44 protein-coding genes and 1 pseudogene (1 of these 45 running past the window's edge) are annotated in these 57499 nt (G+C 71.3%); 19 read left to right on the forward strand and 26 right to left on the reverse strand.

Annotation, left to right across the window (positions count from 1 at the left end):
• On the reverse strand, positions 1–2635 hold the 5' portion of the coding sequence (locus ACFU95_RS12875; RefSeq protein WP_383825952.1) for a glycoside hydrolase. 554 nt of this gene lie to the left of the window's left edge; the window shows 2635 of its 3189 coding nt (coding positions 1–2635); it begins with the start codon at positions 2633–2635; its stop codon lies off the left edge, out of view.
• Between the two features lie 410 nt (positions 2636–3045).
• On the opposite strand from ACFU95_RS12875, the gene ACFU95_RS12880 reads away from it, so the two are divergent.
• From ACFU95_RS12880 to ACFU95_RS12930, 11 genes are all read left to right on the forward strand, one after another.
• Positions 3046–3678: a hypothetical protein gene (locus ACFU95_RS12880; protein ID WP_383826072.1), complete on the forward strand. Its 633-nt coding sequence runs from the start codon at positions 3046–3048 to the stop codon at positions 3676–3678.
• 119 nt (positions 3679–3797) lie between these two features.
• The gene (locus ACFU95_RS12885) at positions 3798–4775 is read left to right on the forward strand and encodes a hypothetical protein (protein WP_383825955.1); all 978 of its coding nucleotides are present in this window, start codon (positions 3798–3800) and stop codon (positions 4773–4775) included.
• Between the two features lie 73 nt (positions 4776–4848).
• Positions 4849–5568 carry a DUF6333 family protein gene (locus ACFU95_RS12890; RefSeq protein ID WP_383825958.1) on the forward strand — a complete coding sequence of 240 codons (720 nt, stop codon included), beginning with the start codon at positions 4849–4851 and terminating at the stop codon, positions 5566–5568.
• Positions 5569–5617: 49 nt separating this feature from the next.
• Positions 5618–6124: an NUDIX hydrolase gene (locus tag ACFU95_RS12895; RefSeq protein ID WP_383825960.1), complete on the forward strand. Its 507-nt coding sequence runs from the start codon at positions 5618–5620 to the stop codon at positions 6122–6124.
• 125 nt (positions 6125–6249) lie between these two features.
• Positions 6250–7425, forward strand: coding sequence for an NAD(P)/FAD-dependent oxidoreductase (locus ACFU95_RS12900; protein WP_383825963.1), 1176 nt, complete (start codon positions 6250–6252; stop codon positions 7423–7425).
• Positions 7422–7715 (forward strand): (2Fe-2S)-binding protein, encoded by a 294-nt coding sequence (locus ACFU95_RS12905; RefSeq protein WP_383825965.1) that lies wholly within the window; start codon positions 7422–7424, stop codon positions 7713–7715. The genes ACFU95_RS12900 and ACFU95_RS12905 overlap by 4 nt, the downstream gene beginning before the upstream one ends.
• Complete coding sequence (locus ACFU95_RS12910; RefSeq protein ID WP_383825968.1) at positions 7696–9147, forward strand: FAD-dependent oxidoreductase; 1452 nt, start codon at positions 7696–7698, stop codon at positions 9145–9147. Before ACFU95_RS12905 ends, ACFU95_RS12910 begins: the two co-directional genes overlap by 20 nt.
• Before the next feature lie 112 nt (positions 9148–9259).
• The gene (locus tag ACFU95_RS12915; RefSeq protein ID WP_383825971.1) at positions 9260–10165 is read left to right on the forward strand and encodes a dihydrodipicolinate synthase family protein; all 906 of its coding nucleotides are present in this window, start codon (positions 9260–9262) and stop codon (positions 10163–10165) included.
• A 2-nt stretch (positions 10166–10167) separates the two neighbouring features.
• Positions 10168–11169: a proline racemase family protein gene (locus ACFU95_RS12920; RefSeq protein ID WP_383825974.1), complete on the forward strand. Its 1002-nt coding sequence runs from the start codon at positions 10168–10170 to the stop codon at positions 11167–11169.
• Between the two features lie 244 nt (positions 11170–11413).
• Complete coding sequence (locus tag ACFU95_RS12925; RefSeq protein WP_383825977.1) at positions 11414–12112, forward strand: GntR family transcriptional regulator; 699 nt, start codon at positions 11414–11416, stop codon at positions 12110–12112.
• Between the two features lie 352 nt (positions 12113–12464).
• Positions 12465–12977: a hypothetical protein gene (locus ACFU95_RS12930; RefSeq protein WP_383825980.1), complete on the forward strand. Its 513-nt coding sequence runs from the start codon at positions 12465–12467 to the stop codon at positions 12975–12977.
• Positions 12978–13074: 97 nt separating this feature from the next.
• On the opposite strand, the gene ACFU95_RS12935 is transcribed toward ACFU95_RS12930, so the two are convergent.
• Complete coding sequence (locus tag ACFU95_RS12935; RefSeq protein WP_383825983.1) at positions 13075–16449, reverse strand: pyruvate carboxylase; 3375 nt, start codon at positions 16447–16449, stop codon at positions 13075–13077.
• Positions 16450–16590: 141 nt separating this feature from the next.
• Between ACFU95_RS12935 and ACFU95_RS12940 the strand changes: the two genes are divergently transcribed.
• The 3 genes from ACFU95_RS12940 (at position 16591) to ACFU95_RS12950 (ending at position 21850) form a co-directional block, all read left to right on the forward strand.
• Positions 16591–18666, forward strand: coding sequence for a SpoIIE family protein phosphatase (locus ACFU95_RS12940; protein WP_383825986.1), 2076 nt, complete (start codon positions 16591–16593; stop codon positions 18664–18666).
• Between the two features lie 184 nt (positions 18667–18850).
• Positions 18851–21298, forward strand: coding sequence for a SpoIIE family protein phosphatase (locus tag ACFU95_RS12945; protein ID WP_383825989.1), 2448 nt, complete (start codon positions 18851–18853; stop codon positions 21296–21298).
• Between the two features lie 42 nt (positions 21299–21340).
• Positions 21341–21850 (forward strand): AAA family ATPase, encoded by a 510-nt coding sequence (locus tag ACFU95_RS12950; RefSeq protein WP_383825992.1) that lies wholly within the window; start codon positions 21341–21343, stop codon positions 21848–21850.
• A 27-nt stretch (positions 21851–21877) separates the two neighbouring features.
• Here the strand turns inward: ACFU95_RS12950 and ACFU95_RS12955 are convergent, their stop codons facing one another.
• Together ACFU95_RS12955 and ACFU95_RS12960 are read right to left on the reverse strand one after the other, a co-directional pair.
• On the reverse strand, positions 21878–22303 hold the full coding sequence (locus ACFU95_RS12955; RefSeq protein WP_383825994.1) for an STAS domain-containing protein: 426 nt from the start codon (positions 22301–22303) through the stop codon (positions 21878–21880).
• Between the two features lie 155 nt (positions 22304–22458).
• A complete protein-coding gene (locus ACFU95_RS12960) occupies positions 22459–23157 on the reverse strand; it encodes a response regulator (RefSeq protein WP_383825996.1) in 699 nt (232 codons plus the stop codon).
• 41 nt (positions 23158–23198) lie between these two features.
• Between ACFU95_RS12960 and ACFU95_RS12965 the strand changes: the two genes are divergently transcribed.
• Entirely contained in the window at positions 23199–25286 is a 2088-nt protein-coding gene (locus tag ACFU95_RS12965; RefSeq protein ID WP_383825998.1) for a sensor histidine kinase, read from the forward strand.
• A 15-nt stretch (positions 25287–25301) separates the two neighbouring features.
• Here ACFU95_RS12965 and ACFU95_RS12970 read toward each other — a convergent pair whose 3' ends face one another.
• Positions 25302–25460 carry a hypothetical protein gene (locus ACFU95_RS12970; RefSeq protein ID WP_383826000.1) on the reverse strand — a complete coding sequence of 53 codons (159 nt, stop codon included), beginning with the start codon at positions 25458–25460 and terminating at the stop codon, positions 25302–25304.
• A 223-nt stretch (positions 25461–25683) separates the two neighbouring features.
• On the opposite strand from ACFU95_RS12970, the gene ACFU95_RS12975 reads away from it, so the two are divergent.
• Positions 25684–26952, forward strand: a complete 1269-nt coding sequence (locus tag ACFU95_RS12975) for a phosphatidylserine/phosphatidylglycerophosphate/cardiolipin synthase family protein (RefSeq protein WP_383826003.1) — start codon at positions 25684–25686, stop codon at positions 26950–26952.
• On the opposite strand, the gene ACFU95_RS12980 is transcribed toward ACFU95_RS12975, so the two are convergent.
• From ACFU95_RS12980 to ACFU95_RS13040, 13 genes are all read right to left on the reverse strand, one after another.
• Positions 26848–27639, reverse strand: coding sequence for a VC0807 family protein (locus tag ACFU95_RS12980; RefSeq protein ID WP_383826005.1), 792 nt, complete (start codon positions 27637–27639; stop codon positions 26848–26850). The genes ACFU95_RS12975 and ACFU95_RS12980 overlap by 105 nt on opposite strands.
• Positions 27640–27757: 118 nt before the next feature.
• Positions 27758–29014 carry a D-inositol-3-phosphate glycosyltransferase gene (mshA, locus tag ACFU95_RS12985; RefSeq protein ID WP_383826075.1) on the reverse strand — a complete coding sequence of 419 codons (1257 nt, stop codon included), beginning with the start codon at positions 29012–29014 and terminating at the stop codon, positions 27758–27760.
• A gap of 41 nt (positions 29015–29055) precedes the next feature.
• Entirely contained in the window at positions 29056–29916 is an 861-nt protein-coding gene (gene fdhD, locus ACFU95_RS12990; RefSeq protein ID WP_383826008.1) for a formate dehydrogenase accessory sulfurtransferase FdhD, read from the reverse strand.
• A gap of 19 nt (positions 29917–29935) precedes the next feature.
• Positions 29936–31318, reverse strand: coding sequence for an L-serine ammonia-lyase (locus tag ACFU95_RS12995; RefSeq protein WP_383826011.1), 1383 nt, complete (start codon positions 31316–31318; stop codon positions 29936–29938).
• Positions 31319–31393: 75 nt separating this feature from the next.
• A complete protein-coding gene (glyA, locus tag ACFU95_RS13000; RefSeq protein WP_383826013.1) occupies positions 31394–32668 on the reverse strand; it encodes a serine hydroxymethyltransferase in 1275 nt (424 codons plus the stop codon).
• On the reverse strand, positions 32665–33054 hold the full coding sequence (gene gcvH / locus ACFU95_RS13005; RefSeq protein WP_383826016.1) for a glycine cleavage system protein GcvH: 390 nt from the start codon (positions 33052–33054) through the stop codon (positions 32665–32667). Before gcvH ends, glyA begins: the two co-directional genes overlap by 4 nt.
• Before the next feature lie 41 nt (positions 33055–33095).
• Positions 33096–34271 (reverse strand): NAD(P)/FAD-dependent oxidoreductase, encoded by a 1176-nt coding sequence (locus tag ACFU95_RS13010; protein ID WP_383826018.1) that lies wholly within the window; start codon positions 34269–34271, stop codon positions 33096–33098.
• A gap of 340 nt (positions 34272–34611) precedes the next feature.
• Entirely contained in the window at positions 34612–35745 is a 1134-nt protein-coding gene (locus tag ACFU95_RS13015; RefSeq protein WP_383826021.1) for an aromatic ring-hydroxylating dioxygenase subunit alpha, read from the reverse strand.
• Positions 35746–35765: 20 nt separating this feature from the next.
• Entirely contained in the window at positions 35766–36914 is a 1149-nt protein-coding gene (gene solA, locus ACFU95_RS13020) for an N-methyl-L-tryptophan oxidase (RefSeq protein WP_383826024.1), read from the reverse strand.
• A gap of 59 nt (positions 36915–36973) precedes the next feature.
• Positions 36974–39421, reverse strand: coding sequence for an FAD-dependent oxidoreductase (locus ACFU95_RS13025; protein WP_383826027.1), 2448 nt, complete (start codon positions 39419–39421; stop codon positions 36974–36976).
• A 35-nt stretch (positions 39422–39456) separates the two neighbouring features.
• Positions 39457–40089: an MBL fold metallo-hydrolase gene (locus ACFU95_RS13030; RefSeq protein ID WP_383826030.1), complete on the reverse strand. Its 633-nt coding sequence runs from the start codon at positions 40087–40089 to the stop codon at positions 39457–39459.
• Positions 40086–41171 (reverse strand): S-(hydroxymethyl)mycothiol dehydrogenase, encoded by a 1086-nt coding sequence (locus ACFU95_RS13035; RefSeq protein WP_383826033.1) that lies wholly within the window; start codon positions 41169–41171, stop codon positions 40086–40088. Before ACFU95_RS13035 ends, ACFU95_RS13030 begins: the two co-directional genes overlap by 4 nt.
• Before the next feature lie 350 nt (positions 41172–41521).
• Positions 41522–42934 carry an MFS transporter gene (locus ACFU95_RS13040; protein ID WP_383826036.1) on the reverse strand — a complete coding sequence of 471 codons (1413 nt, stop codon included), beginning with the start codon at positions 42932–42934 and terminating at the stop codon, positions 41522–41524.
• Positions 42935–43214: 280 nt separating this feature from the next.
• Here ACFU95_RS13040 and ACFU95_RS13045 point away from each other — a divergent pair, with 280 nt between their 5' ends.
• From ACFU95_RS13045 to ACFU95_RS13055, 3 genes are all read left to right on the forward strand, one after another.
• Positions 43215–43577 carry a cupin domain-containing protein gene (locus tag ACFU95_RS13045; RefSeq protein WP_383826038.1) on the forward strand — a complete coding sequence of 121 codons (363 nt, stop codon included), beginning with the start codon at positions 43215–43217 and terminating at the stop codon, positions 43575–43577.
• Positions 43578–43647: 70 nt separating this feature from the next.
• Positions 43648–44520 carry a formyltetrahydrofolate deformylase gene (gene purU / locus ACFU95_RS13050; RefSeq protein ID WP_383826041.1) on the forward strand — a complete coding sequence of 291 codons (873 nt, stop codon included), beginning with the start codon at positions 43648–43650 and terminating at the stop codon, positions 44518–44520.
• A 102-nt stretch (positions 44521–44622) separates the two neighbouring features.
• Positions 44623–45420, forward strand: coding sequence for an IclR family transcriptional regulator (locus ACFU95_RS13055; RefSeq protein WP_383826043.1), 798 nt, complete (start codon positions 44623–44625; stop codon positions 45418–45420).
• Between the two features lie 3 nt (positions 45421–45423).
• On the opposite strand, the gene folP is transcribed toward ACFU95_RS13055, so the two are convergent.
• The 8 genes and pseudogenes from folP to ACFU95_RS13095 all read right to left on the reverse strand — a co-directional run.
• On the reverse strand, positions 45424–46257 hold the full coding sequence (gene folP, locus ACFU95_RS13060) for a dihydropteroate synthase (protein WP_383826077.1): 834 nt from the start codon (positions 46255–46257) through the stop codon (positions 45424–45426).
• A 109-nt stretch (positions 46258–46366) separates the two neighbouring features.
• Positions 46367–46969, reverse strand: coding sequence for a sarcosine oxidase subunit gamma (locus ACFU95_RS13065; RefSeq protein WP_383826046.1), 603 nt, complete (start codon positions 46967–46969; stop codon positions 46367–46369).
• Positions 46962–50201 (reverse strand): sarcosine oxidase subunit delta family protein, encoded by a 3240-nt coding sequence (locus ACFU95_RS13070; protein ID WP_383826048.1) that lies wholly within the window; start codon positions 50199–50201, stop codon positions 46962–46964. Before ACFU95_RS13070 ends, ACFU95_RS13065 begins: the two co-directional genes overlap by 8 nt.
• Before the next feature lie 11 nt (positions 50202–50212).
• The gene (locus tag ACFU95_RS13075; protein WP_383826051.1) at positions 50213–51445 is read right to left on the reverse strand and encodes a sarcosine oxidase subunit beta family protein; all 1233 of its coding nucleotides are present in this window, start codon (positions 51443–51445) and stop codon (positions 50213–50215) included.
• Positions 51446–51482: 37 nt separating this feature from the next.
• On the reverse strand, positions 51483–52343 hold the full coding sequence (locus tag ACFU95_RS13080) for a bifunctional methylenetetrahydrofolate dehydrogenase/methenyltetrahydrofolate cyclohydrolase (protein WP_383826054.1): 861 nt from the start codon (positions 52341–52343) through the stop codon (positions 51483–51485).
• 13 nt (positions 52344–52356) lie between these two features.
• Positions 52357–54795 carry an FAD-dependent oxidoreductase gene (locus ACFU95_RS13085; RefSeq protein WP_383826057.1) on the reverse strand — a complete coding sequence of 813 codons (2439 nt, stop codon included), beginning with the start codon at positions 54793–54795 and terminating at the stop codon, positions 52357–52359.
• Positions 54796–55013: 218 nt separating this feature from the next.
• Entirely contained in the window at positions 55014–55976 is a 963-nt protein-coding gene (locus ACFU95_RS13090; protein WP_383826059.1) for an ABC transporter substrate-binding protein, read from the reverse strand.
• A gap of 13 nt (positions 55977–55989) precedes the next feature.
• Positions 55990–57499: pseudogene (locus ACFU95_RS13095) on the reverse strand (ABC transporter permease); the annotation flags it as partial.

Here is a 57499-nt window from a genome sequence, read left to right on the forward strand (position 1 = left end):
TGTCGGAGGGGTTCTTGGTGTTCCCCGGCTTCCAGTTGGACCAGCCCTTCTCGGTCAGGTCGCCGTTGCGCAGGCGCTCCGCGGAGTACCCGCTCTCGGTGAAGGTGGCGTCGACCGAGACGCCGTCGCCGGCGGCGATGTTGGTCCCCACCGGCTCGGTGACCTGCACGCGCACGGCCGCGTCGACGGTGCCGCCGCCGACGATCCGGGCGACACCGGCCAGGGTCACGACTCCGCTCGTGTCGAACGCCCCCTCGGGGGCCGGGTCCCAGGTCACCGGAAGGTCGGCCCGGCCGCCGTTCCGGCCGATGCCGACGACCGTGGCCGGAAGGTCCGGCGTGCCGCCCGCGTAGGTCTTGGCACGGCCCGGGAGGGTCGAGGCGATCGTGTCCACGGTGACGACCGCCCGCGCGGTGATCCTCCGGCCGAGGGGGTCCCTCGCCTCGCCCCTGACGCGTACCGTGCCGGGTTCGCGCCACTTCCGGTCCGGCGGCAGGTTCCACACCACGGGCAGGGCGCCCCGCGTGCCGTCCCGGAACACGGGTGCCACGGTCACCGGCAGCTCGGGCCGCAGGCCGGGGACGGTGAACGCCTCGGCCGGTTCGGTGCGCAGCACGGTCTCGTCGGTCACGGTCCAGCGCTGGTTCGCGGCCGAGGTCGGGGTGTACGTGGACACCTTGGCGCCGTCCGCGGTCGCCTGGCCGGTGACGTCGACGAGGCGGCCGGTGGCGGCGTTGACGAACGTCCAGGTGCCGTCGCCGGTCGTCGACATGATCCACCGCGCGGCTTCGGAGACCTGGGCGTGGTCGCCCTCCGGCTCCTCCAGGACGGCTTGGTCGTCGCGTACGGCGAGCCGCTTGCCGGTCTTGGCGTGGGTGAGGGCGTAGCGCTCGCGGTTGTCGGTGCCGCGCGTCAACTTCCGTACGGACCACAGCTGTTGAGCGTCGGCGGTGTCGGTCGTGCGGATGACTGCGCCGCTGCCGTCGTCCGACGGCGCCAACGACTTGCCGCTCTGCGCCCCCTGGAGCCGGTAGACATGACCGGGCTGGACGAGGGCCGCGTCCCGCGCCACGCCACCGACCCCGTCGACCAGGAAGGTCGTGACCGACTTGGCGGGGACGGAGAGAGTGGCGGACCGTTCGGTCACCCGGACCGGTGTGCCGCGCACCAGGGCGCCGTCACCGCTCGTGACCACGGGAGTGACGGTGGCCCGCGACGCGACCTTGCCGAAGCGGGAGAGATCGAGGGTCACCGAGCGCGCGGAGGTCCCGCCGTTCACGTGCACCACGGTCGTCGATCGGCCGTCCTGCCGTACCGCGGCCACGCTCGACGGGTCGTCGGCCTTCACGAAGTGGTCGCCGGGGCGGATGTAGTGGGTGAAGTTCCGGATGGTGTGGAACTTGGTGTTGGTCCGGATCGGGCAGGTCTCCAGGGTGTCCTCGGCCGTGCAGTTGAACGGCACATGGATGCTGCCCCAGTTCTTGCCGGCCGCGGCCTGCGGGATCGCGTCCTCGACGGGCTGCCAGAACACCCAGGCGGAGGGCTCCAGTTCACGCATGTCGTCGACCATCCTGGTGGCGATGCCGAGGCCCGGTTCCATGCCGGTGAAGTCGGTGCCGGTGCCCCAGGTGCCCTCGACCTCGCTCATCCAGAGCTTCTTGTCCGCGCCCTTGGCGATGTCCCGCGCGCTGGTGCGCCGGCCCGTGCCGTAGGTGTGCACGTTGAGCTGGTCGACGGCGGCGCGCGCGGGGGTGCCGTACGCGTTCCAGTTCTGGGTGAAGATGCCGGGGTTGGTCTCGTCCATCGCGGAGATCTCGGCGTCGGTGCGCGCTCCGTCGAGCGCCTTGTCGAGCGCGAGGATCACCTTCTGCTGGAGTTCGGGGCCCGCGTGCGCGCCCTCCTGCCGCCCTCCCGTGGGCTGCCCGTCCGCACCGAGCTGGGTGCCCCAGTACGGTGTGTTGGGCTCGTTGAGCGGGTCGATCGTGTCGAACTCGATGCCGTGCGCCTGTTCCATGCGCTCGGTCACCCGCGTCAGGTAGGTGGCGAAGTCGTCGACGCGGTCCGCGCGGATCTGGTCGGTGCTCGCGTCGAAACCGCCGGAGACGTAGCCGCTGACGGTCTGGAACCAGGGCGGCGAGTTGCTGAACGCCTCCCAGCGGCTGACCTTGTCCTTGATCTGGTCCACCCACCAGCGCTGACCGGCGTCCGCGTCCCAGTTCCAGTGGTCCGGGTCGTTCGGGTCCCACCAGTCCATGTCCTGCCGGGTGGTCCCCGCGGGGGCCTTCCAGAAGCCCTCCATGGTGGCGCCCGCCTTCATGTAGTCCCCCCGGACGTCGGGGGCGTTGCCGCCGCCGATGTTGTACCGGGCGATGTTGAGAGCGAGGCCGTCGGCCCCGAAGAGCATGTCCACGAGCCGTCTTCGGACGGGGTCGGGATAATTGCCGGTGGCGTTGGCGAACCAGACGAGGCTCGTGCCCCATCCCTCGAACTCCTCCTGCTGGTAGGAGGGGTCGATCCGTACGGTGACCGCGCTGCGCGGCACCGGGTCCGCCGCGCCGGCCGCGCTCGCCATGGGCGCGGCCGTGAGACTCGCGCCGAGCGCCAGGGGAACCGCCGACGCCAGAGACCGGACCATGCGATGCCGATGGGGCACGGCACTCCCTTCCACGACACAGAGCTGAACAGAACCGAACAGAAAGAATCGCGCTCAGGGAATGCTCGGGGATGGTAATGAACTCGTCAAGATGGCGGGCGAGTTGGGTCCTCACCGGAGGGTTCGGCGAGCTCATTGACATGTCCAAGGCGGCTCATTACTCTCCGGGAAGCCTGGGAAAGCGCTTTCCCGCTGTCGGGCCCAACTGCCGTGCCAGTCACCCCTTTTCGCACGACCGAACAAGATCCGCCGAAGCACCGGCCCACGCCCCGTCCGCAGTGCCGGCCCGGCCGCGGGCGCTCGGCACCTGAACTTCCGTCGCCCCCCAACGCAGTCGCGACGGTTCTCTCCCCCCACACAGGAGGACCTCCATGAGTTCACGACGAACCTCGATGTCCGCTCCGCGCACGTCCATCCCCTGGCGCGGCAAGGCGGTCGTGGCCGCGCTGGCCGCCACCCTGCTGGCAGGCCCGGGCATCGCGCAGGCCACGCCGCAGGCCGCTGCGCAGACGGAACGGGCAGCCCAGGGACAGGTGACCGCGGCGGCCACCATCACCTGGACCCTCGAACGTGCGAGCAACCCCACCGAGGACCAGCGCACCGCCTACGACCTCATCACCAGGGCCATGAACGCCGCCGTGGCCCGCTACAACAACCTCAGCGACCTGGGCAAGACCATCACCGTCCGGTACGACCCGGGCGTGCCCACCGCCGACGGCAACATCAACGGGACCATCCGCTTCGGCAACCGCGGCTACATGAACGAGCGGACCGCCCTGCACGAGATCGCCCACACCATCGGCGTGGGGACGAGCTCGGGCTGGTCGCGCCTCGGTGGCAGCGGCACCTGGTCCGGTGCGCAGGCCACGGCGCTGGTCAGGCAGTTCGACGGTTCGTCCGCCAAACTGTCCACCGGCGGCGGCCACTTCTGGCCGTACGGCCTGAACTACGACAACGAGTTCTCGAACACGGCGGCCGACCGTCACGTCCAGATCGTCGCCGCCATGGTGCGCGACGGTCTGTGATCCGGAGGGCCGGTGCCCGGGGGCCGTACACGCCCCCGGGCTTCTCCCCGAGTGCTGCTCGCGTCCTACTGTGAGGAGGGGGCACCGCCCTCCTTCCGATCGTCGAGGAGCAGCAGCCCGTGAACGTCGAGATCCCTCAGGACCTGCGCGAGACCGCCCTCCAGTTCGGGGCCGGCGTTCCGTACGCCCTGAAGGTGCTGGCCGGCCGGCTCGCGGAGGACCCGGACATGGGCCACCCCTCCCCGCTGCCCGGCATCCTCACCGTGATGGTCGACGGCGACCTGTTCGAGGACTGCCCCGACCTGGCCGTCGGCTACATCCGGGAGCCCGACCGGATCCAGATCCGGTTCGTGAGCCCGGCTTCCTCCGCCGGGCGCTCCGCGGACGCCGCGGACTCGGAGGACGCCACGCGGGATCAACAGGCGCCGGCACAGGCTCCGGCGCGGGCCGGCGACGCTGTCGCCGACGCGGTCGCCGTGCGGCAGGTCGCCGACGCCTGGCAGCGCGTCACCGGCTGGCTCCGGCACAACGCACCCGACTCCTACGCCGCCCTGCGCCCCGGCACCGGCCCCGCCGCCATGGCCGCCCTGGAAGCGGACCTCGGCGTTCGGATACCCGTCGAGCTGTGCGCCCTGTGGCTGCTGACCGCGGGCGACGCCGGCGTCCACGGCTGGGGCTGGGGATGCCTTCCGGGCAATGAGGCGCTGCTGACCCTGGACGCCGTGGCCGACGTCCACCGGCTGAAGATGGACGCCCAGGCCCACGAGGACGCCCTCGACGCCCGCCGTTGCGAGGAGGACCGGATCACGGTGTGGCGGCCCACCTGGATTCCGGTGGTCGCACAGGGCGCGACGGACCACACCTCGGGCCTGTACCTGGACACCGGGACCGGTTACCTGGGCCGCTGGTCCCGCTACGGCGAAAGCCCCGGTGACGAACTCGACACACTGGTCACGTACTTGGAGGAGGCCGCCGACATGCTGGAAGCCCCGGCCCTGGCCACGCGGGACAAGCCCGGTCTGGTCGGTGCCGCGCTGGTGTGGCGCAGCAGGCTGGACGCCGCACAGAAGGAGCGGTGGCGGCCCTTGACCGGCTGATCGCACGCGCCGAGCGGGGACCGGACCCACACCCGGCCGTCCTCCAACTGCAGGTGCCACTACGGTGGTCCACATGTCCGGCAACAGCTACTGGACCCTGCCTCCCCACCGCATGGTGTACGGCTCCATGGGCCACTGCAACATCACTGTCCTCCTCCCGCCGTTCGCTGTCGACGCCCGCACGCTGCCGGCCAACGACGCTGCCCGGGCGGCGGAGCTCGCCGCGTCGCTCGGAACGGTGGAGGAGGTCCTGGAAGAGGTCGGCCCCCGGTCGGTCCACGACGTGCCCTACCCGAACACGCGCACCGACCTGGAGACCGTCCAGACGGCCGCGTGGGGGACCGTCCTCGGGATATGCGACCCGGCACTGGCCGACAGCGGCAACGACCTCCCCCTCCTGGCCGAGGCCCGCAGGCTGCGCGAGCGCTACCCGGACGCCCGCATCGTCGGCCGTGTTCTGTTCCACTCCGGGTCGGCGGCCCACACCGAGGACCTCGTCTGGCTGCCCGACGGGGCCATGTTCCACGCCACCGGCTGGCCCGCGGACGAGCCGTTCGAGGTGACCGGCGACCCGGGCGCCATCGCCTCCGCCCTCGGCATCGCCACCGGGGACCTGGAAGACCTCGGCCTGGACGAGGAGGACCCGGCCGACGTCGAATGGGCCGGTTTCGCCGCCCTGGCCCTGGGCGAGGCCGACCCCTGGCGGATCGGGCGCCTCCGGACCACGGCCTTCCGTGTGCGGCACACCGAGTTCGCCACGTCCACGATGGAAGAGCTGTACTTCCCGGTGTGAACGCGCAGGCGGGGCAAGGGTGTCAGTGCCGCATGACACGGTGTGCCCCATGAGGGAACTCGTTGAACGGGTCGACGAGCACGATGAGGTCCTGGCCGTCGTCGGCAGGGGCGAAGCGATGCGACACCGGTGGCTGCATCGGATCGCGACGATCGTGTGCCGCGACACAGCCGGACGGACGCTCGCGCACCGCCGCCCCGACCACGCCGCACGGTTCCCGGGCTGCCTCAACTGGATGCTCGGAGGCGCCGTGGCGGCGGGCGAGTCCTACGAAGAGGCCGCCGCACGGGAGTTGGCGGAGGAACTGGGCGTCCTAGGTCTTCCGAGGCTGGTGCTCAAGTTCAGGTGCGCGGGCGCGATCAGCCCGTACTGGCTCGGCCTGCACGAGGTTGTCGTCATCGAGCCCGTCACGCCCGATCCCGAAGAGGTCGCCTGGCACGACTGGCTGACGGAGTCCGAACTCGTCGAGCTGGTGCGCCACGAGGCGTTCGTTCCCGACGCCCGCGAGGCATTCGCCCGGTATCTCGCCGCACGTCCAGGGTCGAAGACCCGGTGATGCTCGGCCGGTGACTTCCGGCTCCGGCGTCCCCTCGCGACGTCTCCCAGCGGAGAAACACCAGGCCATCCGCACCTCCAGGCGAGGTCATAGGCGCCATCAGTGCTATATGACATGATGCGGAAATGACTCATCCATCCCCCCGCCCCGATGTCCTGGTCATCGGAGCAGGCATCGTGGGTGCAGCGTGCGCGTACTACTGCACGGCCGCCGGACTGCGGGTCTCCGTGGTCGAACGGGGCGCCATCGGCAGTGGCGCCACCAGCGCCTGCGAAGGCAACGTCCTGGTCTCCGACAAGGAACCCGGAGCCGAGCTCGACCTGGCCCTGCTGTCCTCCCGGCTGTGGCGGCAGGTCGGCGACGAACTGGGCCGGAGCACGATCGAGTACGAGGCGAAGGGCGGCGTCGTCGTCGCCGGATCGCCGGACACGGCCGACGGTCTGCGGCACCTGACCGCGGCCCAGCGCGGGGCAGGCGTCGACGCGGTCGACATCGGCCCGGACGAACTCTTCGAGCTGGAGCCCAACGTGACCCGGCAGGCGGTCGGCGGAGCGTTCTACGCCCAGGACGCGCAGGTCCAGCCGATGCTGGCCACCGCCCAACTGCTGCGCCGGGCCCGCATGCGGGGGGCGACGGTCCAGGCCGGCACCGGTGTCACCGGCTTCGTCCGCGACAGACAGGGCACGGTCACGGGCGTGCGGACCGACTGCGCCGACACCCCGGTCCTGCACGCGCGGTGGGTGATCAACGCCGCGGGCACCTGGGCCGGTCAGCTGTCCGAACTCGCCGGCGCCCCGGTGCCGGTCCTGCCGCGCAGGGGCTTCGTCCTGGTGACCGAACCGCTGCCGCGCGTGGTGCGCCACAAGGTCTACACCGCGGAGTACGTGGCCAACGTCGCCAGCAGCGACGCGGCACTGGAGACCTCGGTCGTGGTCGAGGGAACCCGCGCCGGGACCGTCCTGATCGGCGCCAGCCGCGAGCGGGTCGGCTTCGACCGCCGCGTCTGCCTGCCGGTGCTGCGCAAGCTGGCGGCCCAGGCGATCGGCATCTTCCCGTTCCTCGCCGAGGTCTCCCTGCTGCGCAGCTACCTGGGATTCCGTCCCTACTGCCCGGACCATCTGCCGGTCATCGGCCCGGACCCGCGCGCACCGGGCCTGCTGCACGCCTGCGGCCACGAAGGCGCCGGAATCGGGCTGGCCTGCGCCACCGGCCATCTGCTGGCCCAGCATCTGTCCGGCGAGAAACCCGATCTGGACCTGACGCCGTTCCGCCCGGACCGCTTCGAGGAGGCGACCCCTTGACCACTCCGCCGCCCAGCTCCGCCTTCGCCTTCACCTTCGACGGCGAACCGGTGCACGCCCAGCCCGGGCAGAGCGTCGCCGCAGCCCTCATCGCCTCCGGACGCCGCTCCTGGCGGCACACCCGCACCGAGGGCCGCCCGCGCGGCGTGTTCTGCGGCATCGGCGTGTGCTTCGACTGCCTGGTGACCGTCAACGGACGCCCCGGCCACCGCGCCTGCCTCGTCGAGGCCCGGCCCGGCGACACGGTCGCCACCCAGGAAGGAGCGGGTCATGACGACCTCGCGTGCTGAGCGGCCGGCCGCCCTGTACGACATCGCCGTCCTCGGTGCCGGGCCGGCCGGCCTGTCGGCGGCCGTCGCCGCCGCGGCGCGGGGCAGCCGTACGGTGCTGATCGACGCCGGGCCGCGACCGGGCGGCCAGTACTGGCGTCACCGCGACGGCGACGACGGCGCCCTCCACCACGGCTGGAGCCAATTCCGGCGTCTACGCCAGGAGTTGGCGGCACACCATCTGCTCGACCACCGTTCGGGCCACTCGATCTGGCATGTCGAACGCACCGACGAAGGCTTCCTCACCCACACGACCCGGACCGCTCGCACCGCCGGCGAGGGCATCCCCCGCACCTTCCGCAGCCGTACCGTGATCGTCGCGACGGGCGCCTACGACCGCCAGCTGCCCTTCCCCGGCTGGACCGTCCCCGGGGTGTTCACCGCCGGAGCCGTCCAGGCCCTCCTCAAGGGGCAGGGCGTACTGGCCGGGAAGCGGATCGCGGTCGCGGGCACCGGGCCCTTCCTGCTCCCGGTGGCCGCCGGCCTGGCCGAGGCCGGCGCCACGGTCGTGGGCGTCTTCGAAGCCGGCCTGCCCACCGCCTTCGGCAGACACCCGGCGGCCACCCTGCGCAACCTCCCCAAACTCGCGGAGGGGGCCGGGTACCTGCGCACCCTCCTCAAGCACCGCGTCCCCTGTCACACCCGCACCACCGTCGTCGCCGCGCACGGCGGCGACACCGTCACCGGGGTCACCGTCGCCCGGCTGGACGACCAGTGGCGGATCGTGCCCGGCGGCACCCGCGAGATCGACTGCGACACCGTCGCGGTCGGCTACGGCTTCACCCCGCAGACCGAGATCCCCGTGCAGCTCGGCTGCGAGATGAGGCGGGACGCCGACGGCAGCCTCGTCGCCCGCGTCGACTCCCGGCAGCGAAGCACGGTCGACGGCGTCTACGTCGCGGGCGAGGTCTGCGGTGTCGGCGGCGCCCAATTCTCTTTGGTCGAAGGCGAGTTGGCCGGACTGCACGCCGCGTACGTGACCAGCGGCGCGTCCGTCGACCGCGGCCGCCTGGCCCGGCTGTTGCGGCAGCGTGCCGCCCAACGGTCCTTCGCCACGGCGATGCACCGGGCGTATCCGGTGCGGGACGGCTGGCAGACCTGGCTGGACGAGGACACCACGGTCTGCCGCTGCGAGGAGGTCAGCGCCGGGACGATCCGCCGGGCGGTCGAGGACCTCGGGGCGACCGATCCCCGCACGGTCAAGCTGTACGCCCGCCCCGGGATGGGCCTGTGCCAGGGCCGGGTCTGCGGCTACGCCACCACCTGTCTCGTCGCCCGTGCCCACCGTCGACAGCCCACCGCGGACGACCTGCGCGGCATGGCCGCCCGCCCCGTCGCACAGCCCATCACCCTGGGCGCCCTCGCCGCCGGGGCCGACGACAACGGCGTCTGACCACAGCGGTTCTACCCATGTCCGCCCACGTCACCGGTGACAGGGACGACACGGCCTGTGTAATGTAATATTGCACTGAACGGATGGTGGATCACCGACACATGGAGGACCCATGACCCAGGCGAAGCCCTGGCACGGCATGCTCGTCGCCACCGCACTCCCCCTGCGCGAGGCATCGAACGGCGGCCTGGCCATCGACTTCGACGCCTACGCCGGCCATGTCGCCTGGCTCGCCGCCAACGGCTGTGACGGCGTGACGCCGAACGGCTCCCTCGGCGAGTACCAGAACCTGTCCGCCGAGGAGCGCGCCCGGGTGGTCACCACCGCCGTGGCCGCCGCCCCCGAGGGGTTCACCGTCATGCCGGGGGTGGCCGCCTACGGCGCGGACGAGGCCCGCCGCTGGGCCGAACAGGCCGGCGAGGCAGGCGCCCCCGCCGTCATGCTGCTCCCGCCCAACTCCTACCGCGCCGACCACCGCGCGGTCGTCGCGCACTACCGGGAGGCCGCCAAGGCCGGCGTACCGGTGGTCGCCTACAACAACCCGCACGACACGAAGGTGGACCTCGTCCCCGAGCTCCTCGCCGAGTTGTTCGACGAGGGCCTGATCGTCGCGGTCAAGGAGTTCTCCGGCGACATCCGCCGCTACTACCGGATCACCGAACTCGCCCCGGGCCTGGACGTCCTGGCCGGCACCGACGACCTGGCCCTGGAGATGGCGATCGCCGGGTCGCCGGGCTGGATCTCCGGCTACCCCAACGCCCTGCCGCGCGCCTGCGCCGACCTGTGGGCGGCGGCCACCCAGGGCGACCTCGCCACCGCGCTCCCCCTGTACCGCGTCCTGCACCCGCTGCTGCGCTGGGACTCACGGACCGAGTTCGTACAGGCCATCAAGCTCAGCATGGACCTCGTCGGCCGCTACGGCGGTCCCTGCCGCCAGCCCCGCGTCCCGCTCACCCCCGAGCACGAGGCGCTCGTGCGCACCGCGACCGAGAAGGCCATCGCAGAAGGGCTCACCTGACCATGCGCAGCAACCGGGTCTTCCACGCCGTCGACTCCCACACCGAGGGGATGCCGACCCGGGTCATCACCGGGGGCGTCGGCGTCGTCCCCGGGGCCACCATGTTCGACCGGCGCCGGTACTTCGTCGAGCACCTCGACCACATCCGCCGGCTGCTGATGAACGAGCCGCGCGGCCACTCGGCGATGAGCGGAGCGATCCTCCAGCCGCCCACCCGCCCGGACGCCGACTTCGGCGTGCTGTACATCGAGGTCTCCGGCTGCCTGCCGATGTGCGGGCACGGCACCATCGGTGTCGCCACCGTCCTGGTGGAGACCGGCATGGTCGAGGTGAAGGAGCCGGTCACGACGATCCGCCTGGACACCCCCGCCGGACTCGTCGTGGTCGACGTACGCGTCGAGGACGGCTCGGCGAAGGCGGTCACCCTGCGCAACGTCCCCTCGTTCGCGCTCACGCTGGACCGGACCGTCAAGGTCGACCCGTGGGGCGAGGTCGCCTACGACATGGCCTTCGGCGGCAACTTCTACGCCATCGTCGAACTGGACACCCTCGGGATCCCCTTCGAGCGGGCCGGCAAGAACCGGATCATGGACGCGGGGCTGGCCGTCATGGCGGCCATCAACGAGCAGGACCGGCCCGTCCATCCCGGCAATCCCGAGATCAACGGTGTGCACCATGTCTACCTCGCCGCCCCCGGATCCACCGCGGCGCACTCCCGGCATGCCATGGTCATCCACCCGGGCTGGTTCGACCGCTCCCCCTGCGGCACGGGCACCAGCGCCCGCATGGCCCAGCTGCACGCCCGCGGACTGCTGCCGCTGAACACCGAGTTCCGCAACGATTCGTTCATCGGCACCCACTTCACCGGCCGGCTCGTCGAGGAAACCGAGGTCGCCGGTCACCGGGCGGTCGTCCCCACCGTCACCGGGCGCGCCTGGATCACCGGCACCGCCCAGTATCTGTACGACCCGGACGACCCCTTCCCCCAGGGGTTCGAGCTGTGACCGCCGCCCCGGCAAGGGCGGCGTGAACCCCGGAGGCACCCGGGCGGCGCGAGAAGCGGGGCGCGGACCAGCCGGTTCACGGCGGGTGCGCGCCCCGTATGTGCCCCACCACCAGGGACGTCCGCCCTGTGCGCGGAAACATGCGATACATCACACAACGCTGTCCCTATAGCATGGAACCGGCCACCGCTCACGTCCGAGTCGAGCGTGGAAGATCTTGCCGCCGACAGTGAGGAAGCCAGCCATGAGCACGGACGACGGCACTACCGTGAAGCTGCCTTCGTTCCGTGGGCGCCGGAACCTCCGCCAGGAGATCACCGAGACCCTCCGCGGAGCGGTCATCGCGGGCGAGATGACACCGGGCGTCGTCTACTCCGCCCCCAGCCTCGCCGAACAGTTCGGCGTCTCCCCCACCCCCGTGCGCGAGGCGCTGCTCGACCTCGCCAAGGAGGGCCTCGTCGAGGTCGTCCGCAACAAGGGCTTCCGGGTGACCGCGCTCTCGCCGGCGGAACTCGACGACATCACCGAGCTCCGGGCCCTCATCGAGCCGCCCACGATCCGCCGCATCACCGAACAGGGCGTGCCCGCGAAGGCCATCAAGCAGTTGCGGCCCCTCGCGGCAGGCATCGAGAAGGCGGCGGCACGCAGGGACTTCATCGCGCACGTCACGATCGACATGCAGTTCCACCTCGCGCTGCTGGAACTGGCCGGCAACGCCCGGCTGCTGGAGACCGTGAGGTCCCTGCGCACCAGCTCCCGGATCTACGGGCTGCGCGAACTCCCCGACGGCGACGCGCTGTTCGACTCCTCCCACGAGCACGCCGAACTGCTGGACCTCATCGAGGCCGGCGACGCGGACGGCGCGGAAGCGCTCATGCGCCGCCACATCGGTCACGTCCGGGGCATCTGGAGCGAGAAGAACCTCGACGAGGACTCCGACTGACCCACGCACACGACCTCGGCGCCTGGTCGTCGGTGTCCGTCGAGGCCGGAAATCGACGAATGCCCGAGAACATCCGCACCTGGTGACGTCCCTTCGCTCCCGGCGCCTCCGAGATCACGCCAATGTCGGCCCACGGCACGTCGCGGGCGGCGGGCACCGCGCCGCCCCCGCCGGCCGCCCCCGCGATACCCGCACCACGCGGAATTGCCGCCCGACCAGTGTCTCCACACACCCGCCACGCCACCGTCACATCTGGCACACATTTCGGCCGATCGCCGGCCCGGGGGCCCTGCGTGAGGCAGACGGCGTGCGTGTCGCCTGCCTAACCTCCCGGGCCATGCGATCACCACGTATGAGACGCCTGGGTCTCACCAGCGTCCTCGCTCTGCTCCTCGCGGTCTTCGGCCTGGCCCCCAGCGCGAGCGCGGCGGACCCCGCGCCGGCCGCCCTCACGTTCGCCGCCGACACCGCCACCACGACACCCGGCGGCACGGTGCAGCTCTCCATGACGCTGACCAACAACAAGACGTACGACGTCCTGTTCATCCACCAGACGATCGAGCCCACCTGGCTCACCACCCAGCGCCCAGACCTGAAGTACAGCTTCACGGGCTGCACCCTCGCCACGGCCGCGGGCAACACCCCGTGCGCCGGGACCGGCCCGAGCAACCTCGGCGCGAACTACGGCGCCACCGTCCCGCCCGGACAGAGCCGGACCGTCACGCTGACCCTCCAGGTCGCCGCCGACTCGGGCTGCAACGGCAACATCGGCTTCTACTCGTACTTCTACGCCGAGTTCAGCGACGCGACGAACACCAGCGGCGGCCCGGTCTTCACGCCGGAGACCCGGGTGCTCTGCGCCTGACCCCGCTCAGCCTCCCGACCGGACACGTCCCGCCCCGCGCAGGTGCTCCCCGCGCGGGGCGAGACGGCATGGGGCGGGGCCGTGACAGGCCGTCGACTCAGGCCAGTTCGACCAGGAGATCGCCGCCCTCGACCTGCTGGATGGGGTTGATGGCCAGCCGGGCCACCCTGCCGGACTTCGCGGCGGTGATCGACGCCTCCATCTTCATCGCCTCGATGGTGGCGACGGTGGCGCCGGCCTCCACCTCGTCGCCCTCGGCGACCGTGAGGGTCACCACCCCGGCGAACGGCGCCGCGACATGGCCGGGGTTGGCCCGGTCGGCCTTCTCCGTCACCGGGACGTCCGAGGCGGCCGCCCGGTCGCGGACCTGGATCGGCCGCAACTGGCCGTTCAGGGACGACATCACGGTGCGCATGCCACGCTCGTCCGCGTCGCCGACGGCCTGGAGCTCGATCAGCAGCCGCACACCGCGCTCGAGGTCGACGGAGTACTCCTTGCCCGGGCGCAGCCCGTAGAAGAAGTCCTTGCTGTCCAGCACGCTGGTGTCGCCGAAGCTGTCGCGGTGGGACTCGAACTCGCGCGTCGGCGCAGGGAACAGCAGCCGGTTGAGCGTCTCGCGCCGGTCCTTCGCCAGCCCCTCACGGTCGTCGGCGTTCAGTTCCTGCACCGGCTTGGCCTCGGCGCGGCCCCGCAGCGCCTTGCTGCGGAACGGCTCGGGCCAGCCGCCGGGCGGGGTGCCCAGCTCACCGCGCAGGAAGCCGATCACGGAGTCGGGGATGTCGAACCGGTCCGGCCCCGCCTCGAAGTCCTGCGGGGACACTCCGGCGCCCACCAGGTGCAGTGCCAGGTCGCCGACCACCTTGGAGGAGGGGGTGACCTTCACCAGGCGGCCGAGCATCCGGTCCGCGGCGGCGTACATCGCCTCGATGTCCTCGAAGCGGTCGCCCAGGCCCAGCGCGACCGCCTGGGTGCGCAGGTTGGAGAGCTGCCCGCCCGGGATCTCGTGGTGGTAGACGCGACCCGTCGGCGAGGCCAGACCCGCCTCGAAGGGGGCGTAGACCTTGCGCACGCTCTCCCAGTACGGCTCCAGGTCGCCGACGGCCTGGAGGTCCAGGCCGGTGGGCCGCTCGGAGTGGTCGGTCGCGGCCACGATCGCGGACAGCGACGGCTGCGAGGTCGTGCCGGCCATGGACGCCACGGCGCCGTCCACCGCGTCCGCGCCGGCCTGGATCGCGGCGAGGTAGGTGGCGAGCTGGCCGCCCGCGGTGTCATGGGTGTGGATGTGCACCGGCAGGTCGAACTCCCGGCGCAGGGCCGAGACCAGCTTCGCCGCGGCCGGTGCCCGCAGCAGGCCGGCCATGTCCTTGACCGCCAGCACATGGGCGCCGGCGTTCACGATCTGCTCGGCCAGCCGCAGGTAGTAGTCGAGGGTGTAGAGCCGCTCGGACGGGTCGGACAGGTCGGAGGTGTAGCACAGGGCGACCTCCGCGACGGCCGTTCCCGTCTCCCGTACGGCCTCGATGGCGGGCCGCATCTGCTCGACGTCGTTGAGGGCGTCGAAGATGCGGAAGATGTCGATGCCGGTGGCCGCCGCCTCCTGCACGAAAGCGTCGGTCACCTCGGTGGGATACGGCGTGTAGCCCACGGTGTTGCGGCCGCGCAGCAGCATCTGCAGACAGATGTTCGGCGCGGCCTCCCGCAGCGCGGCCAGCCGCTCCCACGGGTCCTCGGCGAGGAAGCGCAGGGCGACGTCGTAGGTGGCGCCGCCCCAGCACTCCAGGGACAGCAGCTGGGGCAGGGTGCGCGCCACCACGGGGGCGACGGCGAGCATGTCCTTGGTGCGCACCCGGGTGGCGAGCAGCGACTGGTGGGCGTCGCGGAACGTGGTGTCGGTGACGCCGATGGTCGGCGACGCGCGCAGCCAGCTCGCGAAGCCCTCCGGGCCGAGTTCGGCGAGCTTCTGCCGGGATCCGGCCGGCGGCTCACCGGCCGGCAGCGCGGGCAGCTTGGTCAGCGGGTCGATGAGGTCGGGCCGTTCGCCGTGCGGCTTGTTGACCGTGACGTCGGCGAGGTACGTGAGCAGCTTGGTGCCGCGGTCGGCGGAGTGGCGGGCGGTGAGCAGGTGCGGGCGCCGCTCGATGAACGAGGTGGTGACCCGGCCGCCCTGGAAGTCGGGGTCGTCCAGCACCGCTTGCAGGAAGGGGATGTTGGTGGCCACGCCGCGGATGCGGAACTCGGCGACGGCGCGCCGGGCACGCCCCACCGCGGTGGCGAAGTCCCGGCCCCGGCAGGTGAGCTTCACCAGCATCGAGTCGAAGTGCGCGCTGATCTCCGTACCGGCGTGGGTGGTGCCGCCGTCGAGACGGATGCCGGAGCCGCCCGGCGAGCGGTAGGCGCTGATCCGGCCGGTGTCCGGGCGGAAGCCGTTGGCCGGGTCCTCGGTGGTGATCCGGCACTGGAGCGCGGCGCCGCGCAGGGTGACCGTCTCCTGGGCGAGACCGAGGTCGGCGAGCGTCTCGCCGGCGGCGATGCGCAGCTGCGACTGCACCAGGTCGACGTCGGTGACCTCTTCGGTCACCGTGTGCTCGACCTGGATGCGCGGGTTCATCTCGATGAAGACGTGGTTGCCTTCGCGGTCGAGCAGGAACTCCACGGTGCCGGCGTTGCGGTAGCCGATCTGCTGGGCGAACCGCACGGCGTCGGCGCAGATGCGGTCGCGCAGGGCGGGGTCGAGGTTCGGGGCGGGGGCGAGCTCGATCACCTTCTGGTGGCGGCGCTGCACCGAGCAGTCCCGCTCGAAGAGGTGGATGACGTTGCCCTGCCCGTCGGCGAGGATCTGCACCTCGATGTGGCGGGGTTCGACGACGGCCTTCTCCAGGAAGACCGTGGGGTCGCCGAACGCGGACGCCGCCTCACGGGAGGCCGCCTCGATGGACTCCCGCAGCTGGGCGGGCTCCTCGACGCGGCGCATGCCTCGCCCGCCGCCGCCCGCGACCGCCTTGACGAAGACGGGGAAGCCGACCTCCTCGGCGGCGGCGACGAGTGCGTCCACGTCGGTGGAGGGTTCCGAGGACCCCAGCACGGGCACGCCGGCCGCGCGGGCCGCGGCCACCGCGCGGGCCTTGTTCCCGGTCAGTTCCAGGATCTCGGCGCTCGGTCCGACGAACGTGATGCCCGCCTCTTCGCAGGCCAGGGCCAGGTCGGGGTTCTCGGACAGGAACCCGTAACCGGGGTAGACGGCGTCGGCTCCCGCGCGGCGCGCGGCGCGGACGATCTCCTCCACGGAGAGATAGGCCCGCACCGGGTGTCCGGGCCGGCCGATCTCGTAGGCCTCGTCGGCTTTCAGCCGGTGCAGGGAGTTGCGGTCCTCGTGCGGGAAGACGGCGACGGTGCGCGCTCCCAGCTCGTAGCCTGCGCGGAACGCACGAATCGCGATCTCGCCGCGGTTGGCTACCAGCACCTTGCGGAACATCCTTGATCCCTTCAGCCTGCCGGTGACGGATCACCCAATGGTGTCGGCGGTGCCTCTTTCACGCCATGTGAGCCGGGCCACTTGCGGCCTAGGCTGTCCTTGAGCCTCCTGTGGTCAAGGGTGGTGAAGCGAGGTGCCCTTATGACCAGCGCGAGTCACCGCGGTGCACGTGCCCCCGATGCGACCGGCGAAACGCCGGATCCGGGCGCGTCCGCGGCCGGGCATGCCGGGGTGTTCCAGGATCTGCTCCCGCTCGCGCTCTGGGTGGTCGACGCCGACGGGCGCCTGGTGCAGTGGTCGCTCGCCGCGCAGGACCTGCTCGGTCACACGCCGGAACAGATGGTGGGCCAGGACGCCCGGCGCGTCCTGGTGCCCGAGGAGAACCTGGAGCTGGCCGAGCACCTGGGCCGGACCGTGCAGTCGGGTGCGGCGGTGGTCGCACGGCTGCCGGTCCGGCATCGCGACGGGACCGTGGTCGACATGGAGATGTGGCACTGCCCGATCACGGACGCGCGAGGGCGTACCGGGGTGCTGGCCATCGCGGCGGAGACCTCCGCCGTGGAGCGGATGCGGGATGCGCTGGCCGCGCTGGAGGGTCTGTTCACCCAGTCCCCGATCGGCCTGGCCATGCTCGGCCCCGACCTGCGCTTCCTCCGGGTCAACGAGGCCCTGTCCCGGATCGACGGCGTCCCCGTCGCCGAGCACGTCGGCAGGCGCGTGACCGAGGTCGCCCCCGGCGCCGGCGCGCTGGAGTCGGTGATGCGGCAGGTCCTCGACCGGGGTGAGCCGGTGGTCGACTTCCGCTACACCTCCGGCACGTCGGACCCGCAGCGGACCCGGACATGGTCCTGCTCCTACGCCCCCCTGCTCGGCGGGACGGGCCGGCGGGTGGGCGTGATCGCCTCACTGATCGACATCACGGAGGGGCAGCGGGCCCATCTGGAGGCGGAGCGGGCGCGGGGGCGTCTCGCGCTGCTGGCGGAGGCGGGTACCCAGATGGGGTCCACCCTGGATCTGACGCAGACCGCGCAGGAGGTGGTCCGCGTCCTGGTGCCCCGGCTGGCCGACTCCGCCGACGTGCAGTTGCTGGAGGAGGCGATGGCCCCGGACGAGACCGCCGCGTCGGCGCACGGCGTGGTCCGCCGCGCCGCGGTGACCTTCACCGATCCGGCCGCGCCGGCCGACCATCTCGCGGTCGGCATGACCCTTCAGGTGCCGCCCGGCTCGGTGTACGAGCAGGTCATCAGCGCGGGGCGGCCGTTGAACCTCTACCTGAACGACATCGGACGGCTGATCCCCGCCCGCGGCGCCGACCGGCTGCGCGAGTTCCTCTACGCCCGTGTGGGCTCGGCGCGCCTGGTACCGCTGGTGGCCCGGGGCACCGTGCTCGGCGCGGTGGTGGTGACCCGGACCCGCGAGCGCGAGCCCTTCGACGACCAGGACACCCTGCTGATCGACGAGCTGGTCGCCCGGGCGGCACTCAACATCGACAACGCGCGCATGTACGGCCGGGAGCGCGACGCCGCGCTCACCCTCCAGCGCAGCCTGATGAACCCCTCCCTGCCCACCGTCAGCGGGCTGGAGCTCACCGGCCGCTATCTGCCGGCGGGCGATCACGAGGTCGGCGGCGACTGGTTCGACGCCATCGCCCTGTCGGGCGACCGGACCGCCCTGGTGATCGGGGACGTGATGGGGCACGGCATCCACGCGGCGGCGGTCATGGGGCAGTTGCGCACCACGGTACGGACCCTGGCCCGCCGGGACACCGCGCCCGACGAGGTGCTGCGCGCCCTGGACGCCACCGTGGCGGACCTGGGCGACAACGAGATGGCCACCTGCCTGTACGCCGTACACGATTCGGCCAGCGGCCACTGCCTGATCGCCAGGGCGGGCCACCCGCCCCCCGTGGTCGCCGACGAGCACGGAACGGTCGCCTTCGTGGACGGGCCCGCGGGCCCGCCCCTGGGCGTGGGCCGGCAGGACTGCGAGGTCCAGCGGGTGGTCCTGCCGCCGCACGGCCTGTTCGTGACCTACACCGACGGTCTGATCGAGACCCGGGGCACCGACCTCGACCAGGGCATGCGGCGGCTGGCCCGATCTCTGCGGCACCCCGGTCGTGCGCTGGACCGGATCTGCGACGACCTGCTGGCCCACGTCATGCCCGATGTGGCGGACGACGACGTGGCGGTGCTTCTCGCGAGGAGACTGCCCCGGTGAACCGGGCCACCGGACCGCCGCGCGCCTCACCCGACCGGATCGTCCCGGCCTCGACGACCAAGCGCGCGAGGGCCGCACAACGGATACTGGGGGTGAAACGCCGCAAAGCCAGACACTCGGAACGGTAGGAGCGTCCCGGGGCGCCGTACTGCGGGCCCCGCCGTCGGCGCGAGATGGGTGGGCGATGCGCAACACATCCCCGAAGACACTGAGCGAGAGCCCGGAGGACCCGTTCTCGATCCACCGATCCGCGTCGGCCGTGCTGGACGACGAGGGAAGGGTCGTCGCCTGGAGCGAACAGGCCACCACGCTGCTCGGGCACCGGCCCGAGGAGGTCCTGGGCCGGCCGATACGCGAGGTCCTGATCGCCGGCCGGGACAAGGGTCTGGTCGCCGAAGCGACTGCCGCGTGCCGACGCGACGGCGGCTGGCTCGGTCTGCTGCCGGTCCTGCACCGCGCGGGCCACCGTGTGTTTGTGGGGTTCAGGGCCCGGAGGGTGCAGCGGCTGGACGCCACCGTCGAGTGGCTCCTCGTCGGCGCGCTCGCCGAGGACATCACCCAGTGGGAGATCGACCGGGCCGTGCTCGACGGCTTCTTCCGCCGGTCCCCGGTGGGTGTCGTGGTGCTCGGACCCGATCTGCGCATCCTGCGGGTGAACCAGGCCATCGCGCGGGCCGGCGGGCTGCCGCCCGAGGCCTACCGCGGGCGTCGCGCAGGCGAGTTCCTGTTCGGCCCCGACGCGGTGCTGGCGGAGACGAAGCTCAGGTCGGTGCTCGAGACGGGCCGGCCCGTGATCTTCGCGGAGCAGCAGGGCCGGCTCCTGAACGACCCCGGCAGGGAACTGGTCGTCTCCATCTCCGCCTTCCGGATGCAGGACCCGTCCGGCAGGGTCCTGGGCGTCACGGAGATCGTCGAGGACGTCACCGACCGCCATCGGGCGCGTCGGCGGCTCGCGCTGCTCAACGAGGTGGGCGCCCGGATCGGCAGCACCCTGGACGTGGCCAGGACGGCGCGTGAGCTGGCAGAGGCGGCGGTTCCCGAGCTCGCCGACGCCCTCTCGGTGGACCTGCTGGAGCCCGTGCCGCGCGGGGAGGAGCCCGCCCCCGACGCCAGGGGCCCGTTGCGCAGGATGGCGGTGCGCAGCGTGCGGCCCGAGGCGCTGGAGGTGATGCATCCCGAGGGCCATCTGTTCTTCTTCCCCGACGAGACCGCGCCGGCCCGCTGCCTGGCCGAGCGGCGTCCCGTCCTCGATCCGCGTCTGGAGGACACCCGCGGATGGTTCGTCGCCGAGCCGGAACGGGCCCGGGCAGCGCTCGCGATCGGGGTGCACTCCCTGATGGTGGTGCCGCTGTCGGCGCGCGGTGTCGTCCTGGGCCTGGTCTGCCTGTGGCGCTCGCAGCGCCCGGAGCCGTTCGAGGAGGACGACCTCACCCTGGCGGAGGAGTTCGCGGCGAGGGCCGCCGTATGCATCGACAACGCCCGTCGCTACACCCAGCAGCACAACGCCGCGGAGGCCCTCCAGCGCAGCCTGTTGCCCAGTGAGGTGCCCGAGCACCCGGCGGTCGAGACGGCGTACCGCTATCTGCCCGCGCATGCCTCCACCGGGGTCGGCGGGGACTGGTACGACGTCATCCCGCTGTCGGGGCTGCGTGTGGCGCTGGTCGTCGGGGACGTCGTCGGCCACGGCATGCACGCCTCGGCGACGATGGGCAGGCTGCGTGCCGCGGTGCGTACCCTGGCGCACCTCGACCTGGCCCCCGACGAAGTCCTCGCCCGGCTCGACGACCTGGTGGACGAGCTGGCCACCGAACAGCGGCAGACCGAGGCGAACGCCCCGCAGATCGTGGGTGCGACGTGTCTGTACGCGATCTACGATCCGGTCTCCCGGCACTGTGCCATGGCTCGCGCGGGCCACCCGCCGCCGACCGTGCTGAGTCCGGACGGCCGGGTCCGCCCGGTCGACGTCCCCGCCGGGCCGCCGCTCGGCGTGGGCGGACTGCCGTTCGAGACGGCCGAACTCGAACTGGACGAGGACAGCCTGATCGCCCTGTACAGCGACGGCCTCCTGCTGTCCGGCCACCGCGACATCGACCAGGGCCTGGCGTTGCTGCGCTCCACGCTGACCGGCCCCTTCCATTCGCTGGAGCACACCTGCAAGGCGGTCGAGGACGCGATGCTGCCCGACCGGCCCACCGACGACGTCACGCTGCTGCTGGGCCGGACCCGGGTGCTGGCGGCGGAGAACGTGGCCACCTGGCAGCTGCCGGCCGAGGCCACCGCCGCCGGCCGGGCCCGGGCGGTGGTGCGCGACCGGCTGGCCGAGTGGGGGTTGGAGGAGTTCGCCTTCACCACCGAGCTGATCGTGAGCGAACTGGTCACGAACGCCTACCGGTACGCGGGCGGCCCGGTCCTGCTGCGGCTGATCCGGGACGGCCGGCTCATCTGCGAGGTCTCCGACTCCAGCAGCACCTCCCCTCACCTGCGCCAGGCCCGCGGCACCGACGAGGGCGGGCGCGGCCTGTTCCTGGTGGCCCAGCTGTCCGAGCGCTGGGGCACCCGCTACGGCCGCAACCGGAAGACCATCTGGGCCGAGCAACCGCTGGCGGCGCAGCAGGGGGAACCAGGTGTCTGATCTACGCACCTGCGAACGGGGCACCTGTGCGACAGTGCGGTCATGCTGATCGTGATGGCAGGTCTCCCCGCGACGGGAAAGAGCTCGGTCGCCGAGGAGTTGGGGCGGGCGCTGCCCGCCGCGGTGGTGGCGGTCGACCCCGTCGAGGCGGCGATGTGGCGGGCCGGGGTGGACCGCGGTCAGCCCACGGGCCTCGCGGCCTACCTCGTCGCCGAGGCGGTGGCCGACGGGGTGCTGGCACTGGGCCAGAGCGCGATCGTCGACGCGGTCAACGCGGTGGAGGCGGCTCGCCGGCAGTGGCGGGTGCTGGCCGACCGCCGCGGTGTGCCGGTGGCGTTCATCGAGGTGGTGTGCTCGGACCCGCTGCTGCATCGCCGACGCCTTCAGGGCCGGTCCCGGGGCATCGCGGGCTTCGAGGAGCCGACCTGGGAAGCCGTTCGGCGGCGACGGGCCGAGTTCGAGCCCTGGACGGATGAGCGGCTGGTGCTCGATTCGACGGCGGACCTGGCCACGAACGTGAAGAAGGCCCAGGAGTATCTGCGCCCTGCCTGAGGTGCCGCGGGTCCCGGACACCCGGGATCACTCGTACTCGTGGCCGTCCCGGCCGGCGGGCGGTTCGAAACGGAAGGCGCCGCGGGTGCGGGTGAGCCGCAGCAGCCGGGTCACCGCCGTGGTCGGTGCGCGCAGTCGCAGTTCGGCGTGCTTGCTCCGGGCCGCCCGCGCCGCCCCGAGCAGCGCGCTGAGTCCTGCGCAGTCGCAGAAGCCGAGATGCGAGAGATCGACCGTGATGTGTTCGTACTGGCTGACGGCCTGCTCCAGCACCCCGCGCGCCTCCGGGGCCGTGGCGATGTCGAGTTCCCCGGCCATGCTCACCAGGCAGTGGCGGGGACCGCGGGTCTGGAGGGTGATGCGGAACGTCTGGAGCGGCTGGTGCCCGGGAGGGCACTGGGCCTGCTGGTGGGGCATGCCGATGGAGTGGGCGCTTTGCTGCGTGCGGCTGGTCATGGCGCCTCCCTGCGATGCGATCAGCCCTGAAGGACGGCACTGCGGCGGTACCGGTGCGGATGCGGCAGCCCCACTGTGCGTGGCCCACGGTCCCGGGTACGTGAGGCGGCGGGCCCCTTCCTCGCCTGGAAGAGTGCGGGCTCTCCGGCTGCGGATCAGGAGGGGAACGCAGAGGAGTCGCCGCCCAGCCCGGCGTTGCGCGCCCGGATCACCGCCTGGGCCCGGTCGGTGACATGGAGTTTGGCGAAGACGTTGGTGACGTGGTTGCGGACCGTCTTGTCCGAGATGGTCAGTCGGCGGGCGATCTGCCGATAGTCCAGCCCGCGTGCGATCAGATCGAGGATCTCCAGCTCGCGCGGGGTGAGCTGGGGGAAGGCCTGCTGGCCCGGTACGGCGGCCAGGGCGTTGAAGAAGCAGCGCAGCCGCTCGGCGATCTGCGGACTGAACACGGCTCCGCCGGCCGCGGCGGTGCGCACGCCGTTGATGATCTGGGTCCGGTCGGCGCCCTTGACGAGGTAGCCGCAGGCACCCGCCTGCATGGCGGCGAGCACGTTGTTGTCGTCGTCGGACATGCTCAGTACGAGCACCCTGGTCTGCGGTCTGTCGTCCAGCAGCCGCCGGATGACCTCCGTGCCGTTCGCGTCAGGCAGTCCGAGGTCGAGCACCACCACATGCGGGGCGAGCCGGGCGTGCAACGTGACGGCCTGTTCGGCGGTGGACGCCTCCCCCACCACATGGAACCCCTCCTGGGGCAACAGAGCGCCCCGCAGCCCGTCCAGGAACATCGGATGGTCGTCCACCAGCAGCACGGACAGCCCGTCGACATGCGGGGACCCCGGGTTCTCTTCCACCATGTTTGTCACTATATGCAAGCATATGACTACGTGGTGGTGGGATGAAGCGCGCCCTGAGAGCGGTGGACGACGGTGGACCTCTGTGGGCCGCCGCGCTGTGTGCCGCGATCGTGCTGGCCGTCTCCGGTCTGTGGGGCTGCTACCTCCTGGCGCACCTCGGCGCGCCCGGCCTGGCGGGCAGCGCGCAGGATCTGACGCACCTGCTGTACGCGCTGCCGGCCGCCGCCGCCGGCGTGGTGCTGCACGCCCACCGCCCCGGGATCCCGGCCGGCTGGGTCCTGCTGGTCTACTCGATGTCCGTCGTCCTGCCGCTGGCCGTCGCGGCCCCCATGTGGGTGAGCGTCACCGACCCCACCGCGCATGTCGCGGCCGTGCTGTTCAGGGCGGTGGCCAACGTCGTCAAGATCACCCTCTGGTACTCGCTGCCCCTGTGGTTTCCCGACGGCCGGCTGCCCAACCGGTGGTGGCGGCTCTACCTGGGGGCCGTGGCCCTGTGGGTGGTGCCGCAGGTGTTCATCAACGCGGCGTACGAGGAGAAGTTCGGCGCACCCAATCCGCTGGCCTCGGGATGGTGGGGGCGGACCGCCGGATGGCTCAACGACCGCCTGTGGACCGCCCACGAGGTGAGCGACTTCCTCTTCATCGCGATCGGCTCGGCGGTGCTGGCGGCACGGATCCTGCGCGACCGGACCCGCCGGTACCGCCAGGCACTGCTGCCCCTCGCCGCGTATCTGCTGTGGGCCGGCGCGCAGTACGTCCACTACCGACTGGGCGCACGCTACTACTGGCAGACCCTCGCGATCCTCGTGGCCGCCTCGATCGTCTGGTCGGCGTCCGTCGTCTACGTCGCGGTCCGCACCGGCGGCTGGCGCATCAGCCGCTCCGCCCGGCGGATCCTGGCCGGACTCGTGGCCGTGACCCTGCTGATCACCGCGGATGTCGCCGCCACCGCGGCCCTGGCCACCGGAGTCGCGCCGGGCCGGGCCACCCTGGCCGTCGCCCTGGTCGCGCCCGCCTTCCTGCTGGGCGCCGGTCTGCGCCCCGCCACCGCCTGGGCCGTCGGCATGATCGAGCGGCTGCACTACGGTGAGCGGACCCAGCCCTACCACGTACTGCGCACCCTCGCGGAGCGCTTCAGCCGGGCCGGCAGCCCGCAGGACATCCCCGCGACCATCTGCACCACCGTGGTGGAGACACTGCGCCTGCCCGGTGCGGCGCTGGCGGTGCACACCCGCGCCGGTCCGCGGGTGCTGGCCCGGGCGGGCTGCCCGGACGCCCTGGAGCAGCACTTCGACCTGGTCCATCACGGCGCGAGCATCGGCCGGCTGTCGGTCGGCACCCGCGACGGCGAGGCGACGCTCGACGCCCCGGACGCCCGCATCCTGTCGTCTCTCGCCCAGCAGGCGACCCCGGCCGTGGCCTCGCTGCGTCTTCAGGAGGACCTCCAGACCAGCCGCGAGCAGCTCGTCACCGCCCGCGAGGCAGAGCGACGGCGGCTGCGGCAGGACATCCACGACGGCCTCGGGCCCGCTCTCGCCGGGCTCCGGCTGCGCGTCGACAACGCCGCCGCCCAACTGGCCGCCGAGGACGAGGTGCGCACCCGGCTGGACGAGATCTCACAGGGCCTGGCGCTCGCCATCGAGGACGTACGGCGCATCACCGACCGGCTCGGCGCGGCACCGCTCGGCGACTGCGGCCTGAGCGGTGCCCTGCGACAGCTCACCGCTTCGTTCGACAGCAGCAGCCTGGCCGTCCGCATCGCCCTGGACCCCCTCCCCTTGCCGCCGCTGCCCGCAGCCGTGGAAGCGGCCGCCTACCGCATCACCGCGGAGGCCCTCAACAACGTGCTGCGCCACGCCCGGGCGACGAGCGTGGAGGTTCAGGTCCGCGTCGACGCCCGGTCGCTCACCCTGGAAGTCCACGACGACGGGGTCGGGATCGGCTCCTCGGAGCCCCCGCCGACACGTGACGGCACGGCGGGCGGTGTGGGACTGGACTCCATGGCCGACCGGGCCGCCGAGATCGGCGGCCGGTTCACCATCGGGCGCACCGGACGCGGCACCCGCGTCATGGCCGTGCTGCCCCGCTCGCTGGTGCCGTACGGCACCAGCGAGCACGGGTCGGCGTAGGCCGCGGAGATCACCTCACTTGCACCTGGGGCAGTCCTCGGGGTGCGGCGTGGGGCATCCACCCACCGCTGCGGGCGCCGCCGACGCCGCGGGCCGGAGCTGCTCCTTCGACCTCATCAGCACCATCCCGGCCAGGGCTCCGGCCACCGCCGACACTATGTTCTTGAGAGTCATTCCAGGTCTCCTTGCTCTCGCGGGCCGCGTCGGCAGGTGCTCGCGGCGCGGCCCGGTGTGCGTTTCGCGGATGAATCTCCCAGCCCGGCTGTCCCGGGAACATGAGGCATACGCCTCACTTACGCCCCCTTGGTTCCCGCGTTCCCACCTCGCTGTGCGCCGTCCGACTGAAATCGAGACCCCGTCGGGGAAGCCCCCGGTACGTCACGGAAGGCTCGCATCCGTGATCCTTCTGCCAGCCCGCGCCGCCACAGTCGTCCTGTCCCTGGCGATGGCGCTCCTCCTCACCGGCGCGACACCCGCCGCCGCACTGACCAAGCCGGTCATCAACGGTCCCGTGTTCAACGACCCGCTGGGCACGGCGGCGCAGCGCAAAGCCGTCTTCACGCAGCTGGTGCGGTTGATCGACGGGACTCCCGCCGGGGCGACGATCCGCGGCTCGATCTACGAGTTCAACGATCAGGAGGTCGCCGACGCGCTGCTCGCCGCCCACCGGCGCGGCGTCAACGTCAGGCTCATCGTCGACGACTCGACCTATGTGGACGGCGCCGGCGGCCCCGAGTACACCAACGTGCCCTACCGGACGCTCAGGGCCGGGCTGGGAACCGATGACGCGGCCCGCTCGTGGATCGTCGTCTGCGACGACCGGTTCGAGGACGCGGACGGCGTGGACGACGTCCAGCGCGGCTGCCTGGCCGTGACCCCGCCCCAACCGGCCTACAACCACAACAAGTTCTTCACCTTCTCGAGGCTCGGCCCCTTCGACGACGGCACCAGCTACACGAGGGTCGTCTTCCAGACCTCCTCCAACCTCACCGCCTGGTACAAGGTCGAGTCCTTCAACGACGCCGTCACCTTCACGGACGGCACGGTGTACAACGCCTACGCCACGTACCACGAGCGGCTCCGCCTGGGGCGCACCCTCGCCCGCGGCGACAACAACGCCTACTTCTCCACGCCGACCGGCTCGACGTACCGCGGCTACTTCTTCCCGCGGGGTGACCCGTCGTACCACAACCCCGCCACGGACACCGTCGTCAACGCGTTGAACGAGGTCAGCTGCGCCTACAACGGCACGGACGGGCTGCGGCACCAGAGCGACATCCGCATCGTGACCCACAGCTTTCTCGGCTCGCGCCGCCAGGTCGCCGACAAGCTGGCCCAACTGCGCGGCAGGGGCTGCTGGATCGACGTCATCTACACCGAGAGCGACTCCACGATCACCAGCCGGCTCGACGCCGCCGGCATCCAGCACCGCAGGTGCAGCATTCCCAACGGCCCCGGAATCGACGTCCGTCCGCACAACAAGCAGATCCTGCTCGACGGCGACTACAACGGCGACCTCACCCCGCGGGTCTACACGGGCAGCGCCAACCTGACCGGATCGTCACTGCGTTCGGCCGACGAGGCGCTGGTGCGGATCACCAGTGCGTCGTACCACGCGAGATACCTGAGCACCTTCTACAGGATCCGTGCCGCCTGCGGCGGTTGAGGGGCTCTCCGCCGTCGCCTCCGCGACGACCATCGCGGCCATCGGACCGGCGCCCAGCGCACCGCTGACCAGGAAGCCGGTCCCCATGGCGACGACCATGATCACGTTGCCGGCCCACACCATGGTGTCCACCGGCAGGGTGTAGGCGCCCGCGACCCGCACCACGCACTCCGCGAGCAGTACGACACCCCACACCAGCGAGAACACCCGCTCGGCCCGCCGGAACCGCGTCGAACCGGCGTGCAGCCGCGCCCAGGCGGCCTCGCGGCCCGGGTCGCCCTTCACCACCCAGGGCTTCATGCCGACGGTCATCATGGGCTTGCCGAGCACGACGGAGACGATGATCCCGATCCCGATCGCGCTGCTGACCGCGCTGTCCTTGGCAACCATCAGCCGCGCGTCACCGGCCACGAAGCCGAGCAGCAGCGACACGACGTTCACCAAGAGGATGAGGCCGGCCAGCCCGTTGACCTCACGGGCCGTCACCACACCCCACCCGGTCCGCACCGCCGGCACGACACTGCTCAGGCCGAGCGCCATCACCGTGCTCATCCCGAAGCCGTTCCTCAGCAGGTAGTACGCCCCGAGCGGCACCGCGACGTCGATGAGCAGCGGCGCGAAGTTCCGCAGCGCCCGCCGGCCGTTGGTGGCACTTTCCCTGCTGGTGGTCCCCGTGTCCGTCGTCATGCACCCCAGCTTCGCGGCCGCCACCGTATCGCCGGTAGAAACGATCGTCCGGCCCTCGGCATGACAAATGTCAGAGCGGCCGGTCAGGCCGGTCGGCCGCAGGAGCCCTGCCGGGGCGTCACGAGACGCGGCGGAGCCTGCGCTCGTGCAGGGCCGCGGCGTACACGTTCGCCGTCGTCGCCGCGGCCGTCTCCCAGCCGAAGGAGCGGGCGTGGCGGACGGCGGCCTCGCCCATCCGGGTCGAGCGTCCGCTGTCGTCGGCGAAGGCGCAGAGCGCATCCGCGTAGTGGACCGGATCGTGCCCCGGTACGAGAGCGCCGCTCACCCCGTCCTTCACCGCCACCGGCAGACCGCCGACTTCGGCGGCGATCACCGGGGTACCGCAGGCCTGCGCCTCGACGGCCACCAGTCCGAAGGACTCGCTGTAGGAGGGCATGACCAGGACGGTCGCCGCCCGGTACCAGTCGGCGAGCTGGTCCTGGTCGACCGGCGGCCGGAACAGCACCACGTCGGAGATGCCGAGGCAGGCCGCCAGCTTCTGGAGCCCTTCCGGCCTGGCCAGACCGCTGCCGCTGGGCCCGCCCACGACCGGCACCACGATCCGCTCACGCAGCCACGGCCGCCGCTCCAGCAGCCGGGCCACGGCGCGCAGCAGGACGTCCGGTGCCTTCAACGGCTGTATGCGGCCCACGAACAGCGGGACGAGGGCGTCCTGCGGCAGCCCGAGGCGGGACCGCGCCGCGGCCTGACCGACCGCGACACCGGCGACGTCGAGGCGGAAACGGTCGAGGTTGACACCGGGGTGGACGACGGCCACCCGGTCGGCGTCGGCGTCGTAGTGCCGGAGCAGTTCCTCGCCTTCCTTGCCGGTGTTCGCTATCAACCGGTCGGCGGCCCGTACGACTTGTGTCTCACCGACGACGCGGGCGGCGGGCTCGGGGGTGTCGCCCTCGGCCAGGGAGGCGTTCTTGACCTTGGCCATGGTGTGCATGGTGTGGACGAGCGGGACGCCCCAGCGCTGGGCGGCCAGGCGGCCGACGTGGCCGGAGAGCCAGTAGTGGGAGTGGACCAGGTCGTAGTGGCCGGGCCGGTGGCCTGCCCAGGCCTGGGTCACGCCGTGGGTGAAGGCGCACAGGTGGGCGGGGAGGTCCTCCTTGGCCAGGCCCTCGTAGGGCCCGGCGTCCACGTGCCGTACCAGGACGCCCGGGGCGAGTTCGACGACCGGTGGGAGCGCGGCGGAGGTCGACCGCGTGAAGACGTCCACTTCGATGCCGGTGGCGGCGAGCCGCCTGGCGAGTTCGACGATGTAGACGTTCATCCCGCCGGCGTCGCCGGTGCCGGGCTGGTGCAGCGGTGAGGTGTGCACGCTGAGCATCGCGACACGGCGGGGCCCGCGGGATCGGGTCACGTGCTGGCTCACCTCGCCGGCGCTCCGTCCGTGGCCGCGGCGTCCAGGCCGAGGCGCCGCTCGCCCGCGTACACGTTCATGGAGCCGCCGCGCAGGAAGCCGACGAGGGTGAGCCCGGTCTCCGCCGCCAGGTCCACCGCGAGGGACGACGGTGCCGAGACCGCGGCCAGCACCGGGATGCCCGCCATGACCGCCTTCTGAGCCAGTTCGAACGACGCCCGCCCGGACACCAGCAGAACGCTGCGGGACAGCGGCAGTTCACCGGCCCGCAACGCGCGCCCGATCAGCTTGTCGACAGCGTTGTGCCGTCCCACGTCCTCCCGCAGGTCCAGCAGTTCACCCTCGGGCGAGAACAGCCCGGCGGCATGCAGGCCACCGGTCCGGTCGAACACCCGCTGCGCGGCCCGCAGCCGGTCGGGCAGGATCGCCAGCAGCTCGGGGGCCACCCGGACCGGGGGCGTGTCGGCGACCGGCCACCGCGCGGTGGTCCGTACGGCGTCCAGGCTCGCCTTCCCGCACAGGCCGCACGACGACGTGGTGTACACGTTCCGCTCCAGCGTGATGTCGGGTACGGGCACGCCCGGGGCGAGCCGCACGTCGACCACGTTGTACGTGTTCGAACCGTCCTGCGTGGCGCCCGCGCAGTACACGATGTTCGCCACGTCCGCGGCCCGGCCCACGACGCCCTCGCTCACCAGGAAGCCCGCGGCGAGCGCGAAGTCGTCTCCGGGTGTGCGCATGGTGATCGCCGGCGGCCTGCCGTTGAGGCGGATCTCCAGGGGCTCCTCCGCGACCAGCGTGTCCGGACGTGTGCTCACCGCGCCGTCCCGCACCCGGACCACACGCCGTCGCTCGGTCACCCGTCCCATGGCCTCACTCCTGGTTCGCTCAGCACTCGATGACGTTGACCGCGAGGCCGCCGCGTGCGGTCTCCTTGTACTTGACCTTCATGTCGGCGCCGGTCTCCTTCATGGTCTTGATGACCTTGTCGAGCGAGACGTGGTGGCGGCCGTTCCCCCGCATCGCCATCCGCGCCGCCGTGACCGCCTTGACCGCGGCCATGCCGTTGCGTTCGATGCACGGGATCTGGACGAGGCCGCCGACCGGGTCGCAGGTCAGGCCGAGGTTGTGTTCCATGCCGATCTCGGCGGCGTTCTCGACCTGTTCGGGGGAGCCACCCAGCACCTCGGCGAGCCCTCCGGCGGCCATCGAGCAGGCCGATCCGACCTCGCCCTGGCAGCCGACCTCGGCGCCGGAGATGGAGGCGTTCTCCTTGAAGAGCATGCCGATGGCGCCGGCCACGAGCAGGAAGCGGACGATGCCTTCGTCGTCGGCGCCCGGCACGAAGCTGAGGTAGTAGTGCAGTACGGCGGGGATGATGCCGGCCGCACCGTTCGTCGGGGCGGTGACCACGCGGCCGCCCGCCGCGTTCTCCTCGTTCACCGCCATCGCGTAGAGGGTCACCCACTCCATCGCGCGGCCCGCGGGGTCGCCCTCGCTGCGCAGCGCCCGGGCCGCCGCGGCGGCCCGCCGACGGACCTTCAGACCGCCGGGAAGGATGCCCTCGCGGCCCAGGCCACGGGCGACACATGCCTCCATGACCCGCCAGATCTCCAGCAGCCCCGCGCGGATCTCCTCCTCGGTGCGCCAGGCCTTCTCGTTCTCCAGCATCAGGGCGGAGATCGACAGGCCTGTCTCCCGGGCGAGCCTCAGCAACTCGTCACCCGTGCGGAACGGGTGGGGCAGCACGGTGTCGTCGAGCTTGATCCGGTCTGCCCCGACGGCGTCCTCGTCGACGACGAAGCCGCCGCCAACCGAGTAGTACGTCTTCTCCAGCAGCGGGACGCCGTCGGCGTCGTACGCGAAGAGGGTCATGCCGTTGGCGTGGTAGGGCAGCGAGCGCCGCCGGTGCAGGATCAGCTGGGTCGAGACGTCGAAGTCGATCTCGTGGGCCGCGCCGATCTCGGCGCCGAGCAGGCGGATGCGCCCGGTGCCGTGGATCCGTTCGACGTCCAGGTCGGCCTGGGCGACGTCGACCGTCTGCGGCTCGTTGCCCTCCAGGCCGAGCAGCACGGCCTTCGGGGTGCCGTGGCCGTGCCCGGTGGCGCCGAGGGAACCGAACAACTCCGCCCGCACCGCGGTGGTCTGGGCGAGCAGGCCGTCCGTCTTCAGCCGGGTGGCGAACATGACGGCGGCCCGCATCGGCCCGACGGTGTGCGAGCTGGACGGGCCGATGCCGATGGAGAACAGGTCGAAGACGCTGATGGGCACGCCATACTCCGTGGGGCTGACGAGGCGTGCCGAGCAGGTCATGGCACGCCCCTGGGGCGGGTTGTCGAGCAGGGCCTAGAGGCCGGGGTACAGCGGGTGTTTGTCGGCGAGTGCCTTGACCCGGGCCTTGAGGGCGTCGGTCTCGGCCGCTCCGAAGGGGGAGGGCGCCTTGAGGGTCTCGGCGATGACGTCGGCGACCTCGGTGAAGTCCTCGGCGGTGAAGCCGCGGGTGGCCAGGGCGGGGGTGCCGATGCGCAGGCCCGAGGTCACCATCGGCGGGCGCGGGTCGTCGGGGACGGCGTTGCGGTTGACGGTGATGCCGACCTCGTGGAGGCGGTCCTCGGCCTGCTGGCCGTCCAGCTCGGACTCGCGCAGGTCGACCAGGATGAGGTGCACGTCCGTGCCGCCGGACAGGACGTTGACGCCGGCCTCGCGGGTGTCGGCGGCGGTCAGGCGCTCGGCGAGGATCCTCGCACCCTCGACCGTGCGCTGCTGGCGCTCCTTGAACTCCTCGCTCGCGGCGACCTTGAAGGAGACCGCCTTGGCCGCGATCACGTGCTCCAGGGGGCCGCCCTGGAAGCCCGGGAAGACGGACGAGTTCAGCTTCTTCGCGAAGTCCTTCTTCGCCAGGATGATGCCGCCGCGGGGGCCGCCGAGGGTCTTGTGGGTGGTGGAGGTGACCACGTCCGCGTGCTCGACCGGGTTCGGGTGCAGTCCGGCCGCGACCAGGCCCGCGAAGTGGGCCATGTCGACCCACAGGTACGCCTCGACCTCGTCGGCGATCCGCCGGAACTCGGCGAAGTCCAGCTGCCGCGGGTACGCCGACCAGCCCGCGATGATCACCTTCGGCCGGTGCTCCTTGGCGAGCTTCTCGACCTCGGCCATGTCGACCAGGCCGGTGGCGGTGTCCACGTGGTAGGGGACCACCTTGAACTGCTTGCCGGAGAAGTTCAGCCGCATGCCGTGGGTGAGGTGGCCGCCGTGGGCCAGGTCCAGGCCGAGGATGGTGTCGCCGGGCTGGGCCAGCGCGAACAGGGCGGCCTGGTTGGCGGAGGCACCGGAGTGGGGCTGGACGTTGGCGTACTCGGCGCCGAACAGCTCCTTGACCCGGTCGATGGCGATCTGCTCGGCGACGTCGACGTGCTCGCAGCCGCCGTAGTAGCGCCGGCCGGGGTAGCCCTCGGCGTACTTGTTGGTGGCGACCGAGCCCTGGGCCTCCATGACCGCGACCGGCGCGAAGTTCTCGGAGGCGATCATCTCCAGGGTGGACTGCTGGCGCTCCAGCTCGGCGTCGAGCGCGGCGGCGATCGCCGGGTCCAGCTCGTGCAGGGGCGTGTTCAACAGGCTCATCGGCGGTCTCCTTGTGAGTGGGCACAGTGGGCGGCGTAGGCATCGGCGGACAGGGCGCCGGCGATGTTCTCGACCCGCAGCCTGAACAGCCAACCCACGGTGTAGGGGGCGGAGTTGACGATGCCGGGGTCGCCCGTCAGCGCGGTGTTGACTTCCAGGACCTGGCCCGAGGCGGGGGCGTACAGATCACTGGTGGCTGTCAGTGACTCGATCTCTCCACAGCTCTCCCCCGCCTCGACCCAGGTGCCGACCGCGGGCAGCCGGAGGTGGACGACGTCGCCGAGGGCCCGCGCCGCGAACGCGGTGATGCCGACCGTGGCGTTGCCCTCGTCCACGACCAGCCACTCGTGGTCCCAGGTGTAACGCAGGTGACGCGGGATGCTCATGGCGGTCTCCCGTGTGGACAGGGGGAGTTGAGGCGGGGCGCTCATGACGCGGCGGCCGCGGCGGCGGGGACGAGGGTGCGGCGGAGCCGGTTGAAGAACTTCGGCTGGTTGAGCGAGAGCACGGCGACGGGGGTGCCCTCACGGCGGTAGACGGCCGTGAAGGTGCGGCTGTCGACGTCGCCTTCGACGACCTCGGGCTCGGCGCCCGGGGCGACATGCCCCGCCACCTGGATGCGCACCTTGTACTGGTCGGACCAGAAGTACGGCGCGGTGAGCGGGGCGGGGGCCGACGCCCCGGACAGCAGTGTGCGGGCGGCGGTCTTCGCCTGCTCGGTGGCGTTGCTCCAGTGTTCGATGCGGGCGTGCCGTCCGGTGAACGGGTGGGGGCAGCGGGCGACGTCACCGACGGCGACCACGCCCGGGACACTGGTCGAGCAACCGGCGTCGCAGACCACGCCGTCGTCCACCCGCACGCCGGAACCGGCGAGCCAGTCGGTGTTGGGCCGCACGCCCACCCCGACCACGACGATGTCAGCGGGCAGCAGCCGTCCGTCCGCCAGCCGTACGCCGGTGACCCGGTCCTCGCCGACGAGTTCCGCCACACCGGTCCCGCACAGCAGGCCGACCCCGTGATCGCTGTGGAGCGAGGAGCACACCTGCCCCATCTCGCGGCCCAGTTGGCGTTCGAGCGGCACGTCGAGCGCCTCGATGACGGTGACGTGCAGGCCGAGCCCGTGGGCGGTGGAGGCCACCTCCGCGCCGATGAAGCCGGCGCCGATGACGACGACCCTGGGCAGCCCGTCCAGCAGCTCGGCGCGCAGGGCCTGGGCATCGTCCAGGGTGCGCAGGGTGTGGACACCGGCCAGGCCGTCCATGCCGGGCAGCGTCCGCGGGCTCGCGCCGGTCGCGACGACCACGCCGTCGGAGCGCAGTCGCCGTCCGTCGGCCAGAACGACGGACCGGTCCGCGGGGTCGAGCCTCATCGCGCGTTCGCCGAGCAGCCACCGCACGTCCAGGTCCTCGTATTCGTCCGCGTCGCCGAGCGCGAGCGCGTCGGCGTCGAGGTCGCCCTTGAGGAAGTCCTTGGACAGCGGCGGGCGGTCGTACGGAGTGTGGCGCTCCTCCCCGATGACGACAATGCCGCCGTCGTAGCCCTCTGCGCGCAGTGCGCGGACCGCGCTCAGACCTGCCAGCGACGCTCCGACGACGGTGATCATGAAGAACCTCCGGAGTGCGGGTGCCCGAAAGGGATGGGCAGCCGTCGGCCGGGCTGGTCCGCCCGGCCTTACGACGAAGAAGGGAAACTGTGAGATCCGAGCGTTGTCTCGAATGACACAACCAAGCTCGCTATACGCAACATGCTTTCCGCAGCGTCGGGACCTTGTCAAGAGATGCGACCGATCGGTGCGCAATAGCGCACCACACTGCGTGATACGCAACACGCCGACGCTGTGCCCACAGAGGGCCTGGACATGGCCGTACCTTCCGTATCAATGGCCCGTCCACCTGCCGGAGGCCGGTGGCAGGTGGACGGGCGGTACCGGGGTGGGAGCGGGGTCAGTGCGTGGGTCGCGCGTCGAGCCTGTCCTGAACCCAGGTGTGGAACTCGCCGATGTGGTGCTCACTGGGCACCAGTACGCCGCCCTTGGCGTAGGCCCGTGAACTCATGGCCGGCTGCGTGCGTTCGCAGGCGTCGAAGTCCTGCTGGTTCACCCGGTGGAACAGCTCCACGGACCGGCTGACGTCCTTGCCGCTCTCGACGACGTGCGGGAGATACAGCCAGTCGCACTCCACGATCGTGCGGTCGTGTGCCATCGGGTACATCCGGTGGAAGATCACGTGGTCCGGCACGAGGTTGACGAACACCTGCGGCCTGACGGTGATCGCGTAGTACCGGCGGTCCTGGTCCTCGGCGACCCCGGGGATGCGGTCGAGCCCCTCGGAACCGTCCACGGTGAAGCCCTGCACGTCCTCACCGAACTCGGCACCGTGCCCCACGTAGTACTGGGCGGCGTAACCGTCCGCGAACTCGGGCAGCACCTCGGTCAGTTCCGGGTGGATCGTCGCGCAGTGGTAGCACTCCATGAAGTTCTCGATGATGAGCTTCCAGTTGGCCTTCACGTCGTACTTGATACGGCGGCCCAGCTGGAGGCTGTCGATGTCGTAGCGTTCGATCGACTCGACGTCGCCCAGCCGTTCGACGATCGCGCCCATCACGTCGGACTCGAACGACGGCGGGGTGTCGGCCAGACACACCCACACATAGCCGAGCCACTCCCGGACGTGGACGTTGACCAGTCCGTACGCGGTCCGGTCGATGTCCGGCATCGACGTCAGGTTCGGCGCGGCGACCAACTTGCCGTCCAGGCCGTACGTCCAGGCGTGGTACGGGCACTGAAAGGCCCGCTTGACCTCGCCGGACTCCTCCGTGCACAGCTTGGCGCCACGGTGCCGGCAGATGTTGAGGAACGCCTTGAGCGAACCGTCACGGGAGCGGGAGATCAGCACGCTCTCCCGGCCGACCTGGTAGGTGCGGAAGCTGCCGGGCTTGTCCAGCTCGGCGGCGCGGGCCGCACAGAACCACATGGCCTCGAAGATCCGCTCCTGTTCCAGGGCGAAGATCTCGGGGTCGGTGTAGTGCTCGCCGGGCAGCGTGGCGATCAGGCTCGGGGGGAGGCTGGTGGTGGTCATCGAAATCACCTCGGGAATCGTCAGACGCGCACACGTCGGGGGTCGAAAAGGGAGATGGGGTACTGGGTGGTGCCCTCGGTGGCCAGGTCGGCGAGAATCTCGCCGATCACGGGCACGAACTTGAACCCGTGGCCGGAGAACCCGCAGGCCACGGTCACCTGCGGATGGTCGGGGTGCCGGGCGAGGACGAAGTGCTCGTCCGGGGTGTTGGAGTACATGCAGGCCGCGGCCTTGAGGAAGCGGCCGGGCAGGGTGGGGATGCGCGGGCGCAGATGGTCGGCCATGGCCGCGATCTCGTCCGGGTGGATCCGGCGGTCGAGCGTGTCGGGGTCGCTGGGGACGCCCTTGCGGAAGAAGGCGACCTTGGCGCCGCCGTCAGGACCGTCGAGTGCGGGGAAACCGTAGATCTGGGTGCCGTCCGGGTCCTCCCAGATGTAGACGGGGTGCCGGTCGGCGGTGAACGGGCAGGTTCCGCCCTCGGGCTGGAACCAGTACATGACCTGGCGCTCCACCGTCACGCTCACGCCGAGGCCGGACAGCAGCTTCGGCGCCCACGCCCCGGGGGCGATGACGAGCCGGTCGGCGGTGTAGGCACCGCGGTCGGTGACCACCCACGCCTTGCCGCCCGGGCCGTCGGCCTCCCATCCCAGGACGAGTTCGGCGAAGTGCAGCTCGGCGCCGTGGGCCCGGGCCAGGTCCAGGTGGGCCGTGACGGTGGCCTCCGGCCGGGCTGTGCCGGCCCCGTGCTCGTAGAAGGCGACGTCCTCGGGCGCCGGACTGAAGGTCGGGAAGCGGCGCCGGATGTCGGCGGCGCCCAGGACCTCGTGGTCCAAGCCCCATTCGTGAGCACTGCGCAGGGTGCCGGCGAAGGCCTGGCTCTCCTCTCGGCCGATCATGAGACCGCCGGTCCGGGTGAAGACCTCGCGTCCGGAGTCGGCGGCCAGCTTCTCCCACAGTTCACGGGCGCGCAGCAGCAGGGGTACGTAGGCAGGGTCCTCGAAGTAGGCCTGCCGGTAGATGCGGGATCCGCCGTGGCTGGAGCCGAGGTTGTGGGCCGGGCCGAAGCGCTCCAGACCGAGCACTCGCTGACCGCGGGCGGCGAGGTGACAGGCGGCCGCGCTGCCCATCCCGCCCAGGCCGACGACGATCACGTCGTAGGAAGGGGCCATGTGTCCATCTCCTGGGAATCCGGCCGACGGGGGTGCTCCGGTCGGCGCTGGTGGCCGGTTCAGCGCCGGATGCGGGACATCTCGGGGTCGAACAGGGGCTCGGCGGCGGTGACGGCCGCGACCCTGGCGCCGAAGTACTCGATCTCCACCGGCGTTCCGGGGGTGGCGTGTTCGGCGGGCAGCCAGGCGTACGCGATGGGCGCGCCGACGGTGTAGCCGTAGGCGGCGCTGGTCACATAGCCGACCGGGCGGCCGTCCACGTACACCGGTTCGTGGCCCAGCACCACGGACTGCTCGTCCTGGACGATCAGCGGGGTGAGCCTGCGGGTGACCGTCTCGTCGCTGATGCCGTCGAGCGCGGGCCTGCCGGTGAAGTGCCGCTTCTTGCGTCGGACGGCGAAGCCGAGGCCGGCCTCGTAGGGGTTGTGCTCGGTGGTCATGTCATGGCCCCACGAGCGGTAGCCCTTCTCCAGGCGCAGGCTGTTGAAGGCGCTGCGGCCGGCGGCGATGATCCCCAGCTCCTGCCCGGCCTCCCACAGGGTGTCCCAGAGCTTGGCGCCGAGATCGGCCGTGGTGTAGATCTCCCAGCCGAGCTCGCCGACGTAGCTCAGGCGCATCGCGGTGACCGGGACGTCGCCGAGGTAGGCGTCCTTGGCCTTGAAGTAGCCGAAACCCTGGTGCGAGAAGTCCGTGTCGGTCAGCGGTTGCACGAGGTCGCGGGCACGTGGGCCCCAGACGCCGAGGCAGCAGGTGCCGGCGGTGATGTCGCGCACCTGTACGGAGCCGTCGGCGGGCAGGTGCCGGCGCAGCCAGTCCAGGTCGAGGTTGCCGTTGGCGCCGATCTGGAAGCGCTCGGCCGCCAGGCGGGCGATGGTCAGGTCGCTGCGGATACCGCCGGTCTCGTCCAGCATCAGGCTGTAGGTGACCGACCCGACCGGCTTGTCGAGCTGATTGGTGGTCAGCGCCTGGAGGAAGGCGAGTGCTTCGGGGCCGGTGACCTCCAGTCGCTTCAGCGGCGTCATGTCGTACAGCGCCACGCGCTCGCGGGTGACGAGGGCCTCGGCGCCCGCGATCGGCGACCAGTAGCGGGACGCCCAGGCGCCCCGGCCCGGGATCCGGGCCACCTCGGGCAACGCGGCGTTGGCCTCGTACCAGTGCGGCCGTTCCCAGCCTCCGCCCTCCAGGAAGACCGCGCCGAGGGCTTCCTGACGGGAGTAAAAGGGGCTGATCCGCAGGGGACGCGGGGACTCCATCGGCTGGAGCGGGTGCAGGATGTCGTACACCTCGACGAAGTTCTGGCAGCTGCGCTCCTGGACGTAGGAGGGCGCCAGCTGCACCTCCTCGAAGCGGTTGATGTCGCACTCGTGGACGTCGGTGCCGGGGCGGCCGTAGACCAGCCACTCGGCCATGGCCCTGGCCACACCGGCCGAGTGGGTGACCCATACGGCCTCCGCGAGCCAGAAGCCCCGCACCGTCGACGACTCGCCCATCAGCGGCATCCCGTCGGAGGTGAAGGAGAAGACGCCGTTGAAGCCCTCCTCGACCTTCGCGTCGGACAGGGACGGCAGGAGGGACACGGAGTCGGCCCAGGCGCCCTCGAAGTCGGCCTCGGTGAACTCCAGAGAGGACGGCATCACTGCGTCACGCGGGTGCGCGACGTCGTCCAGCCGGACGGGCATCGGCCGGTGGGCGTAGGAGCCGATGCCGATGCGGTCGACGAGTTCGCGGTAGTACAGGCCGGCGTCCTGGTTGCGCAGGATCGGCAGGGACGCCTCGGTGAGTTCGTCGTTGCGCCCGGCGAGCACCGGAAGCGCCGTGGTCCGCGCGTACTGGTGGGCCAGGGGCACCAGCGGTACCGGCTGGCCGACCATCCGGCCGATCTTCGGGCCCCAGAAGCCGGCGCAGGACACCACGATGTCCGCCGGGAAGGCCCCCTGGTCGGTGACCACCGCGCTGACCCGGTCCCCGGTCGTCTCGATCCCGGTGACGGTGTGGTGAGCGTGGAAGCGGGCGCCCCTTGCCGTGGCCAGGCGAGCCTGCGCCTCGCCCGCCCGCAGCGCCTTGGCCAGGCCGTCGCCGGGGATGTGGAATCCGCCGAGGATCCGCTCGGGGTCCAGCAGGGGGTGCAGTGCGGCGGACTCCTCGGGCGTCAGCAGGCGGCTGTCCACGCCCCAGGAGCTCAGCCAGCCGTGCCGGCGCTGGATCTCCGCCAGCCGCTCCGGACAGGTGGCCACCTCCAGGCCCCCGACCGGCTGGAAGCACCACTGCCCGTCCAAGGTCAGCGCGCTGTACTTCTGCACCGTGTACCGGGCGAACTCGGTCATCGTCCTGGACCCGTTGGTCTGGAAGACCAGACCGGGGGCGTGTGAGGTGGAGCCGCCCGTGGCGAAGAGCGGGCCCTGTTCCAGAACGGTGACGTCCGTCCAGCCGCGTGCGGTCAGTTCGTCGCTGAGAGCGCACCCGACGATGCCGGCGCCGATGATGACCACTTTCGGCTGTGCCGCCATGGTCTTCCTCCAGGTTCGTGTGCTGTGACGGACAGTCAGTGGCCGCGGGCGATCCAGTCGCCGAGGTGGGGCGCTTCGGCCCCGATCGAGGTGGTGTCGCCGTGGCCGGTGTGAACGGTGGTGTCTGCGGGGAGGGCGAGGAGCTGGTCGCGGAGGGAGGCGATGATGGTGTCGAAGTCGGAGAAGGAGCGGCCGGTGGCTCCGGGGCCGCCCTGGAAGAGGGTGTCGCCGGAGAACAGGGCTCCCAGCTCGGGCACGTACAGGCAGACCGCGCCGGGAGAGTGTCCGGGGGTGTGCAGCACGCGCAGCGCGATGCCGGCCACGGTCAGCTCCTCGCCGTCGATCAGCTCCCAGCAGTCGGGCACCCGCATGCCGTGCACCGTCTTCCAGAGCACGGCGTCGGCGGGGTGGAGCAGGATCGGTGCCCCGTGGCGGGCGGCCAGGGCCGGAGCGGCGTTGACGTGGTCGTTGTGGGCGTGGGTGCACACGATGGCGACGAGGCGCCGGCTCCCGATGGCGGCGGAGATGACCTCGGCGTCGTGTGCGGCGTCGATCACCAGGACCTCGTCGTCGTCGCCGATCAGCCAGACGTTGTTGTCCACCTCCCAGCTGCCGCCGTCCAGTTGGAAGGTTCCGGAGGTGACGAGGCGCTCGATCCGCGCGATCACAGGACCACCACCGAGCGCAGCACCTCACCGTGGTGCATCCTGGCGAACGCCTCTTCCACCTCGTCCAGGGCGATGGTCTCGCTGACGAAGTCGCCGAGGTCGAAGCGGCTTTGCCGGTAGAGGTCGATGAGGGCGGGGAAGTCCCGGGAGGGCAGGCAGTCCCCGTACCAGGACGGCTTCAGGGCGCCTCCGCGGCCGAACACGTCCAGCAGCGGCAGGTCGAGCATCAGCTCCGGGGTGGGGACGCCCACCAGGACCGCGGTGCCGGCCAGGTCGCGGGCGTAGAAGGCCTGTTTGAAGGTCTCGGGACGGCCCACCGCGTCCACGACGACGTCGGCGCCGAAGCCGTCCGTGAGGGCGCGAATGGCCTCGACGGCGTCGGCCCTGGCGGAGTCGACGGTGTCGGTGGCACCGAACTGTTCGGCCCACTTCAGTTTCCGCTCGTCAACATCGACCGCGATGATGCGGCCGGCGCCGGCCACCCTGGCGCCCGCGATGGCAGCCATGCCCACGCCGCCGCAGCCGATCACCGCCACGGAGTCGCCGCGGCCGACGCCGCCGGTGTGGACCGCGGCACCGAACCCGGCCATCACGCCGCAGCCGAGTAGCCCCGCCGCGGCCGGAGAGGCGGTCGGGTCGACCTTGGTGCACTGGCCTGCGGCCACCAGGGTCTTCTCGGCGAAGGCACCGATGCCGAGGGCCGGGGACAGCGGGGTGCCGTCGGCCAGTGTCATCGGCTGGGTGGCGTTGTGGGTGGCGAAGCAGTACCAGGGCCTGCCCTTGCGGCAGGACCGGCACTTGCCGCAGACCGCACGCCAGTTGAGGACGACGAAGTCGCCGGGAGCGACGTCGGTGACGCCCTCGCCGACCGCCTCGACGACTCCCGCGGCCTCGTGGCCGAGCAGGAAGGGGAACTCGTCGGAGATCCCGCCCTCGCGGTAGTGCAGGTCGGTGTGGCAGACGCCGCAGGCCTGCACCCGCACCAGCGCCTCACCCGGGCCGGGGTCCGGCACCAGAACGGTCTCCACGGACACCGGGGCGCCCTTCGTGCGCGCCACGACGGCGCGTACCTCGTGCGTCACCCTCGTTCTCCTCGTCGGGGCGGCCGAACGCGAGCTTCGGCCGGATGTTCTTGACGGCGGGGGCTGTCGATCGCTCCCCCGGAGCGATCGACGTGGGGAGGGATCGAACTTCGCCGGTGCCGGAGCGAGGACCGGACCGAGCCACTTCCGCTTGTTGCGTAAAGCGCAACGCTCATCGCCATAAGCAACGACGGACCAAACTGTCTCCTTGCGGACACTCACTGTCAAGGGGTTGGTCGGGCGAACTTGCCATCCCGCCGGCACCCGGCCTCCGGGCGCCCCGGACATGCGGCCGGCCCCCTCCCAGGGACCGGCCGGCCAACATGTCGCCCCCGCTACGGGCCTACGGGTCAGAACCGCCCGAGGCCGCTTCCTCGCAGGCTGTCGTGGTGATCACCGTCGGCCGACGCGGACCGCGGGGCCCTGCCGGGCAGGGCGCTGGTCTCGGCCAGCGTGCGGCCCCGTGTCTCCTCGGCCCACGCGAAGGACACCAGCCAGCCCACCGCGGTGATGCCGGCCCCGATCAGCATGGTCGTGCCGATACCCAGCCGGTCGAGGGAGATCGGCAGCAGATAGGTACCCGCGGCCGCCCCGATGCGGCTGATCGAGGTCGCCACGCCTCCCGCGGTGGCCCGAATGCCGGTGGGGAACAGCTCGTTGGGGTACGTCCACTCCAGCACCGTGGGGCCGCCCGACAGGAGGGCGTAGGCACAGAAGCACACGATGACCACCGCCAGGGGAAGTGCGGAGCCACCGCCGAGCACCGCGAGCGGGATCACCATCAGGGCGAACGACCACACGATGACGGGGCGGCGCCCCACCCGGTCCACCAGACGCAGCGCGGGGAGACAGCCCAGCACGAAGACGACACTGATCAGCGCCGAGCCCAGGTTGCTGTCGTTGCCCTCGCCGAGCCCGAACGAGCCCAGGATGGCGGGGCCGAAGGTGTACAGGGCGAACATCGGCGTGATCTGACACATGTAGAACAGCCCGCAGAACAGCGTTCGCCTCAGATAGGTGCCCTGGAACAGGTCACGGAGCCGGCTCTGCGCGACCGACTGCTCGGCAGCCGAGGCCGCGATCAGTTCCTCGACCGGGACGGTGCGGCCGAGAGCCCGTTTGATCGCCTTCTGGGCATCGGCGGTACGGCCCTTGTTCACCAGCCGCAGTGGCGACTCCGGTGTGCCGATCCGCATCAGCAGGATCACGGCACTCAGCACGGCACCCGAGGCGAGCATCCACCGCCAGGTACCGGCGCCACCGATCTCGGCCATCACATAGCCCACCACGTAGGCGGCCGCCGCGCCGACGTACCAGGACAGGATGAGGACGCCGAGCAGCCGGCCGCGATGCCGGTTGGGCACCCACTCGGCCAGCAGGGACGTGGCGATCGGATAGTCGGCCCCGATGGCCATGCCGAGCACGAAGCGCAGGACGACGAACTGCCAGGTCTCGGTGGCGAACACCGACAGCACCGATCCGGCGACCAGCACGGCGAGGTCGATGGTGTACATCGTCTCGCGGCCGATCCTGTCGGTGACAGGACCGAAGAACAGGCCCCCGACGAAGATGCCGACCAGAGCGGCGGCGCCGATGAGGCTCTCGTCCCCGGTGCTCAGGTTCAGCTCGTCGTTCATGCCGATGAGCGCGACGCCGATGATGCTCAGCAGGTAGCCGTCCAGGAACGGGCCACCGGCGCAGGCCCAGGTGAGTTTTCGGTGGAACTTGTTCAGTGGCGCCTCGTCGACGGCACGGATGGACATCCGAACTCCCGGGGTGGGGGACTGGAGACCTGAGCGGTGTTGCGCTCTCCAAAACTCGCGTCTGCATACGCAACCGAGCATCCCCAGCCTGTCGCCGTCAAGACGGACTGCCGAAGCTCTCGCGACTTCACCGGACGCCGGTCCACCCCCTTACCGCACCGACACGGCCCGACCCTTGACGACGCCTCACCGCATCCGCATGATGTTGCGCATTGCGATGGTTGTTGTGCATAGAGAAACATCGCCCTGACGTGGCCCTGAGAGATCGGACCCCCGCACCATGACGATCAGCCTGAACGCCGGTTCCCTGTCATCGGACGAGCTGGAGGACAGGAAGGATTTGGCCCCGCCGACCGCCACACCGCTCGGCGACCCGATGCGGACCCGCAGCCGGCGGATCTTCACCTCGGACGACGACAGGATCGTCAGCGGCACCTGGGAGTGCGAACCCGGGGAGTCGGCATGGGACTTCGCCGACCGCGGCGAGGTCATCCATGTGCTGTCCGGGCGCATGACCTGTGCGGAGAAGGACGGGACGACGACCGAGGTCGGCCCCGGAACCACCACCGTGTTCCCCGTCGGCTGGCAGGGCACGTGGACGATCCACGAGACGCTGCGCAAGGTCTTCGTCATCTACCGGTAGACCCGGCATTCACCGCACCGAAAACCACCCATCACGGTGCGCCGTGCGCACCCGAACGACGGAGGATGGCATGTCTCCTCGACCGCAGCCCGGCCGTGAGTTCGTCCTCACGCTCTCGTGCCCCGACCAGGCCGGTCTCGTCCACGCCGTGACCACCTTCCTGCTGAGTCACCGTGGCAACATCCTGGAGAGCCGGCAGTTCGACGACCGTCTGCAGGACCGCTTCTTCATGCGCGTGCACTTCGCCGTGTCGGATCCCGGCGTCTCCCTGGAGGACCTGCGCACCGGCTTCGGCCCGGTCGCCCAGGCGTACGGGATCAGTTGGCAACTGCACGACGCCTCGACCCCGACGCGAACGCTGATCATGGTGTCGAAGTTCGGCCACTGCCTCAACGACCTGCTCTTCCGCAGGTCCACGGGCGCGCTCAACATCGAGATCCCCGCGATCGTCTCCAACCACCGCGAGTTCGAGCCCCTGGCGCAGAGCTACGGCATCCCCTTCCACCACATCCCGGTGACCAGGGAGACCAAGGCGGAGGCCGAGGCACGACTGCTGCGCCTCGTCGACGAGCTCGACGTCGACCTCGTGGTCCTCGCCCGCTATATGCAGATCCTCTCGGACGACCTGTGCAAGCAGCTCGACGGCCGGGCCATCAACATCCACCACTCCTTCCTGCCGAGCTTCAAGGGGGCCAGGCCGTACGTCCAGGCACACCACCGCGGCGTGAAGCTGGTCGGGGCCACGGCGCACTACGTCACGTCCGACCTCGACGAAGGCCCGATCATCGAACAGGACGTCGTCCGCGTGGACCACTCGCGCGACCCCGACGAACTGGTCACCATGGGCCGCGACGTGGAGGCCCAGGTGCTCGCCCGCGCCGTCGAGTGGCACAGCCAGAGCCGTGTACTGGTCAACGGCAACTGCACGGTCGTCTTCCGCTGACGAACGGGCCGTCAGATGTGTGCCGCCCCGCACATGTCCCCGTTACCATCGCGTTCCACGAACCCCGCAGAATCCCTGAAAGCGCATGCATATAGTTGCGCTATGAGCAACCACACGGCAGAGGGCGAAACAACCGGTCCCGCGGTGAGCGGCGTGCAATCCGTCGACCGTGCCGTCAGCGTCCTGGAGATCCTCGCCCAACGCGGCGAGGCGGGCGTCAGCGAGGTCGCCATCGAGATCGACGTCCACAAGTCGACCGCGTTCCGTCTGCTCGGGGCGCTGGAGGCACGCGGTCTGGTGGAGCAGACGGCCGATCGGGGCAAGTACCGGCTCGGCTTCGGGCTGGTGCGGCTGGCGGGTGCGGTCACGGGCCGCCTCGACATCACTCAGCAGGGCCGCCCGGTGTGCGAGCGGCTCAGCGAGGAGCTCGGGGAGACCGTCAACATCGCGGTCCTGCAAGAGCACTACGCGGTCAACCTCCACCAGGTACGCGGCCCCGGCGCGGTCGGCACCCACAACTGGGTCGGGCAGCTCACCCCGTTGCACGCCACGTCGAGCGGCAAGATCCTGCTGGCCCATCTGCCGGCGGAGGAGCGCGCCGACGTACTCACGGCGTCCGGCATGGAGAAGCTCACCTCGCACACCCTGACCGCCAGGACGAAGCTGGAGAAGGACCTCACCGAGGCCCGGGAGCGCGGGTACGCGGTGACGCTGGAGGAGTTCGAGATCGGGCTGCACGCCATGGCGGCCCCGATCCGGTCCCGCGACGGCGAGGTCATCGCCGCCCTCAGCGCCTCCGGCCCGGCGTACCGCTTCACCGAGGAACGCATGCACCAGCTCGCCCCCGCTCTGGTCAAGGGCGCGCAGGAGATCAGCCACCGGATGGGATTTCTGGGCTGACCCTCACCCGGTCCCGGGCAGCGACGGTGCCGCGGCTCCCGCCTCGGCGCCCCAGCGGGCGGTCACCCGTACCGCGTCCAGGGTCGAGGTCACATCGTGCACACGCAGGCACCAGACGCCCTGCGCGGCGGAGAGGACCGACACGGCCGCGGTCGCGGCATCCCGCTGTGCTGCCGGGCGGGGCTGTCCGGTCGTCGGGTCCGCCAGCAGCCGGCCCAGGAACGACTTGCGTGAGGCACCCACGAGGACGGGACAGCCCAGCGCACCGACCTCTCCGAGCCGGCCCAGCAGCTCCCAGTTGTGCTCCGACGCCTTGGCGAAGCCCAGCCCCGGGTCGACGATCAGGCATCCGGGCGCGATCCCCGCCCGCAGTGCGGCCTCGATCCGCAGGCGCAGTTCCTCGACCACATCGGTGACGATGTCGTCGTAGACGGCCTTCGCCTGCATGGCGTCGGCATGCCCGCGCCAGTGCATCGCCACGTACGGCATGCCCGCCCGGGCCATCAACGGCAGCATCGCGGGGTCGGCGAGGCCGCCTGAGACATCGTTGACCAGCCGTGCCCCCGCGTCCAGCGCGCGGGCGGCGACCTCCGCCCGCATGGTGTCGACACTGACGACCCCGCCCGCCGCGGTGAGTCGCCGGACGACGGGCAGGACGCGTCGCACCTCCTCCTCGACCGGCGGGCGGGTCGCGCCGGGGCGGGTCGACTCGCCGCCCACGTCCACGATGTCCGCTCCCTGCTCGAACAGCGTGAGTCCGTGCGCGACGGCCGAGTCCGCGGTGAACGACAGCCCGCCGTCGGAGAACGAGTCCGGGGTGACGTTCACGACGCCCATGACCAACGTCCGCCCGGGCCGGGGCAGCCCGTACGGGTGCAGTTCGGGCTGTCCCGGGTGCGGCGGGGCGGCGGCGTGGACCGTGGCGGTCATCGGGATCCGTCCCTGTTCAGAGGTACTCGGTCGCCGCGTCGAGCAACCAGTCCGCCAGATAGCCGGCGAAGGACGAGCGCACCAGCACCCAGAATCCGGCTCTGGGTTCGCCCCGGGCGACCAGGACGACCTGTGTGCGGCCCAGGGTCGTCTGGGCGCAGCGTCCGGAGTCGAAGGCCCGCGGATGCAGGTCCAGCGAGCAGCCGTGGGCCAGCAGGTCACGGGCGCGAGGGCCCGTGACGAGGAGCGTGGTGCGCTGCGCCGAGACGTCGGTGACCGCGACGAACTCGTCTCCCGCCGCCTCCCGGATCCGGCTCTCCAGTTCCCGCCCGCTGCCCGGGGGTCCCACCAGCAGCCATTCGTCCGGCCCCAGCCACAGCACGGTCAGCTCCCCCGCGCGCACTACGGAGTTCGGCTGGAGCGGCAGAGGGATGTCCAGCGCGAGCCCGACGGCTTCCGCCGCCGCTCCCTTGGCGTCGAGGCGCACGGTGAGCTGGGCCAGGAAGGGGAGTTCGGCGAGCCGGATCGCCCCTTCGGAGGCACGGGTCGCGGTGGCCAGGCGATCGGCGACCTGCGACAGGGGGCTGCGGAGCGGGGCGGTCAGGGCGGTGTCAGCCATCGCGGCGGGCTCCCTCGGGGTCGTAGAGGACGGGACTGGCGACGGTCACGGCGACCAGTCGGTCGCCCACGGGGGCGTACAGGCGCTCACCGATGCGGTCCCGGCCGCCCTTGATCAGGGCGAGCGCGAACGTCCGGCCGAGGGCTGCGCTGCGGTAGCTGGAGGTGACATGGCCGAGCATGGGGACGGGCGGCGCCGGCAGCACGCTGTCGGCGACCAGGTGGGTGCCTTCCGGCAGGAAGGTGCCCGGGTCCTCGGGCAGCAGACCGACCAGGTGCTTGCGGTCGGGGCGGACGGAGTCGGCGCGGGCGTACGACCGCTTGCCGACGAAGTCCGGCTTCTTCTTCGACACCACCCAGCTCATGCCGAGGTCCTGCGGGGTGACGGTGCCGTCGGTGTCCTGGCCGATGATCGGGTAGCCCTTCTCGGCCCGCAGGACGTGCATGGTCTCGGTGCCGTACGGGGTGATGCCGTGGGCCGCGCCGGCCTCGTACAGCGCCTCCCACAGGGCGAGGGCCGCCCACGGTGAGACGTTGATCTCGTAGGCCAGTTCGCCGGAGAAGCTGATCCGGCAGACCCGCGCGTCGATGCCGGCGACACTCGTCTCGCGCCACGCCATGAACGGGAAGTCGTCGTTGGCGACGGCGAGGTGCGGGGCGAGCGAGCCGAGGACCTCGCGGGAGCGGGGTCCGACCAGGGCGACGGTGGAGTACTGCTCGGTGACGGAGGTGCAGTGGACCCGCAGTTCGGGCCACTCCGTCTGGAGCCACTCCTCCATCCAGTCCAGTACGGCGGCGGCGTTGCCAGTCGTCGTGGTGACGAGGAAGCGGTCCTGGGCGAGGCGGATGACGGTGCCGTCGTCGAAGACCATGCCGTCCGGGCGGCACATGACGCCGTAGCGGATCATGCCGACCTTCAGGGTGCTCATCATGTTGGTGTAGAGCCGGTCGAGGAGGACGCCGGCGTCCGGGCCCTGTACGTCGATCTTGCCCAGGGTGGAGGCGTCCATGAAGGCCACGCCCTCGCGGGCCGCCCGGCACTCGCGCAGCACGGCGGCTTCCATGTCCTCGCCGTCCCGCGGGTAGTACCAGGGGCGCTTCCACTGGCCGACGTTCTCGAACAGGGCTCCGTGCGCGACATGCCACTCGTGGAGGGCGGTCGTGCGGACCGGATCGCTCAGGGCGCCTCGGTCGCGGCCCGCGAGGGCGGCGAAGGAGACCGGGGTGTAGGGCGGGCGGAACGTGGTCGTGCCGAGCGCCGAGATGTCCACCCCCAGCAGTTCGGCGACGACGCCACTGGCCAGGACGCCCGAGGTCTTGCCCTGGTCGTTGGCGGTGCCGGCCGTGGTGTAGCGCTTGGTGTGCTCGACCGAGCGCATGCCGGCGCCGGTCGCGCGGACCAGGTCGTCGACGGTGACGTCCCGTTGGAGGTCGACGAAACGGGGGGCGTCCGAGGCACCGGGCACGACGTACACGTGCATGGGCGGCGTCTGCGGCTGCGTCGCCACGTCCGGGAGGCGGGGCGTCACGGCGGTGTAGCCCTCGGCCTCGACGGCGCGGGCTCCGGCGGCCGCGCCCTGGGCCAGGACCACGGCCGCGTCGAGGACGCCGCTCGCGCTGCCCACGACCTCGACCGCCTGGCGGCAGGTGTCGGGGACGAAGGAGCCGAGCGCCTCGTCGTACCGCAGCTTGCCGCCGGACTGGCTGAACAGGTGGGCCACCGGGTTCCAGCCGCCGGAGACGAGCAGCAGGTCGACGGCGAACTCCCGCCGGCCCGCGGACTGTCCGTACGGGGCGACGGTCACGGCCGTGAGACGGGGGTCGCCGTCCGTGCCGGTGACGGTGTGTCCGGGCAGCACCTCGATGCCGGCCGCCCTGGCTCGCTGTGCCCACTCCCCCGGTTCGGGGCGGGTGTCGACGATCGCCGCGATGTCCACGCCGGCCGCGACGAGGTCCAGCGCTGCCGCGTAGGCGCTGTCGTTGGTGGTGAGGACCACCGCGTGACGGCCGGGCAGGGCGCCGTGGCGGTTGACGTGGGTGCGGGCCGAGGCGGCCAGCATCACTCCGGGGCGGTCGTTGTCCGCGAAGGCCAGCGAGCGCTCGTGGGCGCCGGTGGCGAGGACGACGCGACGGGCCCGGATACGCCAGACCCGCTCGCGGGAGACGTCCGCGGGGGCCTCGGCGCCGAGGTGGTTGGTGCGGCGCTCGACGGCGAGGAGGTGATTGTCGTCGTAGTAGCCGAAGACGGTGGTGCGGCGCAGGACGCGCACCTCGGGGTCGGCTTCGAGCCGGCCACTGACCTGCGCCACCCAGTCGAGGTGCTCGGCCGTGCCCAACAGGCTGCCGCCCGGCTCCGGTTGGTCGTCCGCGAGGATGACGCGGGCGCCGCTCGCCGCCGCCGCCGCGGCCGCGGCGAGTCCGGCCGGGCCCGCGCCGACGATCAGCAGGTCGCAGTGGGCGTGTACGGCGTCGTAGCGGGCGGGGTCCGGTTCGGTGGCGAGGCGGCCCTGGCCGGGGAGGCTGGTGGCCACGAGGCCGTCGTAGAGCTCGACGGTCGTCGCGGGGAGCATCGGCTCGGGGAAGGGTTCCTCGATCTGGATGACCGCGTTGGGCTCTTCGACGCCGGCGGAGAAGATGCCACGGGGGCGGCCGAGCTTGATGCTGGTGCCCGCCTGGATCACGCCGTTGGCCAGGAGGGCGGAGGCGAGGGTGTCGCCTCGGTGGCCCTGGTATTCCGTGCCGTCGAAGGTGAAGGTGAGGGGGGTGTCGCGGTCGATGCGGCCTCGGGTGGGGTGGCGGAACGGTTGGGCTGTCTCGCCCCCGCCGCCCCTGCCCGTCCCCTCCTGAAGGGGCTCTGCCCCTTCGACCCCGCTGGGGCTGCCGCCCCGGACCCCGCGTCCGGCCCGAAGGGCCTCGTCCTCGAACGCCGGACAGGCTGGGGCAGCCTGCCTCGGCTCAACGGTCGCCGGGCGTTCCTCTCCCGCCCGGTACACCGCCAGCACCTCGTTCGTCGAGGTGTCCCGCACCGCGTTGAACCAGCGGCGGCAGCCCGCCGCGTGGGTCCAGCGCTCGGCGAAGGGGCCCTTCGGGTTGTCGCGGAAGAACAGGTACCTGGCCCAGTCCTCGTCGGTGAGGGACGCCGGCGCCTGCGGATAGGGCACGTGGGCCTGGCCGCCGTAGTGGAACTCGGCCTCGTCGCGGGGCCCGCACCACGGGCAGGGGATGAGCAGCATGGTTCGGCTCCCTAGTGGGCCACAGCGGCCGCGCCGTGCTCGTCGACGAGCGCGCCGGTGGTGAAACGGTCGAGCGAGAAGGGGGCGTTGAGGGGGTGGGGGGTGTCGTGGGCGATGGTGTGGGCGTAGACCCAGCCGACGCCGGGGGTGGCCTTGAAGCCGCCCGTGCCCCAGCCACAGTTGAGGTACAGGTTGTCGACCGGGCTCAGGCCGATGATCGGCGAGGCGTCCGGACTGACGTCCACGATGCCGCCCCAGGTGCGCAGCACATGGGCGCGGGCGAAGACCGGGAAGAGCTCCAGGGCGGCGGACATCTGCTCTTCGATGATGTGGAAGGCGCCGCGCTGGGTGTAGGAGTTGTACGCGTCGATGCCCGCGCCCATCACCAGTTCGCCCTTGTGCGCCTGGCTGACGTACACATGGACGGCGTTGGACATGACGACCGTCGGGTGCACCGGCTCCAGCAGTTCGGAGACCAGGGCCTGCAACGGGTGGCTCTGGACGGGGAGTTCGATGCCCGCCATGGCGGCGAGGACCGAGGTGTGGCCCGCGGAGCACAGGGCCACCTTGCCCGCCGCTATCGGGCCCAGGGAGGTCTGGACTCCGACCACCCGGCCGCCGACCACGTCGAGGCCGGTGACCTCGCAGTTCTGGATGATGTCGATCCCGGCGGCGTCCGCGGAGCGGGCCAGGCCCCAGGCGACATGGTCGTGCTTGGCGATGCCGCCGCGCGCCTGGTAGGTGGCGCCGAGGACGGGGTAGCGCACGTCCGGTGAGATGTTGACGATCGGGCAGACCTCTTTGACCTGCTCGGCGTCGAGCCATTCGGCGTCCACGCCGTTCAGCCGGTTCGCCTCGACCCGGCGCACGCTGTCGCGGACGTCCTGGAGGCTGTGCGCGAGGTTCAGCACGCCGCGCTGGGAGAAGAGGATCGGGTAGTCGAGTTCCTCCGCCAGTCCCTCCCACAGCTTGAGCGCGTGCTCGTAGATGCCGGCGCTCTCGTCCCACAGGTAGTTGGAGCGGATGATGGTGGTGTTGCGGGCCATGTTGCCGCCCGCGAGCCAGCCCTTCTCCAGCACGGCGACGTTGGTGATGCCGTGGTTCCTGGCCAGGTAGTGCGCGGTGGCCAGGCCGTGTCCGCCGCCGCCGACGATCACTACGTCGTACGACCGCTTCGGCTCGGGCGTGCGCCACAGCCAGTCGGGGTGTTCGGGAAGCTCGGCGCCGGGTGTGCGGGGGCTCATCGGACGTCTCCGTCTTCTTGGCGCGACAGGGACAGGTTCATACGGCGTTCGCGTTCCTCTCAGCGGCCTCGACGACGTTCGCGAGCAGCATCGCCCGCGTCATGGGGCCCACCCCGCCGGGCATCGGAGCGAGCCATCCGGCGACGGTGGCGGCGTCCGGGTGGATGTCGCCGACCAGCCCCTGGTCGGTGCGGGTGATCCCGACGTCCAGGACGGCCGCGCCCGGGCGGAGCATGTCGGGGGTGATCAGTGCGGGTGAGCCGGCGGCGGCGATGACGATGTCCGCCTCGCGTACGTGCCAGGCCAGGCCCTTGGTGCCGGTGTGGCAGAGAGTGACGGTGGCGTTCTCGGAGCGACGGGTCAGCAGCAGTCCGATGGGGCGGCCGACCGTGATGCCCCGGCCGATCACGCACACGCGTGCCCCGGCCAGGGGGACGTCGTACCGCCGCAGCAGTTCGACGATGCCGCGCGGGGTGCAGGGCAGCGGGGCCTCGACGCCCAGGGTGAGCCGGCCGAGGTTGACGGGGTGCAGGCCGTCGGCGTCCTTGGCCGGGTCCATGCGTTCCAGTACGGCGTTGGCGTCCAGGTGGCGCGGGAGCGGCAGTTGGACGATGTAGCCGGTGCAGGCCGGGTCGGCGTTGAGTTCGTCGATGACGTCCTCGACCTGCGCCTGCGAGGCGTCGGCGGGCAGGTCGCGACGGATCGACGCGATGCCCACCTGCGCGCAGTCGCGGTGCTTGCCGCCGACGTAGGCCCGGCTGCCGGGGTCGTCGCCGACCAGGACGGTGCCCAGGCCCGGCGGGCGGCCCGTGGTGGCGGTCAGCTTGGCCACGCGCTCGGTGAGTTCGCGGCGGATGTCGGCGGCGGTCGCCTTGCCGTCGAGCAGTTGGGCAGTCATCGTCTTCCCTCGGTCAGCCACGGAGGCGGGACATGGTCGGGTCGAACAGCGGCTCCTCGGCGACGACCGCCTCGACGCGCTGGTCGAAGTAGCCGATGTGCACGGGGGTGCCGGGGGTGGCGAGTTCGGCGGGGAGCCAGGCGTACGCGATGCCCTTGCCGATCGTGTAGCCGTAGGCGGCGCTCGTGACGTAGCCGACCGCGCTGTCGCCGGCGTACACCGGCTCCTTGCCCAGGACGACGGACCGCGGGTCGTCGATGGTGAGGCAGGTCAGCCTGCGCCGTACGTTCTCCTTGCGGCGCTCCAGGGCGGCCTTGCCGATGAAGTCGCCCTTGTCGAGCTTGACGGCGAAGCCGACGCCGGCCTCGTAGGGGTCGTGCTCGTAGGTCATGTCGGTGCCGAAGGAGCGGTAGCCCTTCTCCAGGCGGAGGCTGTTGAAGGCGCCGCGGCCGGCGATGACGCCGCCGAGGGGCTTGGCCGCCTGCCAGAGGGTGTCCCACAGCTTCTGACCCTGGTCGGCGGTGGTGTACAGCTCCCAGCCGAGTTCACCGACGTAGGACAGCCGCATCGCGGTGACCGGGACGCTGCCGATGTAGGCGTGCTTGGCGCGGAAGTACTTCAGGCCGTCCTTGGAGAAGTCCTCGTCGGTCAGGGGCTGGAGGACCTTGCGGGCCAGCGGGCCCCACAGGCCGATGCAGCAGGTGCCGGGGGTGATGTCGCGGACCTGGACCGTGCCGTCGGCGGGGAGGTGGTGGGTGAACCAGTCGAGGTCCAGGTTGCCGTTGGCGCCGACCTGGAAGAGGTCACGGGCCAGGCGGGCGACGGTGACGTCGCTGCGGATGCCGCCGTCGTGGTCCAGCAGGAGGGTGTAGGTGACCGAGCCGACGGACTTGGCGACCTTGCCGGTGCACAGGCCCTCCAGGAACTCGGCGGAGCCGGGGCCGCTCACCTCCAGGCGCTTGAGGGCCGTCATGTCGTACATCGCCACGGACTCACGGGTGACCTGGGCCTCGGCGCCGACGATGGGCGACCAGTACTGCGCCGCCCAGTCGTTCGGGGTCGGGATGGAGCGGCCCTCGACCAGGCCCGCGTTGGCCTCGTACCACTGCGGGCGCTCCCAGCCGTTCGCCTCCAGGAAGAAGGCGCCCTGTTCCTGCTGGCGCGTGTGGAAGGGGCTGGTGCGGATCGGGCGCGGGTCCCCCGAGGGCTGGAGGGGGTGGAGGATGTCGTAGACCTCGACGAAGTTCTGGCAGTCGCGGGCCAGGACGTACTCCGGGGCCAGCTGGTGCGGCTCGAAGCGGTTGACGTCGCACTCGTGCAGGTCGAAGGAGGAGCAGTAACCGTCGACCAGCCATTCGGCCATGGCCCGACCCACGCCCGCGGAGTGGGTGACCCACACGGCCTCGGCGACCCAGAAGCCCTTGACGTCCGGGGACTCGCCGAGGAGCGGGAAGTTGTCGGTGGTGAAGGAGAACAGGCCGTTGATGCCCTCCTCGACCTTGGCCTCCGTCGTCGACGGCAGCAGGGACTGGGTCTCGGTCCAGGCGTCCGCGAAGTCCTCCTCGGTGAACTTCAGGACGGACGGCATCTCGTCGGCCTCGTCCACGGAGAGGATCTCGTCGGCCGTGATGGGCATCGGGCGGTGGCCGTAGTAGCCGATGCCGATGCCGTCGAAGCGGTCGCGGTAGTAGAGGTCGGCGTCCTGGTGGCGCAGGATCGGGCGGACCGCCTCCTCGGTCTGGCCGGCCAGCGCCGGTACCGGTCCGGTCCAGGCGAGCTGGTGGGCGAGCGGGGTCAGCGGGAGGTTCATGCCGGCCATGCGGGCGATCTTCGGGCCCCAGATGCCGGCGCAGCACACCACGATGTCGGCCGCGATCTCGCCCTGGTCGGTGAGGACGCCGGTGACGCGCCCCTCGCTCTGCTGGACGTCCAGGACCTCGTGCCGGGCGAGGAAGCGCACGCCGCGCTCGGTGGCCCGGCGGATCTGCGCCTCGACGGCGAGCACGGCCTTGGCCAGGCCGTCCGTCGGTACGTGGAGGCCGCCCAGCACCCGGTCCCGGTTCACCAGGGGGTGGTGCTCGACGCACTCGTCGGGGGTCACCAGCCGGGCCTCGATGCCCCAGGCGGCGAGCCAGCCGTGCCGGCGGCGCAGTTCCGCGAGGCGCTCGGGGGTGGTGGCCACTTCGAGGCCGCCGACCTGGAGGAAACACGGCTTGCCGTCGACGTCGAGGGAGCAGAACTTCTCGACGGTGTAGCGGGCCATCTCGGTCATGGTCTTGGAGGAGTTGGTCTGGAAGACCAGGCCCGGCGCATGCGAGCTGGAGCCCCCGGTGGCGGGCAGCGGGCCCTGGTCGACCACGGTCACTTCGGTCCAGCCCCGCTCCGAGATCTCGTCCGCGAGAGCCGCGCCCACGACGCCCGCTCCGATGATGACCACTCGGGGTCCCGCCATCGCCGCACCTCCGGTTGTGAAACCAGTTCCGCCGGTTCAGTTGCTGTCTGCGCAACATGCTTCAGGTTGCGCAACTCAATGTGCCTGCCGCGCAGGTGGGTGTCAAGAGGGTCCGAGACGCCGGAAAACGGGCCCGAACACGGCAATGCCCGGCGGGCGGCGCGCATCACGCGCACAGCGCCCACCGGGCATGTCCGACCGGCTTGCGACCTCGGCTGTTACTTGATCCAGGCGTCCACCTTGGCGCGGTTGGCCTCCACCCACTTCTTGGCCGCCGCCTCGGGGGTCATCTTGTCCACGGCGATGGACTTCGCCACCGCGTTCTGGTCGTCGTTGCTCCAGGTGAAGTTCTTCACCAGGTCATAGGCCGGGCTGCCCGACTTGGCGAACTTCGCACTGACGATCTTGTCCAGCTTGTACACCGGGTAGTCGCAGTCGATCTTCTCGGGGTCGGCGTCGCAGCCCTCCTTGTACTCGGGCAGCTCGACCTTCTCCAGCGGCACCTCGGACATGAACCACTGCGGCTCGTAGAAGTAGCCGATCACCCACTTCTTGTTCTTCTCGGCGTCGCGGAAGGCCTGGATGAGCGCGGTCTCGCTGCCCGCGTACACGACCTTGTAGTCCAGCTTCAGGTTCTTCACCAGTGACTCGTCGTTGGTGACGAACGACGGGTCGCCGTCGAGGAGCTGGCCCTTGCCGCCGGACTCGGAGGTCTTGAACTCGGCCGCGTACTTGTCGAGATTGTTCCAGTCGAGGATGTCCGGGTGCGCCCTGGCCAGCCACGGCGGCACGTACCAGCCGATGAGTCCCTCGTTGCCGGTCGGGCCGGCGTCGACGGCGGTCTTCTGGTCGGTGATGTACTTCTTCTTCAGGTCGTCGTGACCCCAGTTCTCGATGACGGCGTCTACCTCGCCCGTCCCGAAGCCCTGCCAGGCGATCTCTTCCTTCAGGTCCTTCTGGTTGACCTTGCAGCCGAGGTCGTGCTCCGCGACATAGGCGACGACCGCCGCGTTGGCCTCGTAGCCCACCCACGGGTTGACCGCGAGATTGAAGGTGCCGCACTTGCCGGAGCCGTCCGAGCCGCCCGCGCTGTCGTCACCGACCTTCGCGCCGCCGCAGGCCGTGAGGGTGAGGCCGAGGACGGCCAGGCCGGCCGCTCCGGCCCGCCAGTGTCTTGCCATGGTGTCGTGCTCCTTAAGCGGTGGCGCGGCGCGCCGCGGCCTGAGTGATCCGGTCGAACATGACGCCGAGAAGGACGATGGCCAGACCCGCGGCAAGCCCCTTCCCGTACAGCTCCCCCCGTGCGAATCCGGCCACGACGTCGTAGCCGAGGGCCCCCGCGCCCACCAGGCCGCCCACAACAACCATCGACAGCACGTAGATCAGGCCCTGGTTGGTCGCAAGCGTCAGGGCGCTGCGTGCCATCGGCAGTTGAACCTTGGTGATGATCTGCCAGGTGTTGCACCCGGCGGAGGTGGCCGCCTCCACGGTGGTCGCGGGCACGGTCCGCACCCCGTCCGCGATGATCTTCATGGCGACGGGAGCCGCGTAGACGACGGCGGCGACGATCGCGGTGAAGCGTGTCGCGCCGAACAGCGCGAGGAACGGCACGAGATAGACGAACGGCGGCATGACCTGCGCCGCGTCCAGGCCCGGCCGCAGCAGCCGGTCCACGAGCGCGCTGCGTCCCATCCACACGCCGAAGACGATGCCCAGCAGCATCACGAGCACCGTGGCGACGACGGTGGACGCCAGCGTCGTCATGCTGTCCGACCACCCACCGGTGCCGACCAGCAGTCCCACGCAGAGAGCCGTGGTGATGCCGGCGCGTCATCCGCCGAGGACGACGCCGAGCGCGATCAGGGCCGCGCCGACGAGCCACCACGGGGAGTCCGTGAGCAGGGTCTGGAACGGGTTGAGCAGACCGTTGGTGAGGGCGTCACGTATGGCGTTGGTGAGACCCGAGAGGCTGTCCTGGGCCCAGGTGGTCACGTTGTCCGCCCCGCTGGAGATGGCGCTGCCGGCGCCTCCCTCGCCGGGGAACTCCGCCGCCCATAGGTAGGTGTGGGACAGATAGACCAGGACGGCCGTGACCGCCGCGCCCGCACCCAGCAACGGGCGCCGCCAGGTCAGGAAACGGTTCTTCGAGCGCCGGGCCGCCTCCTCGCGGGTGCTGGCCGCGGTGGTGACCCGGTCCAGCACGATGGCCATGACGACGATGGCCAGGGCGGCCATGATGGTCTGGTTCACGCCCATCACCACGGTCCGCTTGGACATCGGCAGCAGCACCTTCACCAGGGACTGCGGCCGGGTGGCGCCCAGCGAGTCGGCCGCCTCGACCGTGGTCCCCGGCACCGAGCGGATGGCGTGCGCGGTGATCCGGATCGCGGGCGGCGCCGCGTAGATCAGGGTGGCGATGGTGGCGGAGGCCGGGCCGATCTGGAAGAAGAGGGTCAGCGGGGCCAGATAGACGAAGGTCGGCATGGTCTGCATGAGGTCCAGGAAGGGCGTCACGATCCGGTGGAACCGGTCGGACAGCCCCGCCCACACACCGAGCGGGATCGCGAACAGCAGCGCCACGAAGACGGCGGAGAGCGTGAGCGCCAGGTTGTCCATGCTCTCCTGCCACAGGCCCTGCAGCCCGAAGAAGGTGAAGCCGGCCACGGCCAGGAGCGCCACCCGCCAGTTGCCCACGGCCCAGGAG

The organism is Streptomyces sp. NPDC057623, assembly GCF_042800355.1.
In the GTDB taxonomy this organism is placed as follows: Bacteria; Actinomycetota; Actinomycetes; order Streptomycetales; family Streptomycetaceae; genus Streptomyces.

What these genes read in the sequence shown, in the direction of transcription:
- ACFU95_RS12880 (WP_383826072.1), top strand. Translation starts at nt 3,046, where the DNA reads ATGTCCGCTCCGCGCACGTCCATCCCCTGGCGCGGCAAGGCGGTCGTG.
- ACFU95_RS12890 (WP_383825958.1), top strand. Translation starts at nt 4,849, where the DNA reads ATGTCCGGCAACAGCTACTGGACCCTGCCTCCCCACCGCATGGTGTAC.
- ACFU95_RS12895 (WP_383825960.1), top strand. Translation starts at nt 5,618, where the DNA reads ATGAGGGAACTCGTTGAACGGGTCGACGAGCACGATGAGGTCCTGGCC.
- ACFU95_RS12900 (WP_383825963.1), top strand. Translation starts at nt 6,250, where the DNA reads ATGACTCATCCATCCCCCCGCCCCGATGTCCTGGTCATCGGAGCAGGC.
- ACFU95_RS12910 (WP_383825968.1), top strand. Translation starts at nt 7,696, where the DNA reads ATGACGACCTCGCGTGCTGAGCGGCCGGCCGCCCTGTACGACATCGCC.
- ACFU95_RS12915 (WP_383825971.1), top strand. Translation starts at nt 9,260, where the DNA reads ATGACCCAGGCGAAGCCCTGGCACGGCATGCTCGTCGCCACCGCACTC.
- ACFU95_RS12920 (WP_383825974.1), top strand. Translation starts at nt 10,168, where the DNA reads ATGCGCAGCAACCGGGTCTTCCACGCCGTCGACTCCCACACCGAGGGG.
- ACFU95_RS12925 (WP_383825977.1), top strand. Translation starts at nt 11,414, where the DNA reads ATGAGCACGGACGACGGCACTACCGTGAAGCTGCCTTCGTTCCGTGGG.
- ACFU95_RS12930 (WP_383825980.1), top strand. Translation starts at nt 12,465, where the DNA reads ATGAGACGCCTGGGTCTCACCAGCGTCCTCGCTCTGCTCCTCGCGGTC.
- ACFU95_RS12935 (WP_383825983.1), bottom strand. Translation starts at nt 16,449, where the DNA reads ATGTTCCGCAAGGTGCTGGTAGCCAACCGCGGCGAGATCGCGATTCGT.
- ACFU95_RS12940 (WP_383825986.1), top strand. Translation starts at nt 16,591, where the DNA reads ATGACCAGCGCGAGTCACCGCGGTGCACGTGCCCCCGATGCGACCGGC.
- ACFU95_RS12945 (WP_383825989.1), top strand. Translation starts at nt 18,851, where the DNA reads ATGCGCAACACATCCCCGAAGACACTGAGCGAGAGCCCGGAGGACCCG.
- ACFU95_RS12950 (WP_383825992.1), top strand. Translation starts at nt 21,341, where the DNA reads ATGCTGATCGTGATGGCAGGTCTCCCCGCGACGGGAAAGAGCTCGGTC.
- ACFU95_RS12955 (WP_383825994.1), bottom strand. Translation starts at nt 22,303, where the DNA reads ATGACCAGCCGCACGCAGCAAAGCGCCCACTCCATCGGCATGCCCCAC.
- ACFU95_RS12960 (WP_383825996.1), bottom strand. Translation starts at nt 23,157, where the DNA reads ATGGTGGAAGAGAACCCGGGGTCCCCGCATGTCGACGGGCTGTCCGTG.
- ACFU95_RS12965 (WP_383825998.1), top strand. Translation starts at nt 23,199, where the DNA reads ATGAAGCGCGCCCTGAGAGCGGTGGACGACGGTGGACCTCTGTGGGCC.
- ACFU95_RS12970 (WP_383826000.1), bottom strand. Translation starts at nt 25,460, where the DNA reads ATGACTCTCAAGAACATAGTGTCGGCGGTGGCCGGAGCCCTGGCCGGG.
- ACFU95_RS12980 (WP_383826005.1), bottom strand. Translation starts at nt 27,639, where the DNA reads ATGACGACGGACACGGGGACCACCAGCAGGGAAAGTGCCACCAACGGC.
- mshA (WP_383826075.1), bottom strand. Translation starts at nt 29,014, where the DNA reads ATGCTCAGCGTGCACACCTCACCGCTGCACCAGCCCGGCACCGGCGAC.
- fdhD (WP_383826008.1), bottom strand. Translation starts at nt 29,916, where the DNA reads ATGGGACGGGTGACCGAGCGACGGCGTGTGGTCCGGGTGCGGGACGGC.
- glyA (WP_383826013.1), bottom strand. Translation starts at nt 32,668, where the DNA reads ATGAGCCTGTTGAACACGCCCCTGCACGAGCTGGACCCGGCGATCGCC.
- gcvH (WP_383826016.1), bottom strand. Translation starts at nt 33,054, where the DNA reads ATGAGCATCCCGCGTCACCTGCGTTACACCTGGGACCACGAGTGGCTG.
- ACFU95_RS13010 (WP_383826018.1), bottom strand. Translation starts at nt 34,271, where the DNA reads ATGATCACCGTCGTCGGAGCGTCGCTGGCAGGTCTGAGCGCGGTCCGC.
- ACFU95_RS13015 (WP_383826021.1), bottom strand. Translation starts at nt 35,745, where the DNA reads ATGACCACCACCAGCCTCCCCCCGAGCCTGATCGCCACGCTGCCCGGC.
- solA (WP_383826024.1), bottom strand. Translation starts at nt 36,914, where the DNA reads ATGGCCCCTTCCTACGACGTGATCGTCGTCGGCCTGGGCGGGATGGGC.
- ACFU95_RS13025 (WP_383826027.1), bottom strand. Translation starts at nt 39,421, where the DNA reads ATGGCGGCACAGCCGAAAGTGGTCATCATCGGCGCCGGCATCGTCGGG.
- ACFU95_RS13040 (WP_383826036.1), bottom strand. Translation starts at nt 42,934, where the DNA reads ATGTCCATCCGTGCCGTCGACGAGGCGCCACTGAACAAGTTCCACCGA.
- ACFU95_RS13045 (WP_383826038.1), top strand. Translation starts at nt 43,215, where the DNA reads ATGACGATCAGCCTGAACGCCGGTTCCCTGTCATCGGACGAGCTGGAG.
- purU (WP_383826041.1), top strand. Translation starts at nt 43,648, where the DNA reads ATGTCTCCTCGACCGCAGCCCGGCCGTGAGTTCGTCCTCACGCTCTCG.
- ACFU95_RS13055 (WP_383826043.1), top strand. Translation starts at nt 44,623, where the DNA reads ATGAGCAACCACACGGCAGAGGGCGAAACAACCGGTCCCGCGGTGAGC.
- folP (WP_383826077.1), bottom strand. Translation starts at nt 46,257, where the DNA reads ATGGGCGTCGTGAACGTCACCCCGGACTCGTTCTCCGACGGCGGGCTG.
- ACFU95_RS13065 (WP_383826046.1), bottom strand. Translation starts at nt 46,969, where the DNA reads ATGGCTGACACCGCCCTGACCGCCCCGCTCCGCAGCCCCCTGTCGCAG.
- ACFU95_RS13070 (WP_383826048.1), bottom strand. Translation starts at nt 50,201, where the DNA reads ATGCTGCTCATCCCCTGCCCGTGGTGCGGGCCCCGCGACGAGGCCGAG.
- ACFU95_RS13075 (WP_383826051.1), bottom strand. Translation starts at nt 51,445, where the DNA reads ATGAGCCCCCGCACACCCGGCGCCGAGCTTCCCGAACACCCCGACTGG.
- ACFU95_RS13080 (WP_383826054.1), bottom strand. Translation starts at nt 52,343, where the DNA reads ATGACTGCCCAACTGCTCGACGGCAAGGCGACCGCCGCCGACATCCGC.
- ACFU95_RS13085 (WP_383826057.1), bottom strand. Translation starts at nt 54,795, where the DNA reads ATGGCGGGACCCCGAGTGGTCATCATCGGAGCGGGCGTCGTGGGCGCG.
- ACFU95_RS13090 (WP_383826059.1), bottom strand. Translation starts at nt 55,976, where the DNA reads ATGGCAAGACACTGGCGGGCCGGAGCGGCCGGCCTGGCCGTCCTCGGC.